Raw genomic sequence first — 56114 nt, 5'->3', positions numbered from 1 at the left:
CGTGAGACGTTCGGCGACGAGATCGGCGGTGGCGAATTCTTCGTACGCAAGTTCCGGGTGCGCGTGAATCTGCTGCCGCAGAGCGATCATTTCCGCTTCAAGACCGGCAATGCCAGCCGGAATAACCATCGTGTTCATGCTCCTGCCTCCATCCATGTCGGTATCGGGCCAGCATAGCCCCCGATATTTTTGACGGGCAGGCGTAGAATCGTCGCAACGGCAACCTGTGGTTGCCCCCCCCACCCGGCTTTCCGTCGATGAAACTTCACCAGCTCAGCACGCTTGCGGCAATCGCCGACACCGGTAGCCTGCGCGCCGCCGCCCGTTCACTCGATGTTTCGCCGGCAGCCGTCACCAAGGCCGTGCGCGAACTCGAAGCGGATCTGCATGCGCCGCTCGTGATCCGCAATACCAACGGCATTACCTTCACCGAATACGGTCGGGCGCTCGTCGTCCATGCGCGGCTCGTGCTTGGGCAGCTCGCGCGTGCCGAAGCCGAACTCGATGCGATGCGCGGGGCGGCGGCCGGCAAGCTGTCGATCGGCGTGACGCCGTGGGTCGCCTTGACGTTTCTGCCGGCCACTGTGTTGCGCTTTCGCGAGCGCATGCCCGAGGTGCAGCTCGAATTCTTCGAAGGGTTGCTTGCGGTCGTGCAGCCGCGGCTGCGCGACGGCACGCTCGATTTCTCGATCGGCCGGCCGCCGCCCGCGTCGCCGCAATCGGAGTTTCATCACGAGCCGTTGTTTTCGACGCATTCAGCCGTGATCGCGCGGCGTGGCCATCCGCTCGCCAACTGCCGCTCGCTGCTCGAACTCGAAGACGCGGAATGGGTATTGAACTGGGACCCGGCGAGTCGAGAATCGATGGCGGACAACCTGTTTCTGCGGCGCGGCATGCGCGTGCCGCGCACGATCCATCTTGCGCACTCGTTTGCGATTTTGACCGGGTTGATTACTCACACGGACATGCTCAGCATCTGCCCGTGGCCGCTCGTCGAGCTGAGCATGGCGAAGGAAAATCTGTGCGCGTTACCGCTGCGCGAGACTGTCGATGAAACCACGGTCAGCATCACGGCGCGACGCAGTTCGCCGCCGGGGCCGGCTGGCAGGTGTTTTCTCGACTGCCTGCACGAGGTGATCGACGAAGGTGCGCGCTCGCGGGACCCGGATATGCGGCGGTTGTTTCATTCGATTGAGTTGCTGTTGTAGGCTGTCGCAGCGAAAGGAGAATGGAAATGATCGAGATTGAAAAAGGCAGCGGCAACATCTATGCCGACCTTGGCATTCCTGATGCCGAACAAATGTGGGTGAAAGCGCAGCTTGTCACGAAGATCGGCGAGCTCATCAAGGAGCGAAGTTGGACTCAACAGGAAGCGGCCAAAATACTCGGCATGACTCAACCGGAACTATCGAAAGTGTTACGCGGGCAGTTCCGCGGAGTCAGCAAGGCCAAGTTGTTGTTGTAGCCCACCACTAATCCAGATAATCCACAGCCTGTTTGCGCAGCATCGCGCCGAAATCATCGAGCCACTCGATCGACAGTCGCCAGCTCTGCCAGTACAGATCGATGTCGACATGCTTGCCGGGCGCGATCTCGACGAGTTCGCCGCTCGCCAGATAAGGCGCGATCATCCGCTCGGGACACATACCCCACGCAAGCCCGATCACACAGGCGCGCAGAAAACCAGCGACGTTCGGAATCCAGTGCATCGGCGGCTCGATATCTGCCCGCGTGATGCGCCGGATAAAACGCTTCTGCAACTGATCCTTCGGATTGAACTCGACGCTCGGCGCGCTGCGCAACGCGTCGCGACCCACGCCCTCCGCAAAGTAGCGCGCATGAAACGCCGGCGAACAGACCGCGTGGTAACGCATCCTGCCGAGCCGCACCGAGCGGCAGCCCTGCACCGGCTCCGCCTGGGTCGTCACCGCGCCCTGCACGCTGCCATCGCGGATATGCTGCGCAGTGTGGTCCTGATCGTCGATGACGAGATCGAGCAGTACCGATCGTTCGATGCAGAAGTCGGCCACCGCGTCGAGAAACCATGTGCCGACACTGTCGTCGTTGACCCCGATACGCAAGGTCGGCCAGGCGCCTGCCTGTGCACCGGGTAGCGCGGGCATCCGCCCGCCCAGGTCGGCTTCGAGCAACTGCACGCGTTCGGTATGCCGGCACAGCAGCGCGCCCGAAGCCGTCGCGACGCACGGTTGCCCACGCTTCACCAGCACACTGCCCACGCGTTCCTCGAGCAGCTTCACCCGCTGCGACACCGCTGAGGGCGTGACATTCAACGCCTTCGCCGCGCGATCGAACGAACCATGACGCACCACCGCGGCCAGTGCGTCGAGCAGTGCGTAGTCGAGCATTAGCGTTCCTTAATCTGCGTTAGAGAAATTAGCTTTTGTTACTTCTGTCGATGCGACAGACTAGCGCGTCTCCCCACCTTCCGTCTACTGGATCGACTATGTCCTGGCTGGCTTTCTCTCATGGCGCCGCGTTGTGCGCGTCGTTGATCGTGACGATCGGTGCGCAGAACGCGTTCGTGCTCAGACAGGGCATCATGCGTTCGCACATCGGCAAGATCATCGTTGTGTGCATGCTGTCGGATTTCGCGTTGATCGCGGCTGGCGTCGGTGGGGCGTCGGCGCTTGTCGAGCGCTATCCGACATTCGTGCATGCCATGCTGTACGCGGGGCTTGCCTATCTTGCGTGGTTTGGTATTAGCGCTTTACGTCGTGCATGGCGACCGGGACACGTTGGGCTCGACGCAAACGCGGCAAACGCTACGACTACGACTATGACTCCGACTACGACGCGCCAGCAAACCCAGCGCGCCTGGCCGATCGTTCTGACGACGCTCGCGCTTACGTGGCTCAATCCGCACGTGTATCTCGACACATTCCTGTTGATCGGCACCGCTGGCGCGCGTGAGCCGATCGAGGCACGCACGGCGTTTGCGCTCGGCGCGATGGTCGTCAGTGCGGTGTGGTTCGTCGGTGTCGGTTATGGTGCGCGCGCACTTGCACCGCTGTTTCGACGGGCGGGTGCGTGGCGTGTGCTCGACGGTGCGATTGGCAGCATGGTTCTGTTGATTGCTGTTACGCAGTTGCGCTAGACGAGCGCACGTTGCCGCTCCGTCGTAGCGCGCCCGCAAACCGGCAACGCGGGCACTGACGGGTATCTTCTGCATCCTGTTTGTCGAGGACAGGTAGTTTTTCATTCTTCGCGTGTCATATCGCGATGTCACTCAGGCGGTTCGAGTCGCTCCGTTCATGCAGCGCACTCGAACCGCGAGCTTGCCCGCACACACCACGAACGGCAAATCGCAGCGTTCGACACGGCTGGGTACAGCAATTGCTGAGGCATGTCGCGGTCCGGCGAACCACACCCGATGCCGGCCGCCAACCCTAAAACTATTCCAGCCAGCCATCGGCGGGAGGTCTCATGCTTCGATACGCTGCAATCTTCTTCGTCATCGCCATCATCGCCGCGGTATTCGGCTTCGGCGGCATCGCGGCCGGTGCCGCGGAAATCGCCAAAGTCCTGTTCTTCATCTTTGTCGTGATCTTCCTCGTTACCTTGTTGATGGGGGTTATCCGACGTTGATGTGGGTATCGGAGCGACAGCAGCGTGTGCAAGCTCCGATCTGGAACACAGACACAACTCGATCAGTGCGACGCGGCGTCGTGCTCCAGCGCGGCGCCGCCAGATGCACCAATGTTCAACTCTTCGCACAGGAAGTCGTACAGCGTTTGCACAGCCGCCGCCTGCGCGCCGGGCGTCTCGCGCATGAACAGTGCGAAGTCGGCGCTGGGCGGCTCGGGCAGGCGATCGCCACGCCCCAGCACCCGCATCGATTCATGACGGATGTTGCCGTCGAGCAGCACCGACACGCCCAGCCCGGCCTCCACTGCCGACTGCACCGCCGGCAGACTCGTGCTCGTGCAGACGATGCGCCACGCGACACCCGCACGGCGCAGCGCGGTCAACACGCTCTGCTGCCACAGACAACCGCCGCCGAATGCGACGACCGGTAATTCGTCTTCGGCGAATGCATCGAAGCCGCGCGCACCGACCCAGAAAAGCGGCTGGGTCCAGCTGACGAGCGGCACCGCATCGACGAGCGCCGGATCGGCGACGATCACATCGAGCGCGCCTTCGGCAAGCCGCGCCGACATCACGCTGCTCGTATCGACGACGATCTCCAGCGCGACCTGCGGATACGCAACCGAAAAACGCCGCAGCGCGCGCGGCAGACGACCGACCGCGATGTCCTCGAGCATCCCGAGACGCACCGTGCCCGACACCTGCCCCGCGCTCAACGCGCGACGGGCGTCGGCAGAAGCGCCGAGGATCGTATGGGCGTACGGCAACAGCAGATGTCCCGCTTCCGTGAGTCGCACGCCGCGCGGCGAACGATCTAGCAGCCGCTGACCGACTTCGTCTTCCAGCCTGCGCAACTGCATGCTGACTGCCGCCTGGGTCCGCGCGAGACGCGCCGCCGCGGCGCTGACTGCGCCAGTCTCCGCCACTGTCACGAATGCGCGCAGGAGCGCGCTATCAAGGTCTCGCATTATCAACATCCCTGATACGACCATAAGGAATATCAGCTTATCTTAATCAGGTCGGCGCCGATATGATGGGGCGAATGCGCTTTATTGCCGGCGCGCCATATCTTCGCCGCATCTTCGTTGCAGGTTCATCAAAGGTTCCGTCATGGTTGAAGACACACTGGCTTCGCCGCCTTCATCGCACCCGACATTCGCACTCCCAGCACCGCCCACGAGGTCGCGGCGCGCGCTCGGCATGGCTGCCCTGCTCGCCATGCTGTCGATGTCGAGCGTGCAGTTCGGCGCGGCACTGTCGGCCCCCACGATGACCGCGTTCGGCTCGCTCAGCACGACGTGGCTACGGCTTTGCTGGGCCGCTATCGTGCTCGCCGTGCTGGTACGGCCGAAGCTGCGCGGCTACGCGAGCGCACACTGGTTAGCCGCGCTCGCGCTCGGTATCGCGATGGCGGGCATGACGTTGTGCTTCTTTGCCTCGATCGAACGCATTCCGCTGGGGCTTTCTGTCGCGATTGATTTTCTCGGTCCGCTGACCGTCGCGACCGTCGGCGTGCGCCGCTGGCGCGCACTGGTCTGGCCGTTGCTCGCGATTGCCGGTGTGCTGCTGCTCGCGCGCAGCGGTACGGGGTGGATCGGCGGATCGGTGGCGCAGTCGCTTGGCGTACTGCTGGCAGCGGGTGCCGCGCTCGGCTGGGGCAGCTACATCGTGCTGATGAAAAGAACCGGTGCTGCGTTCGAAGGCCTTGAGGGGCTATCGATTTCACTGATCGCGGCCGCGCTCGTCGCGACACCGTTTGGGCTGATAGACAGCGGCAGCCATATTCCGCCGATGCAACTCGCCGCGACGGCCGGCCTTGCCCTGCTCGTTCCGCTACTGCCCTACGCGCTCGAAATGGTCGCGTTGCGGCAGATGCCGGCCGCGGCATTCGGCATCCTGATGAGCGTCGAACCGGCAATCGGCGCGCTCGCGGGGTTCGTCGTGCTGCGGCAACCGATGAGCGTGTTGCAGCTCGTCGGCATGGTGTGCGTCGTGTGCGCGAGCGTTGGGGTGATCGCAACGGCTACGCGCTAACGATTGCGCTAGGCCGCTTTCTGCGCGACGACGTCGGCAACGTCGGCATAGTCCTCGCCATCGACGTCGTAACCGGACGGCTCCCAGCGAATGGCGAGCAGCGTCAGCAGCGAAGTCAACGGAGCCAGTGCGATGACCCAGAAAACCTTGGTACCCAGCGCCGCGGCCAGCACCGGAAACAGAAACAGCGACGCCGTCGAGGCGGTGCGCACGAGCGCCTGGTTGAAGCCGACGCCGATACCGCGCAGCGAGGTCGGATAGCTGAGCGACGCGTAGGTCATCGAATGCGAGCCGGGACCGAAGCCTTGCCCGAACAGATACGCGCCGAGCAGAAGAATGGCTAAGCCGATGTACATCGGCGCGGCCGGCTTGCCGATCGACGCAAGCCCGATCAACGCGACGAACTGCAATGCAACGCCGAGCAACGTCATCTTCCACGCGCCGACACTGTGGGCCGTGCGCACGCCAATCAGACCGCCGACAAACGCAAACAGCAGATTCAATGCAAGCGATGCGACGATCGTCGTGAGCGGTCCCTGCTGCAGAAAACTCGCGATGATCACCGGCAAGCCGAAGATCACCGCGTTATAGCCGAACGACGATGCCGCACCAATCACCGCGGCCAGCACGGTACGCCGACGATAGGTTGCGTTAAACAGCACCGCGTAGTTGCGCCAGGTTGCGGCGCGCGGCGCGCGAACCGGTGTCGCGTCGCGCTCGACCACTGTATCGATGCCATACGTGCGCTTCAGGATGCGCGCCGCGCCCTCGAGGTCGCCTTGATTCGCGGCCCACACCGGCGACTCGCTGATATAGCGGCTGCGAACCGCGATGATGACGAGCGCCGGTACCGCGCCGAACGCCAGCGTCAGTCGCCACAGCCAGCCAAGATGCGCGGGCGGCAATATCGCGTACAGACTGAGGATCAGCAGATAGCAGACGCTCGTGGCCGCGTACCACGCGGGGCACCATGCCGCGACGGCGGCCGCCTTGTTGCCCTTGCCCGACACACGCGAGAATTCCGCGAGAAACGCCATCGCGACCGGCAGATCGAGGCCGACACCGAAGCCCATCAGAAAGCGCGCGCCGCCGAGCACCCAGGCGTTTGGCGCAAGGCCCGCCGCGATCGCTGCGACGACGAAGAACAGCATGTCGGCCATAAACACGCGATATCGTCCGATGCGATCTGTCAGATAACCGCCGAGCGCCGCGCCGAGAATCGCGCCGAACGTAATCGCCGACGCGACGAAACCGACCTGCACGGGACTCAGCGCGAACTGCCGCGCGATGTCCTTGATGCCATAAGCAAGCGACGTCAGATCGTAAGCATCGAGGAACACGCCGCCGAGTGCGATCGCGATGACGATGCGCGCGTGGCTACCCGGTTTCGCACCTGCATTGACGAGACGCGAAACGTCTTGTGCGGAGCGGATGACGGCATGGGGTGACTGGTGTGATGGGTCGGACGCTGCGGCTTCGCGCGCAGACGGGGAAAGCGTGACGGTGGACATGATTCAGCAGGCGCTCGGCGACCGGATAGATTCGAAGATCCGATGCTACCGAGCCGCCCGTGCGCGCCCAAACGATGATTTCGACTATGCAAATCGCGTATTGGCGAGGTGGACGACAGGCGTGGCGTACGGCGGTTTCGCGCGCGCAGTTTCGCCCCGTCGGCGTCGGGGTGGCGCACGATCCAGAGTTTGCTATAATGCGCGTCCACCGGAGAGATGGATGAGCGGTTTAAGTCGCACGCCTGGAAAGCGTGTATAGGTTAATAACCTATCCGGGGTTCGAATCCCCGTCTCTCCGCCAGGATTACCCTTTCAGTACTTTCAAGCAATCCCGTCGAGCCAGGTCGTACAAGGCTCAACGGCGAATCGACAGCTTCTCACGCACGCAGGGAAAATTCCGGAACGCCGATCATGGCGGCGCTCCAGGACAGCTCTGTGACGTCAGCAATCCACGCCTACGTCATCAGTAGTACAGGTACACATCGCTGGGATCCACAGCAAGGTTGTAATTGCACTGCGGCGAAATGGACGAGCTCGCGTAACCGCCCTGCCACGACGGAGACAACACATTGCCGTTGGTGTCCCAGACAGTAACGCCTGAGAACTGCGTCATTGCCTGCGGCGGTAGCTGATCGCAACTGCTCACCCCATACACTTCCAGTGTCCCGCCAAACACCCATTGCAACTCGCCCTGCGGCGCAGTGTTCAAGGTCACGCTCTGACCGTTGGTCGTGTCCTGAGTGACGATGGACCAGGACCCGCAATCATAGACACCCACCCCGCACAGCGAATACATGTCGCCCAGTATCTGATCGCCCGGGGAAACCGAGGCCGGATCGGTATGGGTCGTTGTGCCGGCCGTGCAGCAGTTCCAGCTCGCGATGGTCCAGGCGTTATCGCCAAAGCCGTTAAAGCCAAGCACCGGTTGCAGGATCGACTGTACGTTCGGGGTCTGCTCCAGCCCGGGAAAGAAAAACACTGTCTGCCCCGCGACATTGTTTGGAGTCGACGGTACGGTCCAGCTGGCTTGCAGACGACCGACATTGCTGCCGTTCTGATAGTTGACGCTCTCGATCCAGCCCGTGTACGTCGGTTGCTTCGGACCCGACGCAGCCGCCGATGACAGCGAACCGGCTGCTGTCGGCGCGATGCTATGACCCTGCCGGTCGAAGTGCGCACGACCGCATTTCGCCGCTGAGCGAATGGTCCCGTTGCTCTGACGGATGCTCGCGTCCGCGCGCAAGCTTTCGCCCGCATGAATGGTCTGGACGCAATCGGGTGAGAAGTAACCGTTCGGCGTCACGACGTATTCGAGCGGTACGTTAGCGGGGCGCGACGCCTCGCTTAGCGAGCCTACGGTGGTGAGCTGACGCGTGGGCGCCAAAGGCCCGGCAGCGTGCGACGATGTAAAGACCAGCAAGAGCAACCATGCGGAGACGAACATCCATAGATGCCGGATGGATAACAACTGTTTACTCGGGTTCATTTGACATCCTCTCAGAGTGTGATGGGGACTTTAGCTAACGCACATCTAGCCTGATTTTTCTCAGATACGTGGTGGGCTTCCAAGAGCATTCGAGCCGACAACGTTCGCTTCATTGAGGATGGTTGACACGTATTTTCGCAATGCCCCTGACGCGAAAATTGATGCACGAATACGAACCGTCAGATGCATGCAATAGTACGCATAGCGAAATATGTAGACCGAATGCAGTGTGACCTTTAGCACCACGTCCGCAATTTATATCGCCTCGCCCGTTACAGGGATGCACCGTGGATCGATTGAATGTTTTCTCGTGAAGACTGCAAACGTCGCGCGGGTTATCTGCTGTGTTGAGGCAACCTATGCATTTTCCATCTCATGCTCAGCAGCTAAGATGAGAAACGTCGAGCAACTGAGTGTCAGCGCACTCACTGCTTCAACGCATAACCAAGCAGACGTTCAGCAGCACCGAGCTTTTCGCAATCTGGGGTATTGGACGCAAAGTGCGACTGCATACGCGCGTCATAGCAACGATAAAGCGGAATCGCATTCGGTGCGGACTGTGCGTAGACCCAACCTGCTGTACGAAGCCGCTGATAGGCGTGCGCCTCGCAAAAGCCTTTTTCTGCAAGCAGATGATCGGGATGACCGGGACGCTGACTGACGCAATCTTCGAGTTCCACAGACGCCACTCGGCCTGGTGCAGTCGTCATCAAGTAACCGGACGTAGTTTCGAGTGTGTAGACATTCTCTTTAGCTGGAACCGCCGCCGTTGTCGACCAGCGATCATGTAACGTCGGTGCATACCAGCGCGCGAGCTGCACACCTACATGAGGCCCCGTCACATCGCTGACAGGCGACACAGTCACGTCGCGAAACACAAGGTACTTCTGGTTTCCGTCAGCATCCGGTGGAATATAGGCGTAGACGAGCATCCACCTGTTCGACAACTGATTGCTCCCATTTCCTGCGTCGAGCAGCACCGGATAAAAGATCAGCTCCGATGGTGCGGGTCGTGCCCACTGTCCGGGGTCGACGACTAACAGCGGCTCGGGCAATGGTACAAGCGTCGTGTGGTCGATGGTGAGGAAGAGCCCCAATCCGCCCTTTACCCACCCCGTCAACACGAATTCGTGCCCGGTCGTCCACCACGCCACGCTGACACCCGACCCACCCGCCAGCCGTGTCGCATCGCCACCCAGCCCAGGTTGGTCCCAACTCCCCTGGAAGAACTTCGTCCAGTGCCCCGGACCCGGCTTAGAGACAGGCGAGCGCGCAACGATCAGGCCGCCATCTCTCGGGCGAAAGCAGTAAGCGTAGCGGTATCCATCCTGACCGTTCGCAACAGTGCAATCACCTTCACCGGTGTTTTTGCGTGCAGTGGGAGCATCGGTACCGGTGATGATCTGTCCGAGGTCGTGCCATGTCAGGCCGCCGTCGTTCGAGACGGCCGCTGCCATCGACATGTGGGTCTGCCCGATTGCATAGTCACAGGCAGTTTCCGCATGCACGAAGCCGAGCGTCGTTGCTCGATCGATTTCCGCATGATCCAGCCACCGCCCGCACGAATCGTAGCTTGAAGGTTTGCCCGGCCCCATGACAGTGCGTTCGGGACCACCCATATCGGCCGGATCGCGACCATCGATTGCGCGGGTATCGTTGTGCGCGTCGAAACCGCGAAACTGTCTGTTGGGCAGTGCGATTTCCGTGAAGTGGTTATCGGCCATATTTGCTGCCGGGCCGCGCACTACTCGCGGAACCCCGACACGGATGTTGATACATCGCGTACAGGCGATCTGGTCCGCCGCCATCGCTACAGGTACCGACGACGCAGACTCACTCAGCGTAAGCAGCGCAAATATCAAACCGATCGCGAAAACATGGCGCGTCATAGAACGCGAAGACATATGGCACCTCTCTTCGTGACGTACACAACTCCACTCTGATGAATCGACGATCAGCGTGTAGACCCGGTACGATGGCAGAACTACACACGAAGCATGTGACACGCTTATGCCCAGTCAGGCACGTCAAACGCCTCGCGCAGCATCAACCGTTACGCGCGTCGTGCGATTTCAGGAGCACGTAGTCTCCATCCTCCGACGTGCCCGAGCCGATCTCAGTGAAGCGACATGCGCGGTAAAACGCGAGTGCCGATGTGTTGAGCACGAGACACTTCAACCGGTAGCGCAAGGTTGGCCAACGTGGCAACGCGCGTAGAAGCGCCCTGCCGACTCCTTTGCGATGATGGCTTCGCGCCACGTACAGATGGTGAATGAAGCTATCTTCCTCCCAGACCGAAATGAAGCCGACAGGATGCGACGATTCGTCTTCAGCGATCAGCAGCAATTCACCTTGTGTCTGTTCGTCGAAGTCCTCAAGCGCAAATTTTTCTGGCGCTTGCCATTCAAAAGCCTCACGACGTCCCTGCAAAAATAGTTGCCTCAATGCCGGCCAGTCCTCGGGGATGGCGCGACGAACCTTGATCGTCATTTCGAATAGCCTCGAATCATGCAACCGGGTACGCGCGCTCGGCGGCACTGACAGTTTGCGCGATCAGCGTGGAAATAGTCATCGGCCCTACTCCGCCAGGCACTGGCGTCACAGCAGCGCACCGCTCCATCAAACCGTCGAGATCGATATCGCCGATGCCTCCAGGATGATAGCCGGCGTCAATCACGATCGCGCCGTCGCTGATCCATTCGCTACGAATGAACTTCGGCTTGCCTACCGCACCGACGACGATTTGCGCGCGCCGGATTTCCGCCTCGAGGTTCATGGTTTTCGAATGACATAGCGTTACCGTTGCGTTTGCATTCGACAACATGAACGCCATCGGTTTGCCAAGAATGGGACTGCGTCCAACGACTACAGCGCGCTTGCCCGCGACGTCGATCTCGTAGTGCGCGAGCAAACGCATGATTCCAGCGGGTGTTGCAGATCCGAATGCGGGCTCGCCGAGGGCCATCAAGCCAAAACCGTGACTGGTCACACCATCCACATCCTTGGCAATCGATATCCTGTCGAAGCACAGACGTTCGTCCACATGCGCGGGTACCGGATGCTGGAGCAAGATGCCGTGCACGGTCGGGTCCGCATTGAGCCGGTCGATTTCGGCGAGCACATCGGCCGTCGTTGCACTGGCTGACAACCTGATCGCGCTCGAGTCCATACCGACGCGCCGGCATGCGTTGCCCTTCATCGCGACGTAAGTCGCCGATGCCGGATCGTCGCCCACCAGGATGGTGGCGAGTATGGGTGTCTGGCCGCCATTTCTTGCCTTGAGAGCAGTCACGCGTCCGGACAACTCCTTTTCATACGAGGCGGCGACCGTCTTGCCGTCGAGTAGCAGGCTCATCGGTTTTCTCCCTGCATGACTGCGGGCACGCGTGTCCACCAACGTGGAACACTTGCGTGCCAGGCTGAGTAAAGTGGAAACGAATGCCGATGTGCCTGATCCGGCACGGGCGGTAGAACGAGAATGGATGTGTGTGCAAGCATCGTCGGATGTCCCGGTGAGAACGATCAAGATGCCCAGGCGAACGGCGTTGCGGCGTCTACGCTTCCCGATGGCGATCCATCTTCGTTCTTCGCCAGTCACGTAGAGGCGCCATTTTACTTCAGTCTCTGCGACGCAAGGTGTGCGTCATTCAAACGCGCACAAGACCGGAGGTCGCGCGCGGCGCATTCGTCGTGCCGAACAGCGCGATTGCTGTGCGTTGAGGGTCGAGCTTCATGCTCTCGCTCGCAGCACCTGCGATCAATGCGTCGAGCGCCATGGTCGGCTTCAGGTCGCGCGACTGATAGAGATCGGCAGGCCGCAGTCCGGGCCAGTCGGCGAGCACGCGCCCGCCTGTGACACTGCCGCCCAGCAACATCGCCACCGATCCCGTGCCGTGATCGGTGCCGCCGGTACCGTTTGCCGCAGCGGTACGCCCGAACTCGGTTGCGACCAGCACAGTCGTGTCGTCCCAGTGCGTGCCCAGCCCATCGCGCAGCGCGGCGAGCATCGTATCGAGCGCCTTGAGTTGCGCGGCAAGACGAGGCGTCTGCGCGCTGTGCGTGTCCCAGCCGCCGGTCTCGATCATCGCGATGCGCGGACCGTCTTCGCGCGACAGAAAACCCGCTGCGAGCCGGCCGACGCTTGCGGGGTCCTGACGCGCACCGGCATCGCTCGCAAGGCCGCGTGCAGTCATCGCCGATTCCCACAACGGACGCAGTTGCGCGTCCTGCTCGTACAGTTGCGCGACGCGTGTCAGCAGATCGTCGGGCGCAGCTGGCAACGCGGACGGCGCGTAGGACGCGACATCGGCGGGACCTCTCAATGCCATCGGTACGGTCGGCGCAAACGCGATGGCCGTATCGCGTGCGGGCGGCAGCAGTTGAGCAAGCCGGTTCAACCAGCCGTCCTTGACGCTATACGGCGCGTTGCCGCCGGTTTCGAGCACGTTCTGGCCGTCGAAGTGTGACCGATCGCGATACGGCGAAGCCACCGCGTGAACGAAGAGCGCCTGCTGCGCGGTGTACATCTTCGCGGTTTCCACCAGCGACGGGTGCAGCGCAAACGTACCGTCGAGTTTGATCGCTGCTGCTGGATCGATGGCAAGCGCGCCACGCAGCGTCGCGTACGCCGGCTCCGCATACGGCACGACGATGTTGAGGCCATCGGCCGCGCCGCGCTGGATCACGAAGACGAAGCGCCGCTCGGTACGCGCACTCGCGAACGCGATGTGCGGCGACACGAGGATCGCGCCCGCACCTGCGGCAGCACAACGGATGAAACTACGGCGCGACATCATGATCGTTCTCCTTTCTCATCTGCGCTGAAAGTCAGGCGACACCAGAAGCAGTGCGAGCGCGGTGGACGTACTTTCCGCTCGCGCCACGGCGCTTCGGGTGGCCTCGCTGATCGAGCCCGGCAGCAGCATGTCGCCGAGCGTGTTGGGGTCGAGTGTGTCGCCGGTGCGCGCAGCGAGTCGCTGCGCGAGTTCGACACGGCGCACCAGCGCGTCGGGCGCGGCCCAGCTCGCGGCGATGTCGTCGTAGCCGGCGGGCGATCCGGGACGCCATACCGGCTCGCCGAGCTGCGCGAGAAGAGGCGCGGCCTGCAGATTACCGGTGTCGCGCCAGCCTAAGCCGCGTAGTGACGATACGGCCCATTCCCAAGGTGTTTTGAACTTCGTCGGCGCGGGTGACCACGCTTCCGGTGTATCGAGCAACGCGCGATACACGGTCGGCAGATCGCCGCCGCTGCGCTCGAATGCGTTCGCAAGATGCGTCACCACGTGAGGCGGCGGCGTGTCCGCGACGAAGTGACAGGCGAGCTTGCCGGCGATGTGCATTGCACACGCGTGCGAACCCGCGAGGTCTTTGAGAATGGCCTGAGCCTGGTCTTCACCCGGTTCGTCGTAGCGTCGACCGAGTACGACGCGCGGTCCGGGTTCGTGCAACGCTGCGCGGAATATGAAACTGCCAGGCGGTGCTGCATCCGGACGCGGCCCTCGCGCGGTGGCGATGCTCCAGCCAGTGAGTGCGCGCGCAAATTCCGTGACGTCCGCCTGGGTGTAGCCGCTGCGCACGCCTAGCGTGTGCAGTTCCATGATCTCGCGTGCAAGGTTTTCGTTCAGACCGCGTTTATGTTCGGGGTCGCGCTGCTCCGCGCGCATCGCGGCGGTGCTGTCGGGGCCAATTGAGCGTGTCTGATCGAGGAAGAGCTGCATCGCGGGATGACGCTCAACCGCTATCAGCATGTCCTCGAAGCGGCCCAGTACATGCGGGCGGATCGCTTCGACTTCGAATGCGCCGGCAAATTCGGCGACCTGGCCTTTATCCACCGATACGGCGAAGTGGTTCGACCAGAAATGTACGAGGCGTTCGATGAACGGGGTCGGCGTGGTCAGTGCGCTTGAGATGCGTGCGGTTACGGCGTCGCGGTAAGTGGTTCGGGCTTCGACGCGCAGCATCTTGGCTAGTGAGCGGCGGGCGGTTTGTGTGGCGCTTGCAGCTGTCGCGGCGTCTGTTGGCTGCTGCTGCGCGGGTGCGGTGAATTGCTGGCGTTGCTGGGCGGCGTCGGTGGCTAGCGTGACGCTCGTCGGTTGGTTCGCCCATGCGGACGGCAGCGGCTGGTATGCGTCGAACTGCGCAGCGAGCCACGCATGTGGGTCGCTCGGCGCAGTGTCTTCCGGGCGGGCGCCAAGTCCGAACCGGTTCAGCGCGATTGCCGCAGGGGTCAGGGTCATGACGGGTCCTTCCGGGGTGCGTGTTGGGGTTAAACGCGCGGTGGGAGGATTTCCGTCGGTGCGGGCGGGTTTTTGTGAAGGGATTCGGTTTGGTGACTATCGGGTGCTCAAGCTTTTCGAGTACCTTGACCCGATGGCGTAGTTATCCAGCATCAATCTTCAGACGTTGCTAGACGCCTTTCACATATTCAGTAAGATGCACCCAAAATTCACTATCAAAGATACTTTCCTTGTCCAAATTGAGGATTTCCCCAATTTTCAAATAGATGTTCATGTCAATGTCAGACGGGTTGAAATGAACTTTCATCAGCTCGATAAATAATCCCTCGTAGGCCATCTCGTATTCATCGTGCGCAATAAAATGCTCCACTGAATCGAGGGTTTCACCATCCAGCACGTCTTTGTACCTATCGAGAACGGATAGAAGCTTCTCCTTGACAAGAACGTAATCAATCTCACTATCTTTCATAAATTCCTCATGGCGGATTGGGGGGTACGTTGATCGGATATGCGGTCGATATCTTCCCGGCATTGGTAGGATGCGTCGGAGGATAAAAATCTACTCGTATATCAACTCCGTCCCGAGTGCCTATTGCGTAAGGAGAATTCCATTTCCCAACACCGAAAGTAGAGTTCGGATCAGTAGCGACATCCGACGCATGCGTCAAAATATCATCCTCACTCCAATGAGAGGGGAACTCCGTCTTTCCAGGTTTTCCCGCACCATACTTGTGGCGATTGAGAATGTGCTCCTTTCTGTTCTCAGTAAGATCACACGACAATCCCCACGGATCGATCCAGTTGAGGGGATTTGGCGCGTACTGGTACTGATTAAGCCCGCCCGCCAGTCCAATCGGATCAGGCGTGATAAACCGCCCTGCATCCGGATCATAGTATCTAAACGTGCTGTAGCAAAACCCTGTCTCCAGGTCCTCATACTGTCCTTGCAATCGCAACGTCTGCGGCAGCGGCTGCATCACGTCGCCCACAGGATTGGCCTGAAACTCCTGCGCATACTCCTGCAACACCGTGTTCCCCCACGCTCGATAGCGTGTTCTCCATACGACCTGCCCTTCGGTGCTCGTCAACTCCTCAGGCGCGCCACTCGTGTTCGTATGGAAATAGTAGATCCTGGCACCGGGTTTCGCCTCGACCTGCGGCTCGCCTCTTTCTCCCTCGTGGTAAAGACGCCATAGCCAATGGCTGTCGTCGTTGACCGCATCGATCCGCGCCAGCGGCACGTAGCCGTCGCCATCGTACAGATATGTCACGGTTTGATGTCCGCGCCGCTCCTGCACGAGACGCATGCCATCCCAGACAAAACGTGTCGTTCCAAACGTATCGCGCTTTGCGGTCCGTCGGCCGAGGACGTCATAGCTGAAGCGTACGGTCTGTTCCGCTCCACGCCGTTGCGTACTCACCTCGACAAGCTGATGCTCCGTGTTGTACTTCAGATGTTGTACGGTGTGACCGCCCGTCAATTTCTCGATGAGTCGTCCGTGCGCATCATAGCGATATCGTCGATCGCCGCTCATTAGCAGACGGTTGCCCTCCACACGGGCGGGTTGCCCGTGTGGTCGCAGATTCGATGCAGCATCGTATGCAAACTGCTCAGCCAGAACGCCGGGCGCACCTGTCTGCGCACTACCGGACATGACACTGCTCTCGAGTAGTCGTCCGGCCGGATCGTAACGATAGGCCAGGTCACCACTCAACGGGTCAATACGGCCGGTCAATTCGCCACTTCGGTCATATGCGAACGCCTTTCGTAACGCATCCTGGTGAGATCCGAACGCCGCCCATGAGCCGGGTGCATGCTGCGCATCGCCGATCCATTGAGCTACCTTCCGCGACAGACTGTCATACGCCATTGCCAGCGTTTGCTTTCCTTGCGTCCGGCTTACCTCTCGATGCAGTTGATCGCGCTCGAAATCGCAGACCGTTTCACCATTCGAACTGATCTGATGCAAATGACCACTGCCGTAATACAGCCAGTCAACTGCCCGACCATTCGGCAACGTTGTGCCGGTACGGTTGCCCAACGCATCGTGTTCGTGAGCGAGCTCGGTAATCGTGGTTTGCCCATCCTCGTCGATTGCTTCCACCGTTTCGCCCACAAGCCGGTCTAACCCGTCGTAGGTGAACGTCACCGTATCCACCGGATGGCCATCGAGATGCGTGCGAGCGACACCCTTCACGCGTCCAGTCTCGTCGTAGGTATATGTGGTCACGGTCTCCGGCGTACGCTTCGCTGTCAGGCGTCCCAGCGCATCGCGTTCAAGCTCGATCGTAATCTGCTCGGACGTGCCGGCCGCTTGCCTCACAACTACTGGAATACCCTTTGCATCGCGCTGGTACTCCACGCGTACACCGTCCGGCGCAATCTGTTCGACGAGACGATCAGCCTCGTCGTAAGAGAACCGGTAACTGTCGCGCAACTCGTTACGAAGCGTGCGCAGGTTCCCTGCCGCGTCGTACTCGAGGTTGACCTGATGACCGTTCGCGTCGGTCCTCGACACCACGCGTCCCGTCGAATCGAACGCGTACGCAGTGGTATGCCCGCTTCCATCGGTAAAGGACGCCAACTCATCGGTCGCCGCCCAGCGGTGGCGCTGCTCGCTTCCATCTGGACCGAGCACGTCGACCACACGGTCTCGGCCGTCGAATCGATAACGCGTCGTGTTGCCCAACGCATCGGTCAGCGCGCTCATCCGGCCACGTGCGTCGTATTCGGCGTGTGTCGTGATGCCCGAACAATCCGTGCGCGCAATCATCCGCTGATGTCGATCCCACCCAAACTGCACGATCCCGCCGCGCGCATCCACGATCGCCACCGGACGGCCGTAGCGATTGAGTCTAAATTCCGTACGTTGTCCAAGCGGATCGATCCCGGCAACTACATTGCCGCGCATGTCGAACTCGAACTGCCATTGCCGTCCATCCGCCAGGGTCTTCTTTTCCAGATCCATCCATAGCGGATGCCACGTGAACCGCGTCGTCTGATCGAGCGCATTGGTCAGCTCAGTAGGCAGCCCGCGCTCATCGTCATAACGCAGCCGCGTCGTAGCACCGTTCGGTTCCGTAAATCCGGCCAGCCCACGCTCCGCATTCCAGTCGAAGCGCCAGGTGTGTCCAATCGCATTGGTATGCGCAGTCACCAGGTAATCCGCGTTCCACTCGCACTGCTGGGTGCGGCCAAGATGATCGGTTACCCGTGTCGTCTGCTGCACAAAGTCGTACGTGAACCGATAGCGCTCACCATCATCCGTCCAGTGTTCGACGACACGCGCCTCCTTGTCGATCAGACCACTTTCTTCCGCCAGCTCTTCACGGTCGAACTCTTCCCACGCGTAATACGCTGTCTTTCCACCCGGTAACCGGTGCATGGTCATACGACCCGCCGCGTCGTAATCGAAGCGCCGCCGCTCGCAGCCTTCACCATCGGACACGCTCGCAAGCTGCCCACGCTCAGAATACGTGTAGCTCACGAGGCACTCAGTCGTGCCACCCGCATGCAACATCACACGCGACATCCGCCCCTGATGCAGTCCGTCGTATTCGATCTGCACGCGATGGCCTGCGATCGTCGTCAGTTCGTTCAGACGGCCTTGTCCGTCGTAGTAAAAGTACAGCCGGTTCGCGTTGCGATCCTCGAACACAACGGGACTCAGTATCTGCACAGGCACATCCGGTTGCGGCATACCGAAATCGAAACAGGTACCGTCAGCCTGCTCGATCATCCAGTGGCCGCCGTCGGTACACGCGAACGTCAGCCCTTCGCTCCGGTTGAAATACTTTTGCCCCGGTTGCAGATCCGGAACCGGCGTACGTCGTCCTTGCGCGTCGATCCACAGATGCGGATGTTCTTTTCCCACCCCCAGTTGCAGTTCAACCGCATACGGCAAGTTCCACCCACGACCAAGCGGCCGCTCCGTACGTGGATCGAGACTGGAATAGAACCGCTGCCACACAATCGGCACCGGCGCGTCCAGCACAAAATCCAGATCTTCATTGCCGTCGAGGATCTTCGCGCCCGTCGGCATATGCACCGGATTCCCCATCCGCCCCGACATCGCCGCACCGACGAGCTTGTCGGCCGCCACGTTGATCGCGAAGTTCATCCCGAAGCAGGCGAGCTTGCTGAGCAGCGATCCTTCGCCCTTCAACGCCTGGCATATCGCAATCGCCAGCCCCGCATATTTCGCAATCGTCGCGAGCCACGGTGGCATCTCGCTCGTCACCTCACGCACGCGCAACCGCTCGCCGCCTATGCTGACGTTAGTCGACCCGGTGTTGATCTTGCCTTCACAGGTTGTCGAATCCTTGATCCGCGACGCCGGCCTGCCATTGATAAAAACGCTCGCCGATCCCTCGGCCAGATACTCGCCCTTCGGCGTCGGATGGTTCTGGCACGCCACCATGTCCTGATCGACCGGCGTGAACATATCGGCGATGGATTGAGGTTCGACACCTGGCGGCAGCGGCGGCGCCGGCACGCCTGCGGCACGTGCAGCGCCGAGGCTGTTCACGAAAACATCGGTGGACCCCGTAGCAATGCTGCCCTTCACGTTGCCAGGAATCAGGCTGTCGATCAGCTCCCCCGCTTTCTCCGATAGATAACCTTCCAGAGAGTCCGACCCGGTCGCTTCCTTCGTGATGTCATTGACGACATGGGAAATCACCGCGCCCACAACCGCGGTAAGTATCACGGCCCCCAGCCCGCCCGTTCCGACAATAAACGCCGCAGCCGCGCCAATGGCGAGACCGACCAGCAAGCCGGCACCGACAGTAGCCACGACTTTGAGCAACTGCCCCAGCAGCGAAGTGTGAGTGAAGGTGTCCTGCACCCGGGCGGCAGCGAGGAGTGACATGGTGAGATCAGTCCGAGTTCATCGTTGGAGAAAGCCAGCCAACATTTGCGTGCAACGCGCGTTTGTCAGACTCGCGGATACGCGGCGCCCATTAACCGTTCGCGCTATAGCTTGCGAGCAGTTGCTGCCAGGCCTCGCGATGCGCATCCGTCAGCGGCGTCTGGCTCGATAGCGTAATGACGAGCAGCCTCGGTGCATCGATCACGGTCATCGCCTGGATCTGGTGAAACGTCGAGCCCGATTGACGAAACGTGCTTTCCAGTTCCAGCGCCGGCGAACCCGGCGTACCGATTTCAACCTGTCGGCGTGCGATCTCCTTGAAAGCGGTGACGTGACGTGTCATCAATCCGATCTGCCGTTGCATACATCGGCTCAGGTCCTCGCCACCAATCAACTGATCGCGACTCACTACGATCTGGAAGGTACCGTGCGTTTCCGGATGAGTCAGCGTCAACACGTTGACCGTACGATCGTCATTCAGCGAAGGAATGTCGAAACTGCATTCTTGAGTGAGATATTTCATGACTTTGGTCGGGAATTAAGGAGCGGCGCTCAGGTATCAATGCTCTACGGATTCAGATCGATCTTCTTGCCCTGCATCAGGAAGTATTCCGATGCGTGCTCGACGATCTGCACACCCTCGAGTCTGATGACGCCGTCCTTGGTCATCGTGATACTCGACTTGCCGCACTGGATCACCACCTGCTCGGTAACGTTCAACAGATAGTTTCCCGCGGGAATGGGCGGCGGCGGCGCATCGCCGGCCGGCAATCCACCGACCGTGACCGAGAACCCGTTGCCGACGCAAACCGTCTGGTCGTTGCCGGTATTGGACACATGGTCATGCTTGACGTTGAGCGTGTGATCGTTGCCGACAGCCCAACGATGGTCGTGAGTGACGATGTGCATCTCATCGTTCTCCACCTCCGTCCGCATATCCCTCTCGGCCTGCAGCCAGAGTTCTTCCTCACCCTGCTTGTCCTCGAACCGGATCGCATTCGCGTTCCCGGAACCGCCCTTCATCGAGCGCGACAACATCCCGCTCTGCGTCGCGTTATCGGGCAGCTTCCACGGCGGCATGTTCTGCGAATTAAACACGCTCGAGATCACGATCGGCCGATCGGGATTCCCATCCAGAAACGACACGATCACCTCATCTCCAACCCGCGGAATCTGGATCGCGCCAAAGCCGCCACTCGCCCACGGCTGCCCCACCCGAATCCAGCACGAGCTGCGCTGATCGCGCTGCCCAAGCCGGTCCCAGTGGAACTGCAGCTTCACGCGGCCCATCGCGTCCGTATAAATCTCTTCGCCCTTCGGCCCGACCACGATCGCCGTCTGCGGCCCGGCGATCATCGGCCGTGGCGCCGCCAATGTCGGTCTGAACGGAATCTTCTTGCGAATGCACACGAAGCTGTTCGAATACGTCGCGGTACCGTCGTGCGACTGATAGTTGTTCGTACCGTGGTGGCTCACCGACAGAATCAGGAACTGGTTGTCGTCCTGATCCGACGAGTCATGATCGTAGTGGCCGGTCAGTTCGAAATATCGTCCCGGTGCGAGCGTGCGGCAATTGCTCTCGCCGATAAACACTTTCTCCGACGCTTCGAGCGCTTCGAGCCGGAACTTCGTCAGCTCTTCGCCGCGGTCCGTCGAATCGAAACCGTGCAACCCCACGTAGTCGTAGATCTCGTAGCGTTCGGCATCGCCCTGGTTGGTCGTCGTATCCGCCGACACGTAGCGGCGCGCACCGGGTGCCTTGTAGTCGAACGTTTTCATGCTGACGCGGCCCGACTCGAGTTGCCGGTCCGCGCGCCAGCTCGTCACGACGTTCTCGTCGTCGAGCATTTCGCGCGTCGCATAGCGCAGCGACGCCGCGCCGTCGATCGCCTTCGCGCTCTGCGAGTCGTCGGTGACGATCAGCTTGTGGCCGTCCTTCGTATGTTCGAAGAAGAAATAGAGGCCTTCCTGTTCGAGCAAACGGCGCACGAAATTCAGATCCGATTCGCGGTACTGCGTGCAATAGCTATACGGCTTCAGCTCCTTGCGCAGGCGAAACTCATACGAAGCGAGCTTCGAGTACTGCGAAAAGACGTCGCTCAGAATGTCCTCGACGTTTTTGTCCTGGAAAATCCGCGTGTCGAAACGTCTTCCTAGCATCCATAGCCACGGGCGTACGCTGGCCGAATAGGTTGCCAGTCCGCCGTCGGTGCCAAGATGAATGAAGCGTGTGACATAACCGTTGAAGTAGCGCGTCGATCCGTCCGTCACCTGCAGTTCGACGCAAACCTGCTGGGCGATCAACTGTTTCAGCTGGATGCTCGGGTCCTGCGACACCAGGCCAAGCTCCATCCGGTAAAGCTGGGAGAGTTCGTCGCTACAGCTGAAGTCGTTGACAAGGAGTTGGGAGCGCCCCGACAGCGGCGTGTTGAGCGTAAACAACCGGCTGTTTTGCAGCCCAACAATGCTGGATAAATCGGACATCTGCATGGCGCTCCCTCGGTTCATGCCTGCCGGGCAGACACATACAATATGGGCGGTCTTGAAAGTAGTACTGACAAATCTGCCCGGCGAATATATTGTTCACATCGGTAAAACGAGTCAGCGGTAGAAGATTTAACGTCCTAACGAAGCAATGGTTTAAGAACGATGACGAAAAAATTTCCGTGGCCAATGAGATCCCTCGCATAAGCCAGGAAATATTTTCCTGTGTGACAAACAACTCAACAGGACCACAATGAGTGACACCGATTTTTTCGTGTGCTCGGCTGATAATCCCAGCCCGCTGATCGGACTGCCCGGGCAGCTCGGCCCGTCGTTCATTCCGGGGCTCGGGGCCAGCAGTTGCGCGGGTTCCGACGTGATGCCGGTGCTCGTCGATATGGGCGGTCTGTATCCGGCAGATTCGGTTTCCGTCTGCCGTTATCTGATTGCCGAGCTGAAATACGACGACACGCTGACACCCGAAGAACGCGCCAGCGATTTCCTGAAACTGCAGCGTGCTTTACGCGAAGTCGAGGATACGCTCGGTAAAACCGAGTTTGGCCAGTTGTATAAAGAAGCGCAAAGCGTCCCCGGTCTGACCGGCGACATTCTCAATGCGTTTTATGCACCCAGCAATATCAGCGCGACGACGGCAACCGGTGCGGGTGCCGTAGCCTCGTTGATCCAGAAGGCCAAAACATCGGATCTGCTCGACATTCCCGAGCCTGCGCGACAAAAGCTGTTGCAGTGGGCAAGAAAAGGCGGCAACCAGGGCATCAAGTCGGCCCAGAAGAAACTCGGTGGCATGTTGAAGCTGGTGCAGGTCGACGGCAAATGGGCCTTTGAAATTCCGGCCGGCAAACAGGCGGCCGGCTATGTCATCAGAGGGCGTGCAGCGGCCAACGTGGTGCGCATCCCCGCCTATCGCCAGGCCGCGCTCGAGGCACTCGAGGCCCGCAACGCACTGAGCCTCGAAGGCTTCGGCCGAACGATCGGCGGTCGCGTCACGGGCGTCGGTGTGGGCGGACTGCTCGCGCTCGGACCACAGGCAATCTTCGACGCGATCGATGCCGACAATCTGCATCAGTTCGCGAGCCTCGAGGCGCATAATCAGCCCGCCAACGCAGCCGGCTGGCTGGCCGGCTGGGGCGCCGGCGCGATCCTGCCGGGTGCGGTGGCGCTCGTGGTCGGTGCGCCCGTCGAAGTCCCCGTGCTCGCGGTGCTCGCCGTCGGTTTCGGCGTCGGTCTGGCCGTTCAGGTGTTCACGTCGCGTCACTTCGGCAAAGCCATCGGCGATTCGTGGGACAAGCTCGCGGCCGGACATTACTGGTAGGCCCACTGGTAGACCGTATACATGGAAAGAATTCTGGTCCGGATGCCGTTCGGCATGTTCGCGTGCAACCTCGTTGCGGGCGCCATGCTTGCTGCAAGCTTCCCACCGTTGCTGTGGCTGCTGCCCGTGATGCTCGCTGCATCGCTCGCCTTCTGCGTATTCGCGGCATTCTTCGCGACGAGCTATACCGCCTATCACACGGGCATCGGTATCCTGATGCGCGTAACCTTCTGTCTCTTCGCGCTGGCCCTGCTCGAAACGGTGGCGGAAATCGCCGCGCTGCCGGTTCGTACGATATGGATCGCGGCAGCCGGCTATCTGATCCTGTTGAGCGCGGTGTATCTGCTGTCCTTCAATCGCGAGCGCCGTGCGCACTGGCGCGACTTCGCCGCGACGCTGTCGAGTCCCACGCTCGTCGTCGAGAACGATCGGGTCAGGCGCATCGTCCGTGCCCGCGCATCGAGCGGTGGCACGTCTCGCACCCTTGCCGGCATCGGCGCCGCGCTGGGCGTCGCGGCAGTCGCCGTAGCCGGTGCCACGATCGGACCACATGGAAAAGACATGTTCCAGACAACCGCCCTGCTCGTCGTGATTCTCTCGCCTGTCATCTTTCTGCGGTACATGATGGTCTACTTCGTTTCCATCGCCGAAGTCAGGCACGCGGAAAAGCAGCGCAACACACGTTTCGCGTTCGATAACGTCGATGAATTGCAGCGCGAGCGCGCGACGTCAGGTCTCGCCCGGCTGCTAAACCCACGGCTGCGGCAGGCAACGCGGCCTTCCCGCTGATTCCCCCGAGCATCGAGGCAGCGACTGGACCATGGAAGAACTACTTCCTTTCTATGAACGCGAACTGGCGCTGCTAAGGCGCTATGCACGCGACTTCGCGGGCCGCAACCCGAAGATCGCCGCGCGCATCGCGCTGTCGGGCGAGCGCTCGGACGATCCGCACGTCGAACGGATGGTGGAGTCGTTCGCGCTGCTCAGCGCGCGCATCGATACGCGGATCGAAGACGAGTATCCGGAGTTCACCGAGGCGTTGCTGGAGATGCTGTATCCGCAGTATCTGCGCGCCATTCCATCGTGTTCGATCGCCCAGTTCGCCGCCGATCCGCGCGCGAGCCAGCTAACCGAAGCCGTGACGGTCGCGCGCGGCGCGATGCTCGAAGCGCGCAACGGCGAGTGCCGTTTCAGCACGGTGTACGACGTTACGGTCCTGACGTTGCGGCTGACCCAGGCGCGCTACTCGGTCACCGCGATTGCCCCGTCCAGCGCGCGCCTGCCCGCGGCCACGACCGGTTTGATCTCGATCACATTCGAGCCGCCCATCGAGTCCGGCGAATTCACGCCGGCCTCACGCGCCGAAACACTGCGGGTTCATCTAGGCGGCGAGCAGCCGTTCGTCTCGGCGCTCGCCGATACCTTGCTGATGCGCACGACCGCCGCCTTCGTCGAGGCGGACAATCGCGGCGTGTGGAAGCCGCTCGGGCGCGTTCCACTCGAAGCCGTCGGTCTCGCGGAACACGATGCGCTGCTCGATGCGCCCGCGGGTGCTTCCGGGGCGCTGCGGCTGCTGTTCGAATTCTTCGCTTTCCCGGACAAGTTCCAGTTTGTCGATATCGCGCTCGCGCAACTGATGCGCGCCGCGGGACCGTGCCGCAAGCTCACGCTGCATCTGGCCGTCACCGGCACGCCTACCGATTCACCCGTCGCACGCTGGCTCGAGATGCTGAATGCGAGCCATCTGAAGCTGTTCTGCACACCCATCGTCAACCTGTTCAAACGCGAGGCGCAACCGATCCGCGTCGCAAGCGCGACCGTGTCGTATCCGGTGATCCCGCAAACGCTACGCGTCTCGAACACCGAAATACATTCGATCGATTCGGTGCATGTCACCGAACAGAAACCGACCGGCAAGACCATCACCGTGATCCCGCCGTATCGTTCGTTGCAGCACATCGAGCACGCGAACCCGTTGGGGCTCTACTGGATCTCGCATCGCGACCGGTGGGTCGCGCGACAGCGCCCGGGTTACGAAACCGAGATCGCGCTGGTCCGCATGGACGGCGCGCCCGCTTCGTTTGCCACGCAGCTCGGTATCGAGCTGACCTGCACCAATCGCGATCTGCCCGCGGGTATGTCGTTCGGTGCGCCGGGCGGCGATCTGCTCAATGAAGACGCATCGTTTGCCTGCATCATCTCGATGCTGCGCAGCCCGAGCGTCACCGCGCGGCTGCCGCGTAGAAACCAGGCGCTGTGGCGGCTCGTGGCGCAACTCACGCCGAATCTGTTCTCGTTCGGGCTCGCCGGGCTCAAGGCGTTGCTGCATCAGCATGTCGGTGCGGGGGCGCCGTCGGTTGCGCGCGTCATCGACGGGATTGTCGGGCTCGATTACCGCGCCAGCATGAAGTGGATGCCGATCAAGCCGCTGCCGACCTTCGTACGCGGTATCGAAGTGCGTCTCACACTCGATGAAGCCGCGTTCGTCGGTGTCAGTCTCGCGACCTTCGTCAGCGTGATGGATCAGCTCTTTGCGCCGTATGCGCATCAGAACAGCTTCGTGCAACTAGTCGTGATCTCCAGCTCGACAGATACGGAAATCGCTCGCTGCGAAGCCCGGCAAGGCATGACGGCCGTGCTGTGAACGCCCCGGCGCGCCCTGTTACACCGTAACGAGTGGTTACCACTTGCTGCATCTATTTCAGCCGCCGACATCCACAATCCGTACCGTGCTCCCGAACATTCGGGACCGTGGAGAAACAAAATGCGAAAAATTGCAGCGGTATTACTGATGGCCGGCAGTCTGACTGCCGCCGGACAAGCCTCCGCTCATGACCGTAGCGGGGCTATCGTCGGTGCGTTGATTGGCGGGGCCGTGCTGGGCGCCGTCGTCAGTTCCGCCCTGAATCCGACGCCGGTCTATGCAACGCCGGCGTACCCGCAACAACCTGTGTACGCGCAACCGGCGTACCAGCAGCCTGAGTATCAGCAACCGGAGTATGCGCAGCCCGCTTACCCGCAACCGGTCTACCAGCAGGCCCCTGCCTACAACGGTCCGCCGCCGGGATATTGTTACGATCGGTATCAGGGTGCGTATGTCGCCTGTGGCGCGCCGGGTGGTCAATATGGCTACGCGCCGGCCCAACCGGGCTGGTAATGGCAATGCGCGTCCCGCTCAATAGTTGACGGCGACGCGCACAACCATCCGGTCCGGCCGATCCGCTACGGATGCCGGATATAGTCGACCAGCGCCCGCGTATACGCATCCGGCTTGCGATCGACGAGACTCACGACAATCGCCGCAACGAACCCCGCCGGCACACCGAACACCCCCGCGCTGATCGGCTCGATGCCGAACCATCGTGCGCCTGTGAAGCCGGTCAGTTGGGTAAAGAACGGATACGTCGAAACGATGTAATACAGGCACACCGCGAGTCCCGCCACCATCCCCGCCACCGCCCCGAGCCGGGTCGTGCGCTTCCAGAACACGCCGAGCACGAGCACCGGAAACAGGCTCGATGCCGCCAGCGAAAATGCCGCGCCGACCAGAAACAGGATATTGCCGGTATTGAGCGACGCCACGTACGACGCAAACAACGCCACCCCAAGCAACAGGATCTTCGAGATCGTCACGCGCCGCTGGCTCGATGCCGCCGGATCGACCATGTGATAGTAGACATCGTGCGAAAGCGCGTTGGCGATCGTCAGCAACAGACCATCCGCGGTGGACAGCGCCGCCGCCAGCGCACCCGCCGCAATCAGCCCCGACATCACATAAGGCAGCCCGGCAATCTCGGGTGCCGCCAGCACGACCATGTCGGGCTGCATCTGGATCTCGCTCCAGCGCACGATGCCGTCGCCATCCGGATGGAGAATCGAGATCAGATGCGGCTCGACCCTCTGCCATTGCGACACCCACTGCGGTAGATCGGCGAACCGGTGGCCGACGAGGTTCGTCAGAATTTCGAACTTGATCAGCACCGCGAGCACGGGCACCGTCAGATAGAACAACGCGACGAAGAACAGCGTCCAGCCCACCGAGCGCCGCGCGGAAGCCACCGACGTCGTGGTGTTGTAGCGCGTCAGGATGTGCGGCAGGCTCGCGGTGCCGAGCGACAGACACAGCAGCAGCGACAGGAAATTACGCTCGTGGATGCGCCGCTCGCTGTCGCTCGCCGCGGGAAACGGTTCGTGCATCGGCACCGGTGCGGAGGCACGCACGAGCATGTCGTCGCGTTGCCGGGTCCAGACGATCCGCGCGCTCGCCGTATCGGCTGGAAACGCGACGAGCTCACGTTCGCGTTCGCTGATTTCGCGCAGCGGTCCATTGTGTCGTCGCAGATCCGCGATCTTGTCGGTGAGCTTTTGCCGCTCGTCGACAAACGATTGCGGCAGCGTGTCGAGCCGCTGCTGGATCTGCGCGGCGTTCTGCCTGTAGGCATCGCGTACCGTCTGCTCCTGCGGCGACGCACGCACCTCGCGCTCGAGTGTTTCGACGCGCGCCATCAACCGTCCATAGCTGAATTGCGGCACCCAGCCGAGGCCATCCTTGTGCGCGATCATCGACACCGGAATCAGGATCGCCGCGATCAGGATGATGTACTGCGCAACCTGCGTCCAGGTCACCGCGCGCATGCCGCCGAGAAACGAACACACGAGAATGCCCGCAAGCCCGCAGAAAATCCCCACTGCGAAGTCGACACCGATGAAGCGCGTCGCGATCAGCCCGACGCCCTGAATCTGCGCGACCAGATAGACGAACGAACAGAGGATCGCCGCGAGCGCCGCAAGGCCGCGCACGAGATTGCTCGAAAAGCGCGTGCCGAGGAAGTCGGCGATCGTATAGCGCGCGAGCTTGCGCACATACGGCGCGAGCAGAAATGCGACGAGGCAATACCCGCCGGTCCAGCCCATCATGTACGCAAGGCCGTCGTAGCCCGTCGCGTACAGCGAACCGGCAAGGCCGATGAACGACGCCGCCGACAGCCAGTCCGCTGCGGTCGCCATGCCATTGAATACCGACGGCACGCGCCGCCCGGCGACGTAGTACTCGACCAGATCGGAAGTGCGCGAGAGCAGACCGATCACCGCATACACCGCGATCGGTACGAACAGGAACACGTAGCCGATCCACATGCCCGGTCCCGTCGAGCGCTCGATGCGCCACATCACGAAGATGAAGAACAGGAAGCCAAACGTGTAGATCGTGTAGGAGCGGGCCAGCCGGTGCGCGAGCTTCATCGGCTCAGTTGCCGCGCGCGGTGTTTTCCGCGTCGAGTGTGTTCTGCAACGTGCGATCGGCGCGCTGCATCAGCACGATGTAGATAGCGATCAGCGCGAGGTAGGCGAGGATCGCCCCTTGCGCGCCGATATAGAACGGCAGGCGGAAACCGGCAAAGCGAACCTGCATGAGACTGCGCGCGACGAGCGGCACGATGAACGACACGCTGAGGCCGAGCGTCATCAGTACGGCGATCAAGGCGAGATTGAAACGCCAGTAGCGGCGATGCGCACGCGCCATCGCCACCGACACCGGCGGCGGGTCGGGCAATGGATTCGACGACGAGGGAGAGTGGTGTGGCGCGGTCATGCGCCTGTTTAACAAAAAGCGCTCGCGCAGGCAATCGGGATTGTCGTTGGTCTCATGGCGGTGCTGTCGAACGTATGCGTTATGGCGGCTCGTTCGCAAGCCGGTGGTTCAAAAAAAAGACGGCGCGTCTTGCGACACGCCGTCTTCTATCTAACCCTCGCGAGTACCGCGAGGTGCCAGGCAAGCGTCAGCGCACTTCGCCGAGCTGGTCGAGGATGGCCGGGTTTTCGAGCGTCGAGATATCCTGCGTGATCGCTTCACCCTTCGCGAGCGAGCGCAGCAGCCGGCGCATGATCTTGCCCGAACGGGTTTTCGGCAGGTTGTCGCCGAAGCGGATGTCCTTCGGTTTTGCGATCGGGCCGATCTCTTTGGCCACCCACGCGCGCAGCTCGTTGGCGATCTTCACGGCTTCCTCGCCCTCCGGGCGCGACCGTTTGAGCACCACGAACGCGCACACGGCTTCACCGGTCGTATCGTCGGGACGACCCACTACCGCCGCTTCCGCGACGATCGGATTGGCCACGAGCGCCGATTCGATCTCCATCGTGCCGAGCCGGTGGCCGGACACGTTGAGCACGTCGTCGATGCGACCCATGATCGTGAAGTAGCCGGTGACCTTGTCGCGCACGCTGCCGTCGCCGGCGAGATACAGCTTGCCGCCCAGTTCTTCCGGGAAGTAGCTCTTCTTGAAGCGCTCCGGGTCGCCCCAGACGGTGCGCAGCATCGCCGGCCACGGCCGCTTGATGACGAGAATGCCGCCCTGCCCGTTCGGCACGTCCTGGCCGGTCTCGTCGACGATCGCCGCCATGATGCCCGGCAGCGGCAGCGTGCACGAACCCGGCACGAGCGGCGTGGCGCCCGGTAGCGGCGTGATCATGTGGCCGCCGGTTTCAGTCTGCCACCAGGTGTCGACGATCGGACAGCGACCGCCGCCGACGTTCTCGTGGTACCACATCCACGCTTCCGGATTGATCGGTTCGCCGACCGTGCCGATGATGCGCAGCGAGCTCAGATCGTAGCTCTTAGGATGCGCTTTGCTGTCCGCTTCGGATGCCTTGATCAGCGAACGGATCGCTGTGGGCGCCGTATAGAACAGCGTGACCTTGTGCTTCGCGATCATGTCCCAGAAGCGGCCCGCGTTCGGATACGTCGGCACGCCTTCGAACACGACCTGGGTCGCGCCGAGTGTGAGTGGACCGTATGCGATATAGCTGTGACCCGTGATCCAGCCGATATCGGCGGTACACCAGAAGACGTCGTCCGGCTTCCAGTCGAAGGTCCACTTCATGGTCTGCGCGGCCCACAGCAGATAACCGCCGGTGCTGTGCTGCACGCCCTTCGGCTTGCCGGTGGAACCCGACGTATAAAGGATGAAGAGCGGATGCTCGGCGCTGACCCACTCGGGTGCGCAACTGTCGGCTTCGTTCGCGACGACCTCGTGCATCCACAGGTCGCGCCCTTCGTGCCACGCGATCTTGCCGCCGGTGCGCCGGTACACGACGACGCTATGCACCGCCTCGCAGCCGCCCATCGCGAGCGCTTCGTCGGCGATGTTTTTCAGCGGCAGTGCCTTGCCGCCGCGCATCTGTTCGTCGGACGTAACGAGCGCAACTGCGCCGACATCGACTAGCCGCTCGTTCAGCGACTTCGACGAGAATCCGCCGAACACCACCGAATGCGTCGCACCGATCCGCGCGCAGGCCTGCATCGCGACGATGCCTTCCACCGACATCGGCATGTAGATCACGACACGATCGCCCTTCTTCACACCGCGCTTCTTCAGCGCATTGGCGAAGCGGCATACGCGCTGCAGCAGGTCCTGATAGGTGACGCGGGTAACCGTACCGTCGTCGGCTTCGAAGATCACCGCGACGCGCGCACCGTTGCCGGCTTCCACGTGACGATCGAGGCTGTTGTACGACGCGTTCAGGTCGCCGTCCTCGAACCACGTGTAAAACGGTGCGTTCGATTCGTCGAGCACCTTCGTGAACGGCTTCTTCCAGCTGAGCGTTTCGCGCGCGAGACGCGCCCAGAAACCTTCGTAATCGCGTTCCGCTTCGGCGGCGAGCGCCCGGTACGCATCCATGCCGGACACCGTCGCCTGCGCGACGGCAGCGGCCGGCGGCGGAAACACACGGTGTTCCTGAAGAACAGATTCAATCGCAGACATCGACTACCCCTTGGTGAAGATGAAACCGTCAATCTGTGCCGGCGCGCCTGTGCAGCCCGTGACGCGCCGTATCGTCATAGCGCCGCCGCGCTGCGGCGCCTGTGTCCCAACCGTTGCAGGGCCGGTGCGGCAACGCACCATCCCGCGATATGCGCCCATACGATAGACGTTGCAACTTACCGGCCACTTACGCACGGTTCGGGCCGCGTTGCACGCACTGCGTGGATTTCGCATCGGGCGTGCGGGCCGTGTGCCCGCTTTCGTTTCCACAGGTGTTTTTACAATCGCGTCTGCCATGTTAACTGAACTGGCCGCCCGGACTCCAGCTTGAATCGCACTGCACGGTGCCTCGCGCGTCCAGGGCGCCTCGACGACCGCGGCAGCCTCCGCGGCACGTGCCCGCGCCGCCGCGGCTCGAACCGGCGACGCTGTACAATAACGCGCCCGGTGCGCTCTGCGCTTGCGTTGCGTCGCTTGACGGCCGGCCGCTGCCATAAAGGCTGCGGCCCCATCAACGCTCGACGCAGCGCGCCCAGCATGACTCGTCGCGGCTTGCCGCCACCCCGCTCTCACTACCGACACCGCCCTATGTCCGCTGCACGCCCCAGCCCTTCCGGCCCACGCCGTCGTTCGATGCGCCCGTTGCCCGCTCTCATCTTCATGAGCCGCTGGCTCCAGGTGCCGCTCTACCTCGGCCTGATCGTCGCGCAAGGCGTATATGTCGTGCTGTTCCTGAAGGAAGTGTGGCATCTCGTCAGCGCATCGATGACACTCGACGAGACCAACATCATGCTCGTCGTACTCGGCCTGATCGACGTGGTGATGATCTCGAACCTGCTGATCATGGTGATCATCGGCGGGTACGAAACTTTTGTGTCGCGGCTCGGCCTCGAAGGCCATCCCGACGAGCCCGAATGGCTCGACCACGTGAACGCCGGCGTGCTGAAAGTGAAGCTCTCGATGGCGCTGATCAGCATCTCGTCGATTCATCTGCTGAAAACTTTCATCAACCCGGACCAGCACACGGAGCACGCGATCATGTGGCAGGTGTTGATCCACATCGCGTTCCTCATGTCCGCACTGGTGATGGCCTGGATCGACCGCCTCACCACGCACACGCATCCCGAGCACTATCAGGAACTTGCTGCGCGCCATCCGGTGCCCATGTCGGCACCCGCGCCAGACTAAGTTGAGCTGAGGCAACACCCGTTTCACCCATATACCTACAAGATTTCCCTTCCCCACAGAGCCAGCCATGACCGTCATCAAACAGGAAGATCTGATCCAGAGCATCGCGGATTCGCTGCAGTACATCAGCTACTACCATCCGCTCGATTACATCCAGGCGCTCGGTCGCGCATACGAACTCGAAGAGAGCGTCGCCGCCAAAGACGCGATCGCGCAGATCCTGACCAACAGCCGCATGTGCGCGGAAGGCCATCGGCCGATCTGTCAGGACACGGGCATCGTCACAGTGTTCGTGAAGATCGGCATGGACGTGCGCTGGGCCAGCGAAGACGGCAGCGCGACGATGGGCGTCACCGACATGATCAACGAAGGTGTACGTCGCGGTTACCTGAATCCGGACAACGTGCTGCGCGCGTCGATCGTGAGCCCGCCCGAAGGTGGCCGCAAGAACACGAAGGACAACACGCCCGCAGTCATCCACTACGAGATCGTGCCTGGCGACAAGGTCGATGTGCAGGTTGCGGCAAAGGGCGGTGGCTCGGAAAACAAGTCGAAGTTCGCGATGCTCAATCCGTCCGATTCGATCGTCGACTGGGTGCTCAAAACCGTGCCGACGATGGGCGCCGGCTGGTGCCCGCCGGGCATGCTTGGAATCGGCATCGGCGGTACTGCTGAGAAAGCGATGGTGATGGCGAAGGAATCGCTGATGGACCCGATCGACATCCAGGAGATCATTGCGCGCGGTCCGCAGGACTGGATCGAAGAGCTGCGTATCGAACTGCATGAGAAGGTCAATGCGCTCGGCATCGGTGCGCAGGGGCTTGGCGGTCTCGCAACTGTGCTCGACGTGAAGATCCTGGCTGCGCCGACGCACGCCGCGAGCAAACCGATCGCAATCATCCCGAACTGCGCGGCGACGCGCCACGCGCACTTCACGCTCGACGGCAGCGGTGCTGCGAAGCTCGAAGCGCCGCCGCTCGACGCATGGCCGAAAGTTCAGTGGCAACCGAATACCGAAACCAGTCAGCGCGTCGACCTCAATACGCTAACGCCGGCAGAAGTCGCAAGCTGGAAGCCGGGCCAGACACTGCTACTGTCGGGCAAGATGCTCACCGGTCGCGACGCTGCGCACAAGCGCATCGCCGACATGCTCGCGAAGGGCGAGAAGCTGCCCGTCGATTTCACGAACCGCGTGATCTATTACGTCGGACCGGTCGACCCGGTGCGTGACGAAGTGGTCGGTCCCGCGGGTCCGACCACCGCCACGCGGATGGACAAGTTCACCGAGACGATGCTCGCGCAGACCGGTTTGATTTCGATGATCGGCAAGGCCGAACGCGGACCGGTCGCCATCGAGGCGATCAAGAAGCACAAGGCTGCGTATCTGATGGCGGTGGGTGGTGCGGCCTACCTCGTATCGAAAGCGATTCGCGAAGCGAAGGTGCTCGCGTTCGAAGACCTCGGCATGGAAGCGATCTACGAGTTCGACGTGCAGGACATGCCGGTCACAGTCGCCGTCGATTCAACCGGTACGTCGGTGCATCAGACGGGCCCGAAAGAATGGCAGGCGAAGATCGGCAAGATCCCGGTCGCGACCGCATAAATCGCACTGCTACTGCAAACGCCAGCATGCAAAGCCGGGACCACACGTCCCGGCTTTTTTGTTTCAAAGAGCGCTCGCCATACGTATTCGAATTGAGAAGCCAATTGAGAATCATGTACGAAAGACATCCGTAACCTTGGCTTTTCCGGGTCCTGCGTTTATTGTTCAGGTTTGAATAAAAAGCCCCCACAAGGAAAGACCATGAAAGGCGACAAGAAGGTCCTCGAATACCTGAATTCCCAGCTGAAAAACGAGCTGACCGCCATCAATCAGTACTTCCTGCATGCACGGATGTACAAGCACTGGGGCCTCGACAAGCTCGGCAAGCATGAGTACGACGAGTCGATCGGCGAGATGAAGCACGCCGATCTGCTGATCGAACGTATTTTCATGCTCGACGGTTTGCCGAACCTGCAGGATCTGCACAAGCTGCTGATCGGCGAAGAGACCAAAGAGATCCTTCAGTGCGACCTGAAGCTCGAACAGATTTCGCAGAAGACCTGCAAGGAAGCGATCGCGCATTGCGAGTCGGTACACGACTACATCTCGCGCGAAATCTTCACGACGATCCTCGACGACACCGAAGAACACATCGACTGGCTCGAAACACAGCTCGATCTGATCGACAAGGTCGGCATCCAGAACTATCAACAAACCGGCATGGGTTCGCTAGAATCGTGATATTTCGCGGAGCGTGCGCTATCCGACGCACGCTCGCCGCGTTCACGACTCGCCGCCCACCCCGATGACCTCCACCGAAGCCGCCGTCCTCCCCTCGCTCGCCGCCACACGTATGCCGGTCGGAATCTTCGATTCCGGCCTGGGCGGCCTGTCGGTGCTGCGCGCGGTGCGCACGCTGCTGCCCAACGAAGCAATCGTCTACGCCGCCGACTCGCTCTATGCGCCCTACGGCGAACGCGACGACGATTTCATCGCCGACCGCACGCTCGCAGTCTGCCAGTGGCTGGTCGCGCAAGGTGCGAAAGCCCTCGTGGTCGCCTGCAACACGGCGACCTCGCAAGCCATTTCGATGGTGCGCGAAAAGCTGCCCGTCCCGCTGATCGGCGTCGAACCGGGTGTAAAGCCCGCAGCGCTGCAATCGAAGACGCGGGTCGCCGGCGTGCTCGCCACCCAGGTCACGCTGCGCAGCGCGCGTTTTCAGGCACTGCTCGAACGCTATGCCGCCGACTGCCGTTTCCTCTGCCAGCCAGGCCATGGGCTCGTGCAGGCAATCGAACGCTGCGACGTCGGATCGGCGGAACTGCGCGCGCTGCTGGACGGCTATCTGCAACCGATGCTGGACGCCGGGGCGGATACGCTGGTACTCGGCTGCACGCATTACCCGTTTCTCGATACGCTGATCCGCGATATCGTCGGCGAGCGGCTCCAGCTGATCGATACGAGCGTCGCCATTGCGCGACAACTGGAACGCATCCTGGATCAGCAGGGCCTGCGCGCGGCGCCGCCCGCCGCAGGCGAAACGATCCCCCTGCCGCGCCTTCATTCCACCAGCGACGGCGCCCACCTGCGGCAAATGACCGCCAGCCTGCTGAATCTCGACGTCCCGGTCGAGCAGGTTCTGATCCCCTCCCGCCGCACCGCCGCGCCCGACTCCCTGCCCGCCTAGCCCCGTAGCACGGCACTTGCCGCCGGCCCACGCAGATTCACACCCGTCCGGGCCGGCCGGAAAACCCTGGTAACCGACTGGTTTTGTTACAAAAATCCGTAGCGGACGCTTGCCAAATGCACCGAACATAATTGATAATAATTCGCATTAACGTTCACTATCGCGTATCGCCATGATCGTTTGCGTGTGCAAGTCTGTGTCCGACCGGAAAATTCGTGCCTCGATCGCAGAGGGCGTCGACTCGTTCGACGAGCTGCAATTCGAGCTCGGCGTCGCTACGTGCTGCGGCAAGTGCGAAGAATCGGTGCGCGATGTAATGGCGCAATCGGGTGCCTGCGCGAGCCGCTGCGGTGTCGAGCACCACACGCACGTGGCTCCGCTCACGTTTTACGAACGCAAGGCCGCCTGACCCAGTATCCTGCGGCCGGCCACGCACGCTGTACCGCGAGCCATTCGCAAGCAACCGTTTCGTTGTTTCGTTTCACCACCTGTCAGCAAGCCAGTCGTGCACCAGCCAGCTACCGTTCTCACCCTCAAGGAGTTCGAGATGGAATTGCTGATCGGTTTCGTGACCACCTTATGCATTTCGCTGCTGATATTCCGAACATGACGCTGCCTTGCCTGACTCGCTGCATCGACGGCGCTTACTCACGCTAACATGCAGGCATTACATTCCGTACAGGCCGGTGCCCCACCGGTCGCTCCCTTCCGAATGAATTCCCGTGCAGCCATCGCGACGACTGTTGTCCTCGCGATTCACGTTGTGTTGCTCGCCGTCGTGCTGACGGTACGTAACGAACCGCTCTCGCGTCCAATCGAATCGCCGGCCATCACCGCCGAACTGCTGCCTCCCGCCGCGGTCGCAGCACCTGCCGCGATCCAGTCGATCGAACCGCCCAAGCCCACGCCGCCGGTGCCGCACCTCAAGCCGAAGGTGCAGCCGCGCCCGGTTCCGAAGCCATTGCCCCAGGCGGTCGCTCCGTCCGAGCACGCGATCACCACGCCGGCGCCCGTACCGCAGCCACCTGCGCCCGCTGCGCCGGTCGCGCCGCCGGCACCCGTTGCAGCGCGTCCGACGATGGCGCTGAGTGCACCGAAAGACGTCTCGCACCTCGACTGCCGGATGGTTCAGCCCGACTACCCGCCGCTGTCGGCGCGTCGAGGCGAAAGCGGCACCGCGTACGTCAAGTTCGTCGTGGGACTGACCGGCAAAATCCAGAACATCGAGTTGAAGAAGAGCAGCGGCTACAGCCGCCTTGACGATGCCGCGCTCGATGCGATGAGAGCGAGCACCTGCAAGCCCTATCTGGAGAACGGCGAGCCGGTTCTGGCAACGTACACACAGCCCTTCGATTTCGGACTCAAGGACTGAAGTAGATTTCACTCAAGGAATGGCAATGCAAAACTACGGTATCGCCCACGTATGGGCGCAAGGGGATTTCGTCACGCGGGGCATCGCCCTCGCGCTGGTGATCATGTCGGTGCTGTCGTGGACGGTAATCGTCATCAAGAGCTGGAACGTGGTGCGCCTGAACCGCCTCACGCGCAACGCCGAGCAGGCCTTCTGGCATTCCGACGATCTCGCCGACGGCGTCAACAAACTCGGCGCCCATGCATCGAAGCCCCAGGACAATCCGTTTCTCGCGCTCGCCCTGTCGGGCCAGGAAGCCGCCGATCACCATCATCAGACGCAGCCGCATCTGCACGATCGTATGGACGTCTCCGACTGGGTCACGCGCTGCCTGAAGGACACGATGGACGAAAGCATCGCGCGTATGCAGAGCGGCCTGGCCGTACTCGCATCGATCGGCAGCACGGCGCCGTTCGTCGGACTGTTCGGTACGGTGTGGGGGATCTATCACGCGCTGCTGAGCATCGGTGCAAGCGGCCAGACCTCGATCGATCAGGTCGCCGGCCCGGTTGGCGAAGCGCTGATCATGACGGCCTTCGGTCTGTTCGTCGCGATTCCCGCGGTGCTCGGCTACAACGCGCTGACGCGTGCGAACAAGGCGATCGTCAGCAAGCTGAATCGCTTCGCACACGGTCTGCATGCGTTCTTCGTGACCGGCGCACGCCTGTCGTCGTCGAAGCGCGGCGACGGTCTGCGTCTCGCGACGCGCACCCACTGATCCGCGAGGCATTCCGATGGCAATGACGAGCCCTTTCGCCAACGACGAAGACGATGGCCTGATGAATGAAATCAACATGACGCCGCTCGTCGACGTCATGCTGGTTCTGTTGATCGTCTTCATGGTGACGATTCCCGCGATCCGCCACGCGGTAAAAATCGACCTGCCGCATGCGAGCAGCCAGAAAGAAGACACGAAGCCGACTCAGGTGAATGTTTCGGTGCAAGCCGACGGCACGGTGCTGTGGGACGAGCAGAAGGTCGACGACGCCGCGTTGCGCGAGAAGATCGCTGCTGCTGCGAAGATGACGCCGCAACCGGAGCTGCATCTGAACGCCGATCGCAAGGTGCCCTATGAGGCGGTCGCCGAAGTGATGTCCGCGGCGCAGGCAGGCGGTCTGACGAAGATGGGTTTCGTCACCGAGCCGAAGCAGTAACGCACACTCGCAACAAGCGAAAACACCGCTTTTCGCGGCCCAAAGTAAAAGGCCTTCATCACCAGATGAAGGCCTTTTTTTGTGCGCACGCGGCGCATTCGGGCGGCGGGTTCACTTGCCATTAGAGTAGCCGGAGACACCACATGCGACAGCCGTGATCGACACGGACAGCGCGTTCAGCCCTATCAGGCTCGCTATAGATAGCGGCCATGAGGTTTCGCTCAAGTGACTCTTCAGCGAAAGGGATTTCAATATAGGTCGGCTCGCACGCGCATTCAAGCAAACCGCCATTGAAAGTACTCATTGCAGGCGGCGCTTCAATGTCAAAAGCGATGCAACTCGCTCAAAGCGCGACCGCTTGCTGCACAGCACGCACTGCGTCGGAATCCGGACACTCGCCTGTAATGTGCTTGCCGATGTCGGGATCGAGCATTTCGACCAGATAGTCCACGAAAGCGCGCACCGCCGGCACCATGCCCTGGCGGGACAGGAACACCGCGTACAGCTGCGGCACAGGCAAGGTCCAGCCGGGCATCACCGGCGACAGCTTGCCGCTTCTTAGCGCCGCACCGTACATCATCTCGGGCAACGCGGCGATACCGACGCCCGCGAGCGCGGCCTCGCGAATCAGCATCAGATCGCCGCTCACCAGGCGCGGTTCATGCTCGTGCGCGTGGCGGATGCCGTCCGGCGAAATCAGGTTGAACACATGCCGGCCGTCGCCGGTCGACACGTCGAGCGTTTCGAAGCGGGTCAGATCGGCGGGCACCAGCGGCGGCGCATTCTGGTTCAGCAGGCTCGGAGCGCCGACCAGCATCTGCTGTGTGCGCCACAACGGCCGCACGACGATGTTCGCGCTCTGCGGCGGTTCCGAGCGCACGCGCAAGGCGACATCGATCGAATCTTCGAACAGGTCGACGACCCGGTTGGTCACACGCATCACGACACGCACTTCCGGGTAGCGGTGCATGAATTCCGGCAGGATCTGCGTCATGATCGTCTGCGACACCGTGATCGGCACGCTGACCCGCACTGAGCCGCGCGGCGACGAACGCAGTTGCTGCACGACGTTGACCGCCGCCTGCGCCTCCGACAGCATCGCCTGACAGTGCTGGTAAAACAGTTGCCCCGCTTCGGTGAGCGCCAGCTTGCGCGTGGAGCGCTGCAACAGACGTACGCCAAGCGACCCTTCAAGCTCCGTCAGGCGCCGCGACAGACGCGACTTGGAGATACCGAGCACCCGCTCGGCGGCGGAGAAACCGCCGTGTTCGACGACCTGCGAAAAGTACATCAGGTCGTTCAGGTTATGCGAATCGATCTTCATTTCATCGTTCCACTGATAGAACAATCCATTGCGAACAGGTGGCTGGAACCGTGAAAAACGGTCCCTATAATAGCTCTATGTTTCAGAAATGACGCTATTCCTCAATCTTTTAAGGTGCCCCTGATGACCACGACCCGCACGATCGACCGTACGTTTCCAGCCGTTCGTACGACGGAAGGCGGCGGTTTTATCGTTCATCGCCCGTTCCCGACCCGTCTGCTGATGGATTTCGATCCGTTTCTGCTGCTCGATGAAATGGGCCCGATCGATTACGCGCCCGGCGAAGCGAAAGGCGCCCCGGATCACCCGCATCGCGGCTTCGAAACGGTGACCTACGCGCTCGAGGGCCAGTTCGGCCATAAAGACTCGGCGGGCCATTCGGGCACGCTGCGCGCCGGCGATGTGCAATGGATGACCGCCGGCGCGGGCGTCGTGCACAGCGAAATGCCCGATCCGGAATTCAATCGCACGGGTGGGCGTGTACATGGCGTACAGCTGTGGGTCAACCTGCCGCGCGAGGACAAGATGATTGCGCCGCGCTACCAGGAAATTCCGTCGGCGAAGATTCCGGTCGCGACGTCGCCGGACGGCGCGGTGCACGTGAAGGTCATCGCGGGCGAAGCGCTCGGCGTCAAGGCCGCAATCGAAACGCGCACGCCGATCCTGTATCAGCACTTCACGTTGCAGCCGGGCGCGAGCATCGTGCACGCCGTGCCGCGCGACTATCGGGTGTTTGCGTATGCGTTGTCCGGCAAGGGGATGTATGGCGAAGAGCGGCACGAGATCGAAGCACGTCAGATGGTCGTGTTCAACGACGACGGCGACACCGTGACGCTTGCTGCCGGTGTTGAGCCGCTCGAGGTGTTGCTGCTCGGCGGGGTGCCGCTGAAAGAGCCGGTCGTCCGTTATGGTCCATTCGTGATGAATACCGAAGCGGAGATCCGTCAGGCAGTGCTTGATTATCAGGCTGGCCGGATGGGGCAGATTGCGCATTGATTGCGTATTGATCGCGCGTTGGTTGCGCGTTGATTGCGTGGCGGCACGAAGGGCGTCGCGGGTCGTTCAGGCTCGCGACGCCCTTTGCATTTCGCCGTGAAAGATCATTGCGTGCAATGCGAGTGCAGCGCCATCCGTTTGCGACCGGATTCGTTCGCCGGAGAATTCGTTCACAATACCGTCTCGCGCCGTCACTCGCGGCCAATCCACTCCCCGTTCAGGAGCGTCCATGTCAGGGTCCACCGTCACCGCACACACCGGGTCGGCAAATTTTCAGGTCGTCCTCGACGACGGCAAACATAGCTGGCTCGCCGACGAACCCGAATCGGTTGGCGGCGGCGATCGCGGTCCATCGCCGGTCGATTTGCTGCTGTCGAGTCTCGGTGCATGTACGTCGATCACACTGAAGATGTACGCACAACGCAAAGGCTGGCAGCTCGACAACGTGCACGTGACGCTCTCGATCGAAACCGGCGACACAGGCTCCACAATCGATCGCAAGATCGTGCTGGAAGGCGACCTGTCGGACGAACAGTGCGAACGGCTGCTGCAGATCGCCAACGCCTGCCCGGTCCACAAGATCCTGAGCCGTCCGATCGCGATCCGCACCGGCCTTGCCGTCGCGTGACGCGAGCCTGCGTCCGCTATACCGACAGAATCCCGCGCCTTAAAAGGAAGCCGCCGTTTTGAATTTCGAACACCTGATCCAGATCAACGACCCGTCGAATCCGTATGTCGACACGATGACCCGCGACGAACTCTGGGAGGGGCTCGTGCTGCGCGCCGAGCAGCCGCAGTTGTTCGTGCTGGGCCTCGATAGCTGCACGATCGTCTCGCGCACCGACAGCACGCTCGATCGCGAACTGCACTATGGCCAGGCCACGGTGCGCGACCGCGTGACGCTAGAGCACAACCAGAGCGTGCGCTACGACATCCTCCCGACGGAAACGTATGTCGGCGGCTCGCTGACCATGACGATCGAGCAGCCGGACGACAAGCAATTGTTCCTGCGCTTCGAATACAAGACGACGCTGCCCGTCTCCGAGGATCAGGATGCGCGGCAGACCGAGGAGATCGTCAAGTCGGCGTATCGCGAGTCCGATATCGATACGGTGCGGTTGATCCGCCAGTACGTACAGACGCGCAAGAACCCGGACGCGCTGCATTGAGGTTGCCGGAGCGCCCCGCCCCGGCGCTTCCGCACTGCACAGACTCGCGGCGCGCCCCACCTGAATCGACGGCAACAGCCTGTCACTATCGAAAACCGTTCTCGATGAATTCCTTTTCTTGTTAATACGAACGATTATCATTTAGAATCAATTCCATCGAATCGACAAACCGATGGAACGAATGACTGATCTGACGCGCTCCTCCACGCTTAGCCTGCGCCGCCCGACCGCCGCGCTGACCAGCCGACCGAAGGCTGCAGCACCAGCGGTATCGACCACGGCAAGCACCGCGTCGGCCGCCGTACGGAGCAGCCAACCGTCCGACTCGACCGATCGTGTAGTCCGCAGTGACATGCTGCTGCAAGGCCGCAGCCACATCAGCATCATGCATAACGGTGAGACCTATCAGTTGCGTGCCACGCGTCTGGGCAAGCTCATTTTGACGAAGTAAGTACCGGGTATTGTGGGGACCACCTCCTCGAGAGGTGTTAGGCTTTAGCCAGCCACGACGGCTTGCACGTGAGAATTAGACCCCTTCGTGCAGACACCAAGCCAGCCGTCGCAGCCAGCCAGGCCGCTTTTTTGGTTCTCACTGCAGTGCGCATCGCGCCCATCTGGCGTGTATCGCGATCGATGATTACGTAGCGAATAAGCCGTGCGATGACCTTGATTCATCGCACGGCTTTTGTTTTGGATCGGATCAGCGCGACCAGCCCCAGAACATCAACCACCACGCACTATCGACAACCGCCAGTGCGGCCATGAACCACACCATCGCCAGACTACGCGACCATAGCCGTACGCTGTAGCGACGCGTGACGAGCCACGCAAGCCATGCGCTCCACAGATTCGCCACGACGAGAATCACGATGCGCAGATCGGTAGCCCACCACAACGGCACATGTTCCGCGCGCAGCAGCGACAGCGTCGTCGCCGACAAACCGAGGAACACGCCGGCGCCAGCAAGCGGAATCAACCCCTGCGCAAGATGATGCAATCTGGGCGCATCGAAGCGCCCGAGCATGCGTGTCGCTCCGGCGAGCAACGCGAGCAGCGTCGTGCCGTAGACCGCCGCTGTCGCGAGGATATAGCCGACCACCATCGTGCCGTCGAGCCACGAAAAGACGTCGTTCTGATCCGGGTAATGGGTGAACAGGAACCACGGCGCGTTGGTATCGAGCGGCCACATGATGTCGCGATCGATAAGCCAGGTGGCAAGCCAGGTTTTCAGTTCGACGAACCAGGTCGATGCGGTCCAGTGAAACGCGCCGATTGCGATGCCAAGCAGCCCGTACACGATCAACGCGGTGTCCCACGCGCTGGCCTGTTTGTCGCCGAGTTCGACGACTTCTGTCGACGGCGTGCGCCACGTCAGCGCTACCGCGTCGCGATGACCGGCGCAGCGGCCGCACATGTGGCAGTCGGCGGCGCCCTTCATGTTACGCAGCGGCACGAGCGGTGCGCAGTTGATCGGCACCACGCGATGTCCGTGCTCGCCTTCCTTATACGAGCGCCGCCAGGCGGCTTCGTCGACCTTGTAGTGAAACGGCGCAAGCCGCGCGAGCAGCGAAAAGACACCGTTCACGGGGCACAGGTACTTGCACCAGACGCGCTTCTCGCGCCCATACAGCAAACCGATGATCATCGCCGCAAGCGTCGAGCCACCGAGCACCAGCAGCACCGCTTTCGGATATTGATAGACGCTGACCATCTGGCCGTAGATCGTCGTCAGTCCGAAGGCAACGAACGGCCAGCCGCCCCAGCGCATCCAGTGTGGAATCGCGCGACCGCGCCCGTATTTGCTCGCGAACTCCGCGAGCGTGCCTTCCGGACACAGCACACCGCACCAGACGCGCCCGAGCAGCACCATCGACAGCAGCACGAACGGCCACCAGATGCCCCAGAACACGAATTGCGCCGCAAGCGTGAGGTTGTTCCACAGATGCGCGCTGTCGTCGGGTAGCGGCGTAAAGGCCGGCACGAGGATCAGGAACGCGTAGACCGCCACCACCACCCACTGAATACCGCGGATCAGAGAACCATGGCGCTGCATCCATTGGCCAGCTCCGGCAAGGCGGCCCGCACGGACGGACACGCTCGTCATACCGCGCGCCCGGCGGTTCGCGACGCGGGCCGGGACGCGCGACGAATCAGCAGATAGACCACCGCCCAGTACACCGCATAGGCGATCAGGTTCATCAGCGCCGGATGCGCGCGATAACCGGTCAGCGTCGCGACGAGCGATCCGAATGTGCTGGAGTCGTCGAGCAGCGCCGACGTGTTCCACACCTGATCGACGATGGTCGGCAGCAGTTCCTTGTCGATCAACTTGTCGACGCCGGTCTGGAACAGCCCTGCTCCGAGCAACAGCAGCATGATCTCGGTCACGCGGAAAAAGTGCCGCCACGAGAACAGCTTGCCGCCGAGCTGCAACAGATAGAACGTGAGAAACGCGAGACCGAGGCCGATCAATACGGCAAGAATCTGGCTACCGTCGATATGCCCCGACTGCCCGAATCCGAGGCCATACAGAAAGATGACCGTTTCGCTGCCCTCGCGCGCGATGGCGAGCGCAACCAGTACGGCCACGCCCCACCAGTTCGCATCGCGCGTACTCTGCTGCAACGACTGCTCCATGTCGCGCTTCAACGTGCGACCGTGCTGCTTCATCCACAGCACCATCTGCACGATCAGCACGCAGGCGATCAGCACCATCGCGGTCTGGAAATAATCCTGTGCATCGCCGGACAGCACCTCGGTGAAACCGACCAGCGCCGCACCCAATGCGATCGCCGCGAGTACGCCCACTGCGACGCCGGCCCACAGATACGGCAGCCCGCGCCGCGCCTCGGCATCGCCGTTTTTCAGCCACGCATACAGGATGCCGACGACGAGCAGCGCCTCGACGCTTTCCCGCCACACGATGAACAACACCTGACCCATCGAATTTCTCCTGCTACGCTCTACTTCGCGACGATCACGCCCTGCGCCTGCTGATGAAAGTCGTCGAAGAATTTGTATTCTCCCGGCGACAGCGGCGCAATCACGACAAACGACTCGGCACCAGGCGCGAGTACCTTTTCCTTGCGCAGCTGCACGCTTTCGAATTCGGCGGCGCCTTTGCCCGTGTTGCGCACTTCGATCTTGATACGCTGCCCGGCCGGCACTTCGATACGCGCCGGATTCAACTTGCCGTCGTTCATTTCCAGCTTGAACGTGGGCAGATCGACTGCATGCGCTGCGCCTGCTGCAAGCGATGTCGCCATCGCGAAGAGCGCGATCTTTCGGTTGATTCTCATTGAGCTACCCCGCCGCGATTAGTAGCCGCCTTTTTTGCCGATGCCCGCATACGCAAAGTCGTACTCGAGCGTGAACGGCTTGAACCACGGACCCACACCAGTTTCCTTGTCAACGTGACGGCCGAACGCCATGTGGCCCATCTGCATCGGCGGTTCGACGATCAGCTTCAGGTGATACTTGCCGGGACCAGCGAGCTTGACGTTATCGCCATAGTGCGGGCCGTCGCTCGCCACCATCGCCATCAAATCGCCCTTTTGCGACCAGTTGCCCTTCGACAGTTCATAGCGAACCTGCAGGTACGGCATCCAGTCGCCTTCGGCGAAACCGGTCGGGTTGTTCTTCACTGCGTGAATGTCGGCCTCGAGATGGACGTCGGAGTCCGACGCCTTGCGCATCATGCCTTCCGGCTCCATCGTGATGGGCTGCAGATAGACCGCACCGATCTCCATGCCGCCCTGGATCTGCTGTTTGCCGATCGGGAATTCGGCGGCGGTAGCCGAGACCGCAACAGCTGCTGCGACGGCCATGACGCCGCCACGCAAAAACGAAGAAAAACGCATTGAAACTCCTGATTTTTATCTGACAGAAACCACGCGGCGCCCGTGGGCGGCAAAGATGGGAAACGCAGGAAGAAACGCCGAAGAACGTTAATGCGACCCATTCTCAATAGTAAGGCGATTCTAGCATCCTTACTGATGCCAAACAAATATCGTGGGCGTGCGGATCCCTGTGCGGACAAGGCTCCGGCGTTGGAATGAAGATGGATTGACGTATCGGGAACGCAGCGCCGGGCGGCGCTGCGTAATACTTTCGTCGGCTTTCGTCGACGTTGATTGGACCTGGCTAGATACCCGTCAGATGGTCGCCGACGTTTGCCCCAAATACGCGTTCACGCAGCAGCGCGAGCTGGTCGCGTGCCTGGGCGGCTTTTTCGAATTCGAGATTCTTCGCGTGCTCCATCATCTGCTTCTCGAGGCGCTTGAGTTCCTTCGCGAGCTGCTTCTCGGACATGTCTTCGAACTTCGCGCGCTGTTGCTGCTCCTTCAGTTCGGCGCGCGCTTCGTCGACGTTGTACACACCATCGATGATGTCCTTGATCCGCTTCACGACCCCGCGCGGCGTAATGCCGTTTGCCACGTTGAACGCGATCTGCTTCGTGCGCCGGCGTTCGGTCTCGTCGATCGCGCGACGCATCGAATCGGTCATCTTGTCGCCGTACAGAATCGCCTTGCCGTTGATGTTGCGCGCGGCACGGCCGATCGTCTGGATCAGCGAACGCTCGGCGCGCAGGAAGCCTTCCTTGTCCGCGTCGAGAATCGCAACCAGCGACACTTCCGGAATATCGAGCCCTTCGCGCAACAGGTTGATCCCGACCAGCACATCGAAGGTACCGAGCCGCAGATCGCGAATGATCTCGACCCGCTCCACCGTATCGATGTCGCTATGCAGATAACGCACCTTGACGCCGTGATCCGCCAGGAACTCGGTCAGCTGTTCGGCCATGCGCTTGGTCAGCACCGTCACCAGCACGCGATCGCCGACCTTCACGCGTTCGTTGATTTCGGAGAGCACGTCGTCGACCTGGCTCGTCGCTGGACGCACTTCGATTTCTGGATCGACGAGACCCGTCGGGCGCACCAACTGCTCCGCGACCTGCCCCGAGGTTTTCTTCTCATAGTCTGCCGGCGTCGCCGAGACGAACACGACCTGGCGCATCTTGCGCTCGAACTCGTTGAACTTGAGCGGCCGGTTGTCCAGGGCGGACGGTAGCCGGAACCCGTAGTCGACGAGGTTTTCCTTGCGCGCGCGGTCGCCGTTGTACATACCGTTCAGCTGACCGATCAGCACGTGCGATTCGTCGAGCAACATCAATGCGTCGGTGGGCAGATAGTCGACGAGCGTCGGCGGCGGCTCGCCAGGCGCCGCGCCCGAAAAGTGCCGCGAGTAATTCTCAATGCCTTTGCAGAAACCCAGTTCCTGCAGCATCTCCAAATCGAAACGCGTGCGCTGTTCGAGGCGTTGCGCTTCCACCAGCTTGTTGTCGCGATGAAAGAACTCGAGCCGATCGCGCAGTTCGGTCTTGATCGTTTCGACGGCACGCATCACCGTGTCACGCGGCGTCACATAGTGCGACGACGGGTACACCGTGAAGCGCGGGATTTTCTGCCGTACGCGACCCGTCAGCGGATCGAACAGTTGCAGCGTTTCGATTTCGTCGTCGAACAGCTCGAGCCGCACCGCCATTTCCGCGTGTTCGGCCGGAAAGATATCGATGGTGTCGCCGCGCACTCGGAACGCACCGCGCTGAAAGTCGGCTTCGTTGCGCGTGTACTGCATGGCGATTAACCGCGCGATGATGTCGCGCTGACCGATGCGGTCACCGGTGCGTAGCGTCAGGATCATCTTGTGGTATTCGGACGGATTGCCGATACCGTAGATCGCCGACACGGTCGCGACGATCACGACGTCGCGTCGCTCCATCAGGCTCTTCGTCGCCGACAGCCGCATCTGTTCGATGTGCTCGTTGATCGACGAATCCTTTTCGATGAACAGGTCGCGCTGCGGCACGTACGCTTCCGGCTGGTAGTAGTCGTAGTACGAAACGAAGTACTCGACGGCGTTGCGCGGAAAGAACTCGCGAAACTCCGAATACAACTGCGCGGCGAGCGTCTTGTTCGGCGCGAAGACGATAGCCGGGCGGCCGAGCCGCGCGATCGTATTGGCCATCGTGAAGGTTTTGCCCGAGCCCGTCACGCCGAGCAACGTCTGGTAAGACAGGCCATCCTCGATGCCTTCGACCAGCGTTTCGATCGCGGTCGGTTGATCGCCGGCGGGCAGATACGGTTGATACAGCTGGAACGGCGAACCTTCGAACGTGACGAATTTCGACTCGTCGAGGGCGTTGTCAGCTTCGGACAGGTGGTGATCGGACATGGGGAGCAGCGTCCTCAGCGGGAGCAAAGGACTATTCTAGCGTTTCGGCCAGCCGCGAGCCGCGCATGCAACCGGTCTGCTGTCAGTACGCTGGCAGGAGGTGCCTTGAGGAATCCGCTGTTCGCTGCCGGACGGACGCTTTCACGGTCGCGCCGCGCCTCGATCCGGCACTTAAACGCCGATGCACGCTGAACGCGCTTTTTTGCCGCAAAAACAGCCTGGCAGCGCGGCGCGAGCCGAAAAACCGCCAGGATTCGATACAATGGCGGGCTGTGTGTTTGCGCCACCGCCCGATCGCCGTTTCACCGGCTGACAGCGGGCCGGTCGCGCGTGAAGCCGCCCTTCTTCTCACTACTGCCGAACCATCATGTCTCTCTTTTCCGCTGTCGAACTCGCTCCCCGCGACCCTATCCTGGGCCTGAACGAAGCCTTCAACGCCGATGCACGCACAACCAAGGTGAACCTGGGCGTGGGTGTCTATACCAACGAAGAAGGCAAGATTCCGTTGCTGCGCGCCGTGCGCGACGCGGAAAAGGCACGTGTCGAAGCGGCGCTGCCGCGCGGCTATCTGCCGATCGAAGGGATTGCGGCATACGACGCCGCGGTGCAAAAGCTGCTGCTCGGCAACGATTCGGCGCTGATCGCCGCGGGCCGCGTCGTGACGGCGCAAGCGCTGGGCGGCACAGGTGCGCTGAAAATCGGTGCGGACTTCCTGAAGCGGCTGAACCCGGCCGCCAAAGTCGCAATCAGCGACCCGAGCTGGGAAAATCACCGCGCGCTGTTTGAAAGCGCCGGGTTCGACGTCGTGTCGTACCCGTACTACGACGCCGCAACCCATGGCGTGAATTTCGCCGGCCTGCTCGACGCACTGAACAGCTATGCCGCGGGCACGGTCGTCGTGTTGCACGCGTGCTGCCACAACCCGACCGGCGTCGATCTCACCGCAGACCAGTGGAAGCAGATCGTCGACGTCGTCAAGACGCGCGAACTGGTCCCGTTCCTCGACATCGCGTATCAGGGTTTCGGCGACGGCATCGATGCAGATGCAGACGCGGTGCGCCTGTTCGCGGCTTCCGAACTGAACGTGTTCGTCTCGTCGTCGTTCTCGAAGTCGTTCTCGCTGTACGGCGAGCGCGTCGGCGCACTGTCGATCATCACCGGCAGCAAGGAAGAAGCGACTCGCGTTCTGTCGCAGTTGAAGCGCGTGATTCGCACGAACTACTCGAATCCGCCGACGCACGGCGGTTCGGTCGTCGCAGCCGTACTTGCTGCGCCGGAACTGCGCGCGACGTGGGAAGCGGAACTCGGCGAAATGCGCGACCGTATCCGTGCGATGCGTAATGGTCTGGTCGAGCGTCTGCAGGCGGCTGGTGTGGCGCGCGACTTCAGCTTCGTCAATGCGCAGCGCGGTATGTTCTCGTACTCGGGATTGACCTCGGCACAGGTGGATCGTCTGCGCGAAGAGTTCGGTATCTACGCGGTTGGCACGGGGCGCATCTGCGTTGCGGCGCTCAACACGCGCAACCTCGATGTGGTCGCTGGTGCGATTGCGCAGGTTTTGAAGTAACGCATCTCGAAGCTGCCGGGCCTGTTCTGTCTGCCGTACGACGAACTGCCCGGTCAGTCAGCCTGCTGTCGTAAAAGCGGCGCTCCCTGCGGAGCGCCGTTGCTTTTTGCGGTTCGAATCGCTCACGTCGGTGAGCGCTCAACGAGCGTCGCGGTGAATATCGTGTGTGACGAAACCCGCATCGTTATCGGGTAACGCAAGCCACCCGGGCTGCGCCAGCGAACGGCGAATATCCTGGAGACCACTGTCCCAATGCTCGCGCATCGTCGACAGGCCGAACTGGTAATCCTTGTACTGCCCTTCGTATTCTTTCTGCCGGTATATCAGGTGGATCACGTTATATCGTTTGGAACACGCGAGATCCTCCGCGACTTTACACCAGCGGTCGTCTTGATGCTCGGGCGCGACCCGGTCGAGCACCTCGCGCAGCACATGACGAAAACGCTGCGAGCGTTGCAGCATGTCGGTGACTAACCGCGTGCGGCTCGAATACTGAATGTCCTTCATACGCCCCTGGACGTCGGTGATGCTCTCCGGCACCGGCCCGAGCGCACTCCACAAGTCGACCTGGAATGCGAGCGTGTCCTGACGCGGTGTCGTCTGAACCACTTCGTAGAGCGGCGTATTCGACATCAGGCCACCGTCCCAGAAGTACTCGCCATCGATCTCCACCGCGGCAAAACCAGGCGGCAGCGCACCGGACGCGATGAAGTGCTCGGCGCGCAGTGTCATGCGCGTATTGTCGAAGTAAGCGAAATTGCCGGTGCCGACATTCACCGCACCGACCGACACGCGCAATTCGCGCGCGTTGATCCGGTCGAAATCGCACAGGCGCTCGAGCGTCGCCTTGAGCGGCGTGGTGTCGTAGTAGCTGGCAGTTTGCGGAGACCCGGAGACACTCGGCAAAGGCGGCGGAAAGCGCGGCACGAAAAAGCCCTTCTGTCCTTCGATGATCGCGCCCATCGCCTGCATCGCCGTGAAGGCCTTGCGCACGGCATCGGTGGAATTGAACAGTGCGTGCTCGACGAACGGCGGCAACGGCGGCCCAAATGCCGGCTGACAGATCGTTTCCCAGAACTCCCGCAGACGCGCCACACGATGCTCGGGCGCGTTGCCGGCAATGATCGCGGTATTCAACGCGCCGATCGAAATACCCGCGAGCCAGGTTGGCCGGATGCCTGCTTCGTCGAGCCCCTGGTACACACCGGCCTGATAGGCGCCCAGTGCGCCACCGCCCTGGAGCATCAGCGCGATCGATTCGTACTTCGGCAGATCGACGGGGGCGATCGATCGGGCTTTGCCGGTCGCCTGCGCTTTTGCCTTTGCGGGCGCATCGCTATTTCCGTCGCGCGCGCTCGCGCGTGCCTGTCCGGTGTTGTTTCGCGTCATTACGATGCTCCTTTTCACCTGTCCGTGCAGCTCGCGTAGTCAATCTACCCGCCATGACTCACGATGACAGAACGACCGGGCGAGGCCGTTCAGAAGAATGCAAGGTCACAACCACGGCTGTTATTGTGCATGAAGCACGCACGACGCGGCGCTAACCTGCACTGCGCGGACCCGTGGTCCCACAGACTCGTGCGGATCGGATTAAGCTGTCGGATTGCGATCGATTACTTTCGAAGGAGACGCGAATGAATTACCGGCGACTCGGCCGCTCCGGCCTGCAAGTCAGCGAACTGTCCATCGGCTCATGGGTCACGTACGGCAATCAGGTCGATCGCGGTGCCGCCCGCGAATCGCTTGCGGCGGCGCGCGATGCGGGCGTCAATTTCTTCGACAACGCCGAGGTCTATGCGAGCGGCCAGTCGGAGGAAATCATGGGCCACGCACTGAAGGAGCTGGGGTGGTCGCGTGTCAGCTACATCGTGTCCACCAAGTTCTTCTGGGGATTGAATGAAGCGCCCAACCAGTATCACACGCTGAACCGCAAGTACCTGCTCAACGCAATCGATGCTTCGCTGAAACGCCTGCAACTCGACTACGTCGATCTCGTGTTCTGCCACCGGCCCGATCCGAACACGCCTGTCGAAGAAACGGTCTGGGCGATGAGCGACATGATTTCGCGTGGCAAGGCGCTGTACTGGGGAACCTCGGAGTGGAGCGCCGATGAGATCCGTGCCGCTTACGAAATCGCGGAACGGCATCATCTTCACAAACCTGTCATGGAGCAGCCGCAATACAACCTGTTCCATCGCCGGCGCGTCGAGCAGGAATACAAGCGGCTCTATGACGACATCGGACTTGGTCTGACCACATGGAGTCCGCTTGCATCGGGCTTGCTGACCGGCAAGTACCGTAACGGCGTACCCGCCGACAGTCGCGCGCAATTGCAGGGCTACGACTGGCTGCGCAAGCAGGTCACCGACGCCGGCAAGAACGATGTGGTCGGCAAGCTCGGCAGCGTGGCGGACGAACTCGGTTGTTCGGTGGGGCAACTGGCTATCGCGTGGATTCTCAAGAATCCGCATGTGAGCACGGTGATCACCGGCGCTTCGCGCGTGGAGCAGATCGCCGAGAACATGAAGGCACTGGATGTCGCCGCAAAAATCACGCCAGAGCTCAAGTTGAAGATCGAGGAGATCGTTGGCGATACAGAGGCATAGCGCGCGATGTGCGAGCAGTGGCGTTAGCGTTCGCTGAAGCTCGCCGGTGCAGGACGCCGGTGCGTGTCGCGTACAATACGCGGCCGCACCGAAGTACGCGGCGGCGGTCCCGCGACATGACAGATGCCGCAAAGATCCGCCGACACCTCCGATTCATCGTTTTACGCCCGCTTCACGCGAAACCATGCTCAGCTACCGCCATGCCTTTCATGCAGGAAATCACGCCGACGTTCTGAAACACGCGATCGTCGTGCAATTGCTGCGCTATCTCGAGCAGAAAGACAAGTCGTACTGGTACATCGATACGCACGCCGGCGCTGGCGTGTATTCGCTGAAGGAAGGCTACGCGACGAAGACCGCCGAATTCGAAACCGGCATCGGAAAACTGTGGGCGCGCCAGGATCTGCCGCCCGTGCTTGCCGAGTATGTGAATGAAGTCGCGGCGCTCAATGCCGACGGCCAGTTGCGCTATTACCCGGGCTCGCCTTATCTGGCATGGCGGCTGATGCGCGAACAGGACCGCATGCGGCTGTTCGAAATGCATAGCACCGAGATCGACGTGCTACGCCACAACTTCCGCGATGCCGGTCGCCGGGCGCTGCTCTATTCCGGCGATGGTTTCGAGGGCATCAAGGCGCTGCTGCCGCCCCCACCCCGTCGTGCACTGGTGCTGATCGACCCTTCGTACGAGGACAAGCGCGACTATCACCGGGCGCTTGTCTGTGTCGAAGAAAGCTTGCGGCGTTTTGCGAATGGTACCTATGCGGTCTGGTATCCGCAGGTCACGCGCCTCGAGTCGCAACGCTTCCCCGATCAGTTAAAACGTCTGCAGGAACGCAACTGGCTGCACGTCTCCCTGACGATCGGCAAACCGCCCACAGACGGTTTCGGACTCTTTGGCAGCGGCATGTTCATCCTGAATCCGCCGTATACGCTCGCGAAAGCGATGAAAGAGACGTTGCCGTGGCTCGTCGATGCACTGGGTCTGGATGCAGCGGCCCAGTTCAAGATCGAGCATCGCGGCGATTGACGGTGTTGGGATTGTTGCGGCGTCTTTCGATGTGGCGAACGACACTTCGGATATTGATGCGCGATCTGCGCCAGTCGGAACACTGCTCTATTGCGGCGACGATGGAATCCGCAGGCGTGGTTTCGAAGTCGACTGCGGCTGGGTGCCCGTCGGCAACTCGATATAGGGCGCAACGATAACCGGCGGCGACGCATTGGGCGCGAGTTCCGTCGGCGTTGCAATGGGTTGCGCCTCAACGATGCGCGCATGCGAAAGCGGCGCGGTTTGCAGCACGGTGCCGCTTTGCCCATCGCTGATGCCTTTCTGCGTATCGAGGATCAACGGCTGTCCTCCGCCCGTCGATAGCGCGAACGCTACCTCTGCGGTCAGAGCCGCCATGGCGGTAAGGGAAGCCGGCAAAAGACGAAGCAAGCGGATCGGGATCATAGCGAACCGGATAACCAGTGATATATGGGGTGCCGTCGAAAACGCCTTACCTTACCCCTGGTGGCCAGGTTCAGGCTAGAACAATACGCGGCGACGTGAGATTCACAGGTTCCAGATATGACGAAGCCCCGCACGTGGCGGGGCTTCCAGGCTTCACTGCCGCGCGGCAACAAGCGCCGCTCGCGAGCAGATGTGCTTACAGCGAGTAGCCGCTGGTTTCGAGCGAACGGATGCGTTGCTCAAGCTGGACGATGTCGGTCGACGACGCCAGATAAGCCTCGCGGCGGTTACGTTCAGCAGATTCAAACCAGTTGCTCAGTTTTTCAACAACGTAGGCAATCATGATGTTTCTCCAAGGATCAGTATGAACCCCTGGTGGAAACATCATCAGGGATTTCCCTTAAAAGGGTTAACCCGAATTATAGCCTTCCGGTGTTGTTTTGCTAGTGAAATGCTCGACTGATGTGCATTCCGTTTTGGAATGGTGCAGGGTTTTTCTCCCACCAAGTTGTTGATTTCAAAGAATGTTGATTTACTTCAAGCAGTTGGTGTGGAAATTTTGTCTAGAATTCGCACCAATATAGCGCATTTGCGTTGCGCGGTTGCAACGCTCTATCGATTGGGTTGCACCGCACCCTCAATCGGCGTGACAGCCCGCTACGGGCATTGCCGCTGTATTGGCCAGTCGCTCGAGAATCGGACAATCCGGCCGCGAATCGCCATGACAATGCGCGGCAAGGTGGGCGAGCGTGTCGCGCATTTCGGTCAGCTCCGCAATCCGGCGATCAAGCTCGGTCACATGTTCAAGTGCAATCGACTTCACCTCGGCGCTCGCGCGCGAGCGGTCTTGCCAGAGCGCCAGCAACTTGCGAATATCCTCGACCAGAAAGCCAAGACGGCGCGCTTGACGGATGAAACGCAACGAGTGAACCTCCGGCGCACTGTAAATGCGGTAGCCCGCTGCCGTACGCGCCTTGGCGCTCAGAAGTCCAACGCTCTCGTAGTAGCGGATCATTTTTGCTGTAACGCCTGACTCACGTGCTGCCTCACCGATATTCATCGCTCTATCCTCCAATCGACTGTTTTTATGCTACACCTTCCTACGGTGGGAAGGTGTATGGTTGTTCTGGAGATCGGCAAATCGGATGTGTGCCGCTCGTCGTGTCTCCATGTCCGTTTCTATTTTTATGAGGTTATTCGATGACAATCGAATTCAAAGTTGAAGGCATGAGCTGCCAGCATTGCGTGGCAGCCGTTACCGAGGCGATCCGCGAGCAGGACGCTACAGCCGGTGTGCGTGTGGACCTCGCGGCCGGTCGCGTTGCAGTCGATTCGCAACAGACGCCGGATGTATTGAAGGCTGCGATCGCCGACGCCGGCTACGTCGTGGTCGACACGCAAGCCACGGCAAACTGATCGAGGAACGAAGCTGAATGTTCACCGTTGCGATCATTGGCGCTTCGGGTCTGCTTGGACGTGCCGTCATCGATGAACTCGCGCGTGAGCGCGACTGGCGGGTCATCCCGACTGCATTCCGGCGCACAGCCGCGCACATGGTTTCTCTCGACATTCGAGATGCCGGGGCCGTAGCGCAGTTTGTGGAGCGCGAAGCGCCGGATGCGATTGTGATTGCGGCCGCGGAGCGTCGCCCCGATGTGTGCGAACTCGAACCTCTACAGGCGCGCGCGTTGAATGTCGATGCTGTGCGTACAGTGGCGACGGCGGCCAACCGGGTCGGCGCGTGGGCCCTGTCTATCTCGACCGATTATGTTTTCGACGGTACCCGGCCGCCCTATCGTTGTGATGATTCACCGTCGCCGATCAACGCTTACGGCTGGAGCAAAGAGGAAGGTGAGCGCGCACTGCTCGATACCGCCAGGAAAGGTTGCGTGCTGCGTTTGCCGCTGCTTTATGGGCCGATTGTCGACTGGCAGGAATCGGCAGTGACTAGCCTTGTGCCGGCGATTGCGGCATCAGCGGACGCTGCGTCCGCTGTCATGGACGCGTGGGCGATCCGTTACCCAACCTATACGCCTGACGTCGCGTTTGTCATCAAGCAGTTGCTCACATGGCATTCGCGTGGAAAGGGTATCTGCGGCATCGCGCAGTGGTCGGGTGATGAACCCATGACGAAACACGATATTGCGGTGCGTCTCGCCGACGCGCTGCAACTGAACGCCAATCTGATTCGCCAGACGACGCCGGTTGACTCAACACCTCGGCCACGTGACTGCCATCTGGATTCGAGTCGTCTGGAGAGTTTGGGTATCGGTCGCCGTACATCCTTCGATGTGGCGATCAGACAGGTACTGACGAAATTCCCATGGAACAGGGATATCGAGACTTGAGAGTTGACGCTCGCGCTGTGTGCGGGGTATTTCGGTTGCGTTCGTCGAGATGAGCGAACAACAAGCTGGGGCGGTGGCCGCCCCCGGGGTGAAGTACCGGGGGGCGTCGT

Annotated in this window: 53 protein-coding genes, 1 tRNA gene and 1 riboswitch (1 of these 55 running past the window's edge); of the genes, 27 read left to right on the top strand and 27 right to left on the bottom strand. The window is 61.3% G+C overall.

Going from position 1 to position 56114, the window contains the following annotated elements; genetic code table 11:
* Positions 1 to 138, bottom strand: partial view of a M20 aminoacylase family protein gene (locus tag M0D65_RS32455; RefSeq protein WP_266256114.1) — the 5' end (the start) only. The gene continues 1035 nt to the left of window position 1, outside the view; only the first 138 of its 1173 coding nucleotides appear in the window; the start codon lies at positions 136 to 138; the stop codon falls past the left edge of the window.
* Positions 139 to 257: 119 nt separating this feature from the next.
* Between M0D65_RS32455 and M0D65_RS32450 the strand changes: the two genes are divergently transcribed.
* Both M0D65_RS32450 and M0D65_RS32445 read left to right on the top strand, forming a co-directional pair.
* Positions 258 to 1208 (top strand): LysR substrate-binding domain-containing protein, encoded by a 951-nt coding sequence (locus M0D65_RS32450; RefSeq protein ID WP_266256113.1) that lies wholly within the window; start codon positions 258 to 260, stop codon positions 1206 to 1208.
* A 26-nt stretch (positions 1209 to 1234) separates the two neighbouring features.
* The gene (locus tag M0D65_RS32445) at positions 1235 to 1465 is read left to right on the top strand and encodes a helix-turn-helix domain-containing protein (protein ID WP_266256112.1); all 231 of its coding nucleotides are present in this window, start codon (positions 1235 to 1237) and stop codon (positions 1463 to 1465) included.
* 7 nt (positions 1466 to 1472) lie between these two features.
* Here the strand turns inward: M0D65_RS32445 and M0D65_RS32440 are convergent, their stop codons facing one another.
* A complete protein-coding gene (locus M0D65_RS32440; protein WP_266256111.1) occupies positions 1473 to 2366 on the bottom strand; it encodes a LysR family transcriptional regulator ArgP in 894 nt (297 codons plus the stop codon).
* Positions 2367 to 2464: 98 nt separating this feature from the next.
* On the opposite strand from M0D65_RS32440, the gene M0D65_RS32435 reads away from it, so the two are divergent.
* Positions 2465 to 3115: a LysE/ArgO family amino acid transporter gene (locus tag M0D65_RS32435; protein WP_266256110.1), complete on the top strand. Its 651-nt coding sequence runs from the start codon at positions 2465 to 2467 to the stop codon at positions 3113 to 3115.
* 329 nt (positions 3116 to 3444) lie between these two features.
* Entirely contained in the window at positions 3445 to 3606 is a 162-nt protein-coding gene (locus M0D65_RS32430; protein WP_096719451.1) for a DUF1328 domain-containing protein, read from the top strand.
* A 62-nt stretch (positions 3607 to 3668) separates the two neighbouring features.
* Here the strand turns inward: M0D65_RS32430 and M0D65_RS32425 are convergent, their stop codons facing one another.
* Positions 3669 to 4574 (bottom strand): LysR substrate-binding domain-containing protein, encoded by a 906-nt coding sequence (locus M0D65_RS32425; protein WP_266256109.1) that lies wholly within the window; start codon positions 4572 to 4574, stop codon positions 3669 to 3671.
* A 142-nt stretch (positions 4575 to 4716) separates the two neighbouring features.
* Here M0D65_RS32425 and M0D65_RS32420 point away from each other — a divergent pair, with 142 nt between their 5' ends.
* The gene (locus M0D65_RS32420; RefSeq protein ID WP_266256108.1) at positions 4717 to 5640 is read left to right on the top strand and encodes a DMT family transporter; all 924 of its coding nucleotides are present in this window, start codon (positions 4717 to 4719) and stop codon (positions 5638 to 5640) included.
* Between the two features lie 8 nt (positions 5641 to 5648).
* Here M0D65_RS32420 and M0D65_RS32415 read toward each other — a convergent pair whose 3' ends face one another.
* Positions 5649 to 7151 (bottom strand): MFS transporter, encoded by a 1503-nt coding sequence (locus M0D65_RS32415; protein WP_266256107.1) that lies wholly within the window; start codon positions 7149 to 7151, stop codon positions 5649 to 5651.
* A gap of 210 nt (positions 7152 to 7361) precedes the next feature.
* Between M0D65_RS32415 and M0D65_RS32410 the strand changes: the two genes are divergently transcribed.
* Positions 7362 to 7452, top strand: a tRNA-Ser gene (locus M0D65_RS32410).
* A gap of 162 nt (positions 7453 to 7614) precedes the next feature.
* Here M0D65_RS32410 and M0D65_RS32405 read toward each other — a convergent pair.
* The 10 genes from M0D65_RS32405 to M0D65_RS32360 form a co-directional block, all read right to left on the bottom strand.
* Positions 7615 to 8637, bottom strand: coding sequence for a hypothetical protein (locus M0D65_RS32405; RefSeq protein WP_266256106.1), 1023 nt, complete (start codon positions 8635 to 8637; stop codon positions 7615 to 7617).
* Positions 8638 to 9062: 425 nt separating this feature from the next.
* Positions 9063 to 10361: a hypothetical protein gene (locus tag M0D65_RS32400; RefSeq protein WP_266256105.1), complete on the bottom strand. Its 1299-nt coding sequence runs from the start codon at positions 10359 to 10361 to the stop codon at positions 9063 to 9065.
* Positions 10362 to 10683: 322 nt separating this feature from the next.
* Positions 10684 to 11127 (bottom strand): GNAT family N-acetyltransferase, encoded by a 444-nt coding sequence (locus M0D65_RS32395; RefSeq protein ID WP_266256104.1) that lies wholly within the window; start codon positions 11125 to 11127, stop codon positions 10684 to 10686.
* A gap of 16 nt (positions 11128 to 11143) precedes the next feature.
* A complete protein-coding gene (locus M0D65_RS32390) occupies positions 11144 to 11992 on the bottom strand; it encodes a tetrahydrofolate dehydrogenase/cyclohydrolase catalytic domain-containing protein (RefSeq protein WP_266256103.1) in 849 nt (282 codons plus the stop codon).
* A 167-nt stretch (positions 11993 to 12159) separates the two neighbouring features.
* Positions 12160 to 12245, bottom strand: a riboswitch (ZMP/ZTP riboswitch).
* A gap of 39 nt (positions 12246 to 12284) precedes the next feature.
* On the bottom strand, positions 12285 to 13433 hold the full coding sequence (locus M0D65_RS32385) for a DUF1501 domain-containing protein (protein ID WP_266256102.1): 1149 nt from the start codon (positions 13431 to 13433) through the stop codon (positions 12285 to 12287).
* Positions 13434 to 13448: 15 nt separating this feature from the next.
* The gene (locus tag M0D65_RS32380) at positions 13449 to 14873 is read right to left on the bottom strand and encodes a DUF1800 family protein (RefSeq protein ID WP_266256101.1); all 1425 of its coding nucleotides are present in this window, start codon (positions 14871 to 14873) and stop codon (positions 13449 to 13451) included.
* Between the two features lie 169 nt (positions 14874 to 15042).
* Positions 15043 to 15342: a hypothetical protein gene (locus M0D65_RS32375; protein WP_266256100.1), complete on the bottom strand. Its 300-nt coding sequence runs from the start codon at positions 15340 to 15342 to the stop codon at positions 15043 to 15045.
* A 7-nt stretch (positions 15343 to 15349) separates the two neighbouring features.
* A complete protein-coding gene (locus tag M0D65_RS32370) occupies positions 15350 to 19744 on the bottom strand; it encodes an RHS repeat-associated core domain-containing protein (protein WP_266256099.1) in 4395 nt (1464 codons plus the stop codon).
* A gap of 91 nt (positions 19745 to 19835) precedes the next feature.
* Positions 19836 to 20267, bottom strand: a complete 432-nt coding sequence (locus M0D65_RS32365) for a DcrB-related protein (protein WP_266256098.1) — start codon at positions 20265 to 20267, stop codon at positions 19836 to 19838.
* 44 nt (positions 20268 to 20311) lie between these two features.
* Positions 20312 to 22234 carry a type VI secretion system tip protein VgrG gene (locus M0D65_RS32360; RefSeq protein WP_266256097.1) on the bottom strand — a complete coding sequence of 641 codons (1923 nt, stop codon included), beginning with the start codon at positions 22232 to 22234 and terminating at the stop codon, positions 20312 to 20314.
* A 247-nt stretch (positions 22235 to 22481) separates the two neighbouring features.
* Here M0D65_RS32360 and M0D65_RS32355 point away from each other — a divergent pair, with 247 nt between their 5' ends.
* The 4 genes from M0D65_RS32355 (at position 22482) to M0D65_RS32340 (ending at position 26718) form a co-directional block, all read left to right on the top strand.
* Complete coding sequence (locus tag M0D65_RS32355; protein ID WP_091019078.1) at positions 22482 to 23561, top strand: hypothetical protein; 1080 nt, start codon at positions 22482 to 22484, stop codon at positions 23559 to 23561.
* Positions 23562 to 23582: 21 nt separating this feature from the next.
* Complete coding sequence (locus M0D65_RS32350) at positions 23583 to 24350, top strand: hypothetical protein (RefSeq protein ID WP_266256096.1); 768 nt, start codon at positions 23583 to 23585, stop codon at positions 24348 to 24350.
* Between the two features lie 31 nt (positions 24351 to 24381).
* Entirely contained in the window at positions 24382 to 26205 is a 1824-nt protein-coding gene (gene tssF, locus M0D65_RS32345) for a type VI secretion system baseplate subunit TssF (protein WP_266256095.1), read from the top strand.
* A gap of 120 nt (positions 26206 to 26325) precedes the next feature.
* Positions 26326 to 26718: an ecotin precursor gene (locus M0D65_RS32340; RefSeq protein WP_091019084.1), complete on the top strand. Its 393-nt coding sequence runs from the start codon at positions 26326 to 26328 to the stop codon at positions 26716 to 26718.
* 65 nt (positions 26719 to 26783) lie between these two features.
* Here the strand turns inward: M0D65_RS32340 and M0D65_RS32335 are convergent, their stop codons facing one another.
* From M0D65_RS32335 to acs, 3 genes are all read right to left on the bottom strand, one after another.
* Positions 26784 to 28802, bottom strand: a complete 2019-nt coding sequence (locus tag M0D65_RS32335) for a sodium:solute symporter family protein (protein WP_266256094.1) — start codon at positions 28800 to 28802, stop codon at positions 26784 to 26786.
* A 4-nt stretch (positions 28803 to 28806) separates the two neighbouring features.
* On the bottom strand, positions 28807 to 29151 hold the full coding sequence (locus tag M0D65_RS32330) for a DUF4212 domain-containing protein (protein WP_266256093.1): 345 nt from the start codon (positions 29149 to 29151) through the stop codon (positions 28807 to 28809).
* A gap of 187 nt (positions 29152 to 29338) precedes the next feature.
* Positions 29339 to 31321: an acetate--CoA ligase gene (gene acs, locus M0D65_RS32325; protein WP_266256092.1), complete on the bottom strand. Its 1983-nt coding sequence runs from the start codon at positions 31319 to 31321 to the stop codon at positions 29339 to 29341.
* Positions 31322 to 31909: 588 nt separating this feature from the next.
* Between acs and M0D65_RS32320 the strand changes: the two genes are divergently transcribed.
* The 8 genes from M0D65_RS32320 (at position 31910) to M0D65_RS32285 (ending at position 38304) form a co-directional block, all read left to right on the top strand.
* On the top strand, positions 31910 to 32509 hold the full coding sequence (locus M0D65_RS32320) for a TIGR00645 family protein (protein WP_091019095.1): 600 nt from the start codon (positions 31910 to 31912) through the stop codon (positions 32507 to 32509).
* 67 nt (positions 32510 to 32576) lie between these two features.
* Positions 32577 to 34112, top strand: coding sequence for a fumarate hydratase (locus M0D65_RS32315; protein ID WP_266256091.1), 1536 nt, complete (start codon positions 32577 to 32579; stop codon positions 34110 to 34112).
* Positions 34113 to 34313: 201 nt separating this feature from the next.
* Positions 34314 to 34793 carry a bacterioferritin gene (bfr, locus tag M0D65_RS32310; RefSeq protein WP_091019099.1) on the top strand — a complete coding sequence of 160 codons (480 nt, stop codon included), beginning with the start codon at positions 34314 to 34316 and terminating at the stop codon, positions 34791 to 34793.
* Between the two features lie 64 nt (positions 34794 to 34857).
* Entirely contained in the window at positions 34858 to 35739 is an 882-nt protein-coding gene (gene murI / locus M0D65_RS32305; RefSeq protein ID WP_266256090.1) for a glutamate racemase, read from the top strand.
* Positions 35740 to 35911: 172 nt separating this feature from the next.
* On the top strand, positions 35912 to 36148 hold the full coding sequence (locus tag M0D65_RS32300) for a bacterioferritin-associated ferredoxin (RefSeq protein WP_091019103.1): 237 nt from the start codon (positions 35912 to 35914) through the stop codon (positions 36146 to 36148).
* 249 nt (positions 36149 to 36397) lie between these two features.
* Positions 36398 to 37111 carry an energy transducer TonB gene (locus tag M0D65_RS32295; protein WP_091019105.1) on the top strand — a complete coding sequence of 238 codons (714 nt, stop codon included), beginning with the start codon at positions 36398 to 36400 and terminating at the stop codon, positions 37109 to 37111.
* Between the two features lie 25 nt (positions 37112 to 37136).
* Positions 37137 to 37868: a MotA/TolQ/ExbB proton channel family protein gene (locus M0D65_RS32290; RefSeq protein WP_091019106.1), complete on the top strand. Its 732-nt coding sequence runs from the start codon at positions 37137 to 37139 to the stop codon at positions 37866 to 37868.
* A gap of 16 nt (positions 37869 to 37884) precedes the next feature.
* A complete protein-coding gene (locus tag M0D65_RS32285) occupies positions 37885 to 38304 on the top strand; it encodes a biopolymer transporter ExbD (protein WP_091019109.1) in 420 nt (139 codons plus the stop codon).
* A gap of 343 nt (positions 38305 to 38647) precedes the next feature.
* Here the strand turns inward: M0D65_RS32285 and M0D65_RS32280 are convergent, their stop codons facing one another.
* Positions 38648 to 39628, bottom strand: a complete 981-nt coding sequence (locus tag M0D65_RS32280) for a LysR family transcriptional regulator (protein ID WP_091019111.1) — start codon at positions 39626 to 39628, stop codon at positions 38648 to 38650.
* A gap of 123 nt (positions 39629 to 39751) precedes the next feature.
* Here M0D65_RS32280 and M0D65_RS32275 point away from each other — a divergent pair, with 123 nt between their 5' ends.
* From M0D65_RS32275 to hemP, 4 genes are all read left to right on the top strand, one after another.
* On the top strand, positions 39752 to 40624 hold the full coding sequence (locus M0D65_RS32275; protein ID WP_266256089.1) for a pirin family protein: 873 nt from the start codon (positions 39752 to 39754) through the stop codon (positions 40622 to 40624).
* A gap of 229 nt (positions 40625 to 40853) precedes the next feature.
* Positions 40854 to 41252: an OsmC family protein gene (locus tag M0D65_RS32270; RefSeq protein ID WP_266256088.1), complete on the top strand. Its 399-nt coding sequence runs from the start codon at positions 40854 to 40856 to the stop codon at positions 41250 to 41252.
* A gap of 58 nt (positions 41253 to 41310) precedes the next feature.
* Complete coding sequence (locus M0D65_RS32265; protein WP_091019118.1) at positions 41311 to 41793, top strand: SRPBCC family protein; 483 nt, start codon at positions 41311 to 41313, stop codon at positions 41791 to 41793.
* A gap of 181 nt (positions 41794 to 41974) precedes the next feature.
* Positions 41975 to 42244 carry a hemin uptake protein HemP gene (gene hemP / locus M0D65_RS32260; RefSeq protein ID WP_266256087.1) on the top strand — a complete coding sequence of 90 codons (270 nt, stop codon included), beginning with the start codon at positions 41975 to 41977 and terminating at the stop codon, positions 42242 to 42244.
* A gap of 249 nt (positions 42245 to 42493) precedes the next feature.
* Here hemP and M0D65_RS32255 read toward each other — a convergent pair whose 3' ends face one another.
* The 5 genes from M0D65_RS32255 to uvrB all read right to left on the bottom strand — a co-directional run bounded on the left by M0D65_RS32255 (position 42494) and on the right by uvrB (position 48027).
* A complete protein-coding gene (locus M0D65_RS32255; protein WP_266256086.1) occupies positions 42494 to 43897 on the bottom strand; it encodes a 4Fe-4S binding protein in 1404 nt (467 codons plus the stop codon).
* Positions 43894 to 44736: an FTR1 family protein gene (locus M0D65_RS32250; RefSeq protein ID WP_266256085.1), complete on the bottom strand. Its 843-nt coding sequence runs from the start codon at positions 44734 to 44736 to the stop codon at positions 43894 to 43896. The genes M0D65_RS32255 and M0D65_RS32250 overlap by 4 nt, the downstream gene beginning before the upstream one ends.
* Positions 44737 to 44756: 20 nt before the next feature.
* On the bottom strand, positions 44757 to 45092 hold the full coding sequence (locus M0D65_RS32245; protein WP_266256084.1) for a cupredoxin domain-containing protein: 336 nt from the start codon (positions 45090 to 45092) through the stop codon (positions 44757 to 44759).
* Between the two features lie 18 nt (positions 45093 to 45110).
* Positions 45111 to 45653, bottom strand: coding sequence for an iron transporter (locus tag M0D65_RS32240; protein WP_091019131.1), 543 nt, complete (start codon positions 45651 to 45653; stop codon positions 45111 to 45113).
* Between the two features lie 283 nt (positions 45654 to 45936).
* Positions 45937 to 48027 (bottom strand): excinuclease ABC subunit UvrB, encoded by a 2091-nt coding sequence (uvrB, locus tag M0D65_RS32235; protein ID WP_266256083.1) that lies wholly within the window; start codon positions 48025 to 48027, stop codon positions 45937 to 45939.
* A gap of 367 nt (positions 48028 to 48394) precedes the next feature.
* Here uvrB and M0D65_RS32230 point away from each other — a divergent pair, with 367 nt between their 5' ends.
* Complete coding sequence (locus M0D65_RS32230; protein ID WP_266256082.1) at positions 48395 to 49594, top strand: amino acid aminotransferase; 1200 nt, start codon at positions 48395 to 48397, stop codon at positions 49592 to 49594.
* Between the two features lie 138 nt (positions 49595 to 49732).
* Here the strand turns inward: M0D65_RS32230 and M0D65_RS32225 are convergent, their stop codons facing one another.
* Entirely contained in the window at positions 49733 to 50983 is a 1251-nt protein-coding gene (locus M0D65_RS32225; RefSeq protein ID WP_266256081.1) for a patatin-like phospholipase family protein, read from the bottom strand.
* 245 nt (positions 50984 to 51228) lie between these two features.
* Here M0D65_RS32225 and M0D65_RS32220 point away from each other — a divergent pair, with 245 nt between their 5' ends.
* Together M0D65_RS32220 and M0D65_RS32215 are read left to right on the top strand one after the other, a co-directional pair.
* Entirely contained in the window at positions 51229 to 52200 is a 972-nt protein-coding gene (locus M0D65_RS32220; RefSeq protein WP_266256080.1) for an aldo/keto reductase, read from the top strand.
* A gap of 184 nt (positions 52201 to 52384) precedes the next feature.
* Positions 52385 to 53230 (top strand): 23S rRNA (adenine(2030)-N(6))-methyltransferase RlmJ, encoded by an 846-nt coding sequence (locus tag M0D65_RS32215; RefSeq protein ID WP_091019141.1) that lies wholly within the window; start codon positions 52385 to 52387, stop codon positions 53228 to 53230.
* 87 nt (positions 53231 to 53317) lie between these two features.
* On the opposite strand, the gene M0D65_RS32210 is transcribed toward M0D65_RS32215, so the two are convergent.
* From M0D65_RS32210 to cueR, 3 genes are all read right to left on the bottom strand, one after another.
* Positions 53318 to 53608 carry a hypothetical protein gene (locus M0D65_RS32210; RefSeq protein ID WP_266256079.1) on the bottom strand — a complete coding sequence of 97 codons (291 nt, stop codon included), beginning with the start codon at positions 53606 to 53608 and terminating at the stop codon, positions 53318 to 53320.
* A 244-nt stretch (positions 53609 to 53852) separates the two neighbouring features.
* Positions 53853 to 53999 (bottom strand): DUF3563 family protein, encoded by a 147-nt coding sequence (locus M0D65_RS32205; protein WP_091019147.1) that lies wholly within the window; start codon positions 53997 to 53999, stop codon positions 53853 to 53855.
* A 294-nt stretch (positions 54000 to 54293) separates the two neighbouring features.
* Positions 54294 to 54716, bottom strand: a complete 423-nt coding sequence (cueR, locus tag M0D65_RS32200) for a Cu(I)-responsive transcriptional regulator (protein WP_266256078.1) — start codon at positions 54714 to 54716, stop codon at positions 54294 to 54296.
* A 140-nt stretch (positions 54717 to 54856) separates the two neighbouring features.
* On the opposite strand from cueR, the gene M0D65_RS32195 reads away from it, so the two are divergent.
* A complete protein-coding gene (locus tag M0D65_RS32195; protein ID WP_266256077.1) occupies positions 54857 to 55072 on the top strand; it encodes a heavy-metal-associated domain-containing protein in 216 nt (71 codons plus the stop codon).
* A 17-nt stretch (positions 55073 to 55089) separates the two neighbouring features.
* Positions 55090 to 56004, top strand: coding sequence for an SDR family oxidoreductase (locus tag M0D65_RS32190; RefSeq protein ID WP_266256076.1), 915 nt, complete (start codon positions 55090 to 55092; stop codon positions 56002 to 56004).
* Positions 56005 to 56114: the final 110 nt, after the last annotated feature.

This window comes from Paraburkholderia sp. CHISQ3 (assembly GCF_030464945.1).
Lineage (GTDB): Bacteria > Pseudomonadota > Gammaproteobacteria > Burkholderiales > Burkholderiaceae > Paraburkholderia > Paraburkholderia megapolitana.
This window is presented reverse-complemented; position numbering and strand designations above follow the sequence as displayed.

What these genes read in the sequence shown, in the direction of transcription:
- M0D65_RS32450 (WP_266256113.1), top strand. Translation starts at nt 258, where the DNA reads ATGAAACTTCACCAGCTCAGCACGCTTGCGGCAATCGCCGACACCGGT.
- M0D65_RS32445 (WP_266256112.1), top strand. Translation starts at nt 1,235, where the DNA reads ATGATCGAGATTGAAAAAGGCAGCGGCAACATCTATGCCGACCTTGGC.
- M0D65_RS32440 (WP_266256111.1), bottom strand. Translation starts at nt 2,366, where the DNA reads ATGCTCGACTACGCACTGCTCGACGCACTGGCCGCGGTGGTGCGTCAT.
- M0D65_RS32435 (WP_266256110.1), top strand. Translation starts at nt 2,465, where the DNA reads ATGTCCTGGCTGGCTTTCTCTCATGGCGCCGCGTTGTGCGCGTCGTTG.
- M0D65_RS32430 (WP_096719451.1), top strand. Translation starts at nt 3,445, where the DNA reads ATGCTTCGATACGCTGCAATCTTCTTCGTCATCGCCATCATCGCCGCG.
- M0D65_RS32425 (WP_266256109.1), bottom strand. Translation starts at nt 4,574, where the DNA reads ATGCGAGACCTTGATAGCGCGCTCCTGCGCGCATTCGTGACAGTGGCG.
- M0D65_RS32420 (WP_266256108.1), top strand. Translation starts at nt 4,717, where the DNA reads ATGGTTGAAGACACACTGGCTTCGCCGCCTTCATCGCACCCGACATTC.
- M0D65_RS32415 (WP_266256107.1), bottom strand. Translation starts at nt 7,151, where the DNA reads ATGTCCACCGTCACGCTTTCCCCGTCTGCGCGCGAAGCCGCAGCGTCC.
- M0D65_RS32405 (WP_266256106.1), bottom strand. Translation starts at nt 8,637, where the DNA reads ATGAACCCGAGTAAACAGTTGTTATCCATCCGGCATCTATGGATGTTC.
- M0D65_RS32400 (WP_266256105.1), bottom strand. Translation starts at nt 10,361, where the DNA reads ATGGCCGATAACCACTTCACGGAAATCGCACTGCCCAACAGACAGTTT.
- M0D65_RS32395 (WP_266256104.1), bottom strand. Translation starts at nt 11,127, where the DNA reads ATGACGATCAAGGTTCGTCGCGCCATCCCCGAGGACTGGCCGGCATTG.
- M0D65_RS32390 (WP_266256103.1), bottom strand. Translation starts at nt 11,992, where the DNA reads ATGAGCCTGCTACTCGACGGCAAGACGGTCGCCGCCTCGTATGAAAAG.
- M0D65_RS32385 (WP_266256102.1), bottom strand. Translation starts at nt 13,433, where the DNA reads ATGATGTCGCGCCGTAGTTTCATCCGTTGTGCTGCCGCAGGTGCGGGC.
- M0D65_RS32380 (WP_266256101.1), bottom strand. Translation starts at nt 14,873, where the DNA reads ATGACCCTGACCCCTGCGGCAATCGCGCTGAACCGGTTCGGACTTGGC.
- M0D65_RS32375 (WP_266256100.1), bottom strand. Translation starts at nt 15,342, where the DNA reads ATGAAAGATAGTGAGATTGATTACGTTCTTGTCAAGGAGAAGCTTCTA.
- M0D65_RS32370 (WP_266256099.1), bottom strand. Translation starts at nt 19,744, where the DNA reads ATGTCACTCCTCGCTGCCGCCCGGGTGCAGGACACCTTCACTCACACT.
- M0D65_RS32365 (WP_266256098.1), bottom strand. Translation starts at nt 20,267, where the DNA reads ATGAAATATCTCACTCAAGAATGCAGTTTCGACATTCCTTCGCTGAAT.
- M0D65_RS32360 (WP_266256097.1), bottom strand. Translation starts at nt 22,234, where the DNA reads ATGCAGATGTCCGATTTATCCAGCATTGTTGGGCTGCAAAACAGCCGG.
- M0D65_RS32355 (WP_091019078.1), top strand. Translation starts at nt 22,482, where the DNA reads ATGAGTGACACCGATTTTTTCGTGTGCTCGGCTGATAATCCCAGCCCG.
- M0D65_RS32350 (WP_266256096.1), top strand. Translation starts at nt 23,583, where the DNA reads ATGGAAAGAATTCTGGTCCGGATGCCGTTCGGCATGTTCGCGTGCAAC.
- tssF (WP_266256095.1), top strand. Translation starts at nt 24,382, where the DNA reads ATGGAAGAACTACTTCCTTTCTATGAACGCGAACTGGCGCTGCTAAGG.
- M0D65_RS32340 (WP_091019084.1), top strand. Translation starts at nt 26,326, where the DNA reads ATGCGAAAAATTGCAGCGGTATTACTGATGGCCGGCAGTCTGACTGCC.
- M0D65_RS32335 (WP_266256094.1), bottom strand. Translation starts at nt 28,802, where the DNA reads ATGAAGCTCGCGCACCGGCTGGCCCGCTCCTACACGATCTACACGTTT.
- M0D65_RS32330 (WP_266256093.1), bottom strand. Translation starts at nt 29,151, where the DNA reads ATGACCGCGCCACACCACTCTCCCTCGTCGTCGAATCCATTGCCCGAC.
- acs (WP_266256092.1), bottom strand. Translation starts at nt 31,321, where the DNA reads ATGTCTGCGATTGAATCTGTTCTTCAGGAACACCGTGTGTTTCCGCCG.
- M0D65_RS32320 (WP_091019095.1), top strand. Translation starts at nt 31,910, where the DNA reads ATGTCCGCTGCACGCCCCAGCCCTTCCGGCCCACGCCGTCGTTCGATG.
- M0D65_RS32315 (WP_266256091.1), top strand. Translation starts at nt 32,577, where the DNA reads ATGACCGTCATCAAACAGGAAGATCTGATCCAGAGCATCGCGGATTCG.
- bfr (WP_091019099.1), top strand. Translation starts at nt 34,314, where the DNA reads ATGAAAGGCGACAAGAAGGTCCTCGAATACCTGAATTCCCAGCTGAAA.
- murI (WP_266256090.1), top strand. Translation starts at nt 34,858, where the DNA reads ATGACCTCCACCGAAGCCGCCGTCCTCCCCTCGCTCGCCGCCACACGT.
- M0D65_RS32300 (WP_091019103.1), top strand. Translation starts at nt 35,912, where the DNA reads ATGATCGTTTGCGTGTGCAAGTCTGTGTCCGACCGGAAAATTCGTGCC.
- M0D65_RS32295 (WP_091019105.1), top strand. Translation starts at nt 36,398, where the DNA reads ATGCAGGCATTACATTCCGTACAGGCCGGTGCCCCACCGGTCGCTCCC.
- M0D65_RS32290 (WP_091019106.1), top strand. Translation starts at nt 37,137, where the DNA reads ATGCAAAACTACGGTATCGCCCACGTATGGGCGCAAGGGGATTTCGTC.
- M0D65_RS32285 (WP_091019109.1), top strand. Translation starts at nt 37,885, where the DNA reads ATGGCAATGACGAGCCCTTTCGCCAACGACGAAGACGATGGCCTGATG.
- M0D65_RS32280 (WP_091019111.1), bottom strand. Translation starts at nt 39,628, where the DNA reads ATGAAGATCGATTCGCATAACCTGAACGACCTGATGTACTTTTCGCAG.
- M0D65_RS32275 (WP_266256089.1), top strand. Translation starts at nt 39,752, where the DNA reads ATGACCACGACCCGCACGATCGACCGTACGTTTCCAGCCGTTCGTACG.
- M0D65_RS32270 (WP_266256088.1), top strand. Translation starts at nt 40,854, where the DNA reads ATGTCAGGGTCCACCGTCACCGCACACACCGGGTCGGCAAATTTTCAG.
- hemP (WP_266256087.1), top strand. Translation starts at nt 41,975, where the DNA reads ATGACTGATCTGACGCGCTCCTCCACGCTTAGCCTGCGCCGCCCGACC.
- M0D65_RS32255 (WP_266256086.1), bottom strand. Translation starts at nt 43,897, where the DNA reads ATGACGAGCGTGTCCGTCCGTGCGGGCCGCCTTGCCGGAGCTGGCCAA.
- M0D65_RS32250 (WP_266256085.1), bottom strand. Translation starts at nt 44,736, where the DNA reads ATGGGTCAGGTGTTGTTCATCGTGTGGCGGGAAAGCGTCGAGGCGCTG.
- M0D65_RS32245 (WP_266256084.1), bottom strand. Translation starts at nt 45,092, where the DNA reads ATGAGAATCAACCGAAAGATCGCGCTCTTCGCGATGGCGACATCGCTT.
- M0D65_RS32240 (WP_091019131.1), bottom strand. Translation starts at nt 45,653, where the DNA reads ATGCGTTTTTCTTCGTTTTTGCGTGGCGGCGTCATGGCCGTCGCAGCA.
- uvrB (WP_266256083.1), bottom strand. Translation starts at nt 48,027, where the DNA reads ATGTCCGATCACCACCTGTCCGAAGCTGACAACGCCCTCGACGAGTCG.
- M0D65_RS32230 (WP_266256082.1), top strand. Translation starts at nt 48,395, where the DNA reads ATGTCTCTCTTTTCCGCTGTCGAACTCGCTCCCCGCGACCCTATCCTG.
- M0D65_RS32225 (WP_266256081.1), bottom strand. Translation starts at nt 50,983, where the DNA reads ATGACGCGAAACAACACCGGACAGGCACGCGCGAGCGCGCGCGACGGA.
- M0D65_RS32220 (WP_266256080.1), top strand. Translation starts at nt 51,229, where the DNA reads ATGAATTACCGGCGACTCGGCCGCTCCGGCCTGCAAGTCAGCGAACTG.
- M0D65_RS32215 (WP_091019141.1), top strand. Translation starts at nt 52,385, where the DNA reads ATGCTCAGCTACCGCCATGCCTTTCATGCAGGAAATCACGCCGACGTT.
- M0D65_RS32210 (WP_266256079.1), bottom strand. Translation starts at nt 53,608, where the DNA reads ATGGCGGCTCTGACCGCAGAGGTAGCGTTCGCGCTATCGACGGGCGGA.
- M0D65_RS32205 (WP_091019147.1), bottom strand. Translation starts at nt 53,999, where the DNA reads ATGATTGCCTACGTTGTTGAAAAACTGAGCAACTGGTTTGAATCTGCT.
- cueR (WP_266256078.1), bottom strand. Translation starts at nt 54,716, where the DNA reads ATGAATATCGGTGAGGCAGCACGTGAGTCAGGCGTTACAGCAAAAATG.
- M0D65_RS32195 (WP_266256077.1), top strand. Translation starts at nt 54,857, where the DNA reads ATGACAATCGAATTCAAAGTTGAAGGCATGAGCTGCCAGCATTGCGTG.
- M0D65_RS32190 (WP_266256076.1), top strand. Translation starts at nt 55,090, where the DNA reads ATGTTCACCGTTGCGATCATTGGCGCTTCGGGTCTGCTTGGACGTGCC.